General features: G+C 64.9%; 45 protein-coding genes. 33 read left to right on the top strand and 12 right to left on the bottom strand.

The annotated features are described in order from the left end of the window. The first annotated feature begins 425 nt into the window (after nt 1–425). Complete coding sequence (locus FM101_RS00225) at nt 426–1694, top strand: MFS transporter (RefSeq protein ID WP_179204186.1); 1269 nt, start codon at nt 426–428, stop codon at nt 1692–1694. A gap of 754 nt (nt 1695–2448) precedes the next feature. Here FM101_RS00225 and uvrA read toward each other — a convergent pair. Beyond that, a complete protein-coding gene (gene uvrA, locus FM101_RS00220; RefSeq protein ID WP_086993739.1) occupies nt 2449–4959 on the bottom strand; it encodes an excinuclease ABC subunit UvrA in 2511 nt (836 codons plus the stop codon). Nucleotides 4960–5148: 189 nt separating this feature from the next. Here uvrA and FM101_RS00215 point away from each other — a divergent pair, with 189 nt between their 5' ends. Then, a complete protein-coding gene (locus tag FM101_RS00215) occupies nt 5149–7467 on the top strand; it encodes an FdhF/YdeP family oxidoreductase (protein WP_245806590.1) in 2319 nt (772 codons plus the stop codon). Here FM101_RS00215 and FM101_RS00210 read toward each other — a convergent pair. Together FM101_RS00210 and FM101_RS00205 are read right to left on the bottom strand one after the other, a co-directional pair. Then, entirely contained in the window at nt 7464–8444 is a 981-nt protein-coding gene (locus FM101_RS00210) for an HNH endonuclease family protein (protein WP_245806589.1), read from the bottom strand. The two genes, FM101_RS00215 and FM101_RS00210, sit on opposite strands and share 4 nt — an antisense overlap. Nucleotides 8445–8453: 9 nt before the next feature. After that, nucleotides 8454–8981, bottom strand: coding sequence for a hypothetical protein (locus FM101_RS00205; protein WP_245806588.1), 528 nt, complete (start codon nt 8979–8981; stop codon nt 8454–8456). Between the two features lie 284 nt (nt 8982–9265). Between FM101_RS00205 and FM101_RS00200 the strand changes: the two genes are divergently transcribed. The 3 genes from FM101_RS00200 to FM101_RS00190 all read left to right on the top strand — a co-directional run bounded on the left by FM101_RS00200 (nt 9266) and on the right by FM101_RS00190 (nt 10467). Next, entirely contained in the window at nt 9266–9595 is a 330-nt protein-coding gene (locus tag FM101_RS00200; RefSeq protein WP_086993713.1) for a DUF4190 domain-containing protein, read from the top strand. Next, the gene (locus FM101_RS00195; RefSeq protein WP_086993711.1) at nt 9592–9909 is read left to right on the top strand and encodes a hypothetical protein; all 318 of its coding nucleotides are present in this window, start codon (nt 9592–9594) and stop codon (nt 9907–9909) included. Before FM101_RS00200 ends, FM101_RS00195 begins: the two co-directional genes overlap by 4 nt. A 93-nt stretch (nt 9910–10002) precedes the next feature. Beyond that, nucleotides 10003–10467 (top strand): GatB/YqeY domain-containing protein, encoded by a 465-nt coding sequence (locus FM101_RS00190; RefSeq protein WP_086993708.1) that lies wholly within the window; start codon nt 10003–10005, stop codon nt 10465–10467. Here the strand turns inward: FM101_RS00190 and FM101_RS00185 are convergent. Then, nucleotides 10464–10988, bottom strand: a complete 525-nt coding sequence (locus tag FM101_RS00185; protein WP_086993705.1) for a PGPGW domain-containing protein — start codon at nt 10986–10988, stop codon at nt 10464–10466. The two genes, FM101_RS00190 and FM101_RS00185, sit on opposite strands and share 4 nt — an antisense overlap. A gap of 159 nt (nt 10989–11147) precedes the next feature. Between FM101_RS00185 and FM101_RS00180 the strand changes: the two genes are divergently transcribed. The 4 genes from FM101_RS00180 to FM101_RS00165 all read left to right on the top strand — a co-directional run bounded on the left by FM101_RS00180 (nt 11148) and on the right by FM101_RS00165 (nt 12858). After that, entirely contained in the window at nt 11148–11768 is a 621-nt protein-coding gene (locus tag FM101_RS00180; RefSeq protein ID WP_086993702.1) for a DNA-3-methyladenine glycosylase I, read from the top strand. Next, nucleotides 11765–12202: a fluoride efflux transporter FluC gene (locus FM101_RS00175; RefSeq protein ID WP_086993699.1), complete on the top strand. Its 438-nt coding sequence runs from the start codon at nt 11765–11767 to the stop codon at nt 12200–12202. Before FM101_RS00180 ends, FM101_RS00175 begins: the two co-directional genes overlap by 4 nt. Then, a complete protein-coding gene (gene crcB / locus FM101_RS00170) occupies nt 12199–12576 on the top strand; it encodes a fluoride efflux transporter CrcB (RefSeq protein WP_086993696.1) in 378 nt (125 codons plus the stop codon). Before FM101_RS00175 ends, crcB begins: the two co-directional genes overlap by 4 nt. A 66-nt stretch (nt 12577–12642) precedes the next feature. Next, nucleotides 12643–12858, top strand: a complete 216-nt coding sequence (locus FM101_RS00165; protein ID WP_086993693.1) for a DUF2945 domain-containing protein — start codon at nt 12643–12645, stop codon at nt 12856–12858. 42 nt (nt 12859–12900) lie between these two features. On the opposite strand, the gene FM101_RS00160 is transcribed toward FM101_RS00165, so the two are convergent. Then, nucleotides 12901–14001, bottom strand: a complete 1101-nt coding sequence (locus tag FM101_RS00160; RefSeq protein WP_086993690.1) for a pyridoxal-phosphate-dependent aminotransferase family protein — start codon at nt 13999–14001, stop codon at nt 12901–12903. A gap of 214 nt (nt 14002–14215) precedes the next feature. On the opposite strand from FM101_RS00160, the gene FM101_RS00155 reads away from it, so the two are divergent. The 4 genes from FM101_RS00155 to FM101_RS00140 all read left to right on the top strand — a co-directional run bounded on the left by FM101_RS00155 (nt 14216) and on the right by FM101_RS00140 (nt 17858). Further along, a complete protein-coding gene (locus FM101_RS00155; protein WP_086993688.1) occupies nt 14216–14779 on the top strand; it encodes a hypothetical protein in 564 nt (187 codons plus the stop codon). Between the two features lie 104 nt (nt 14780–14883). Beyond that, nucleotides 14884–16026 carry a type III polyketide synthase gene (locus FM101_RS00150; RefSeq protein ID WP_086993684.1) on the top strand — a complete coding sequence of 381 codons (1143 nt, stop codon included), beginning with the start codon at nt 14884–14886 and terminating at the stop codon, nt 16024–16026. 6 nt (nt 16027–16032) lie between these two features. Further along, complete coding sequence (locus FM101_RS00145; protein ID WP_086993681.1) at nt 16033–16731, top strand: class I SAM-dependent methyltransferase; 699 nt, start codon at nt 16033–16035, stop codon at nt 16729–16731. Further along, nucleotides 16728–17858, top strand: coding sequence for an FAD-dependent oxidoreductase (locus tag FM101_RS00140; protein ID WP_086993677.1), 1131 nt, complete (start codon nt 16728–16730; stop codon nt 17856–17858). The genes FM101_RS00145 and FM101_RS00140 overlap by 4 nt, the downstream gene beginning before the upstream one ends. A gap of 10 nt (nt 17859–17868) precedes the next feature. Here the strand turns inward: FM101_RS00140 and FM101_RS00135 are convergent, their stop codons facing one another. Beyond that, entirely contained in the window at nt 17869–18432 is a 564-nt protein-coding gene (locus FM101_RS00135) for a DUF488 family protein (RefSeq protein WP_086993674.1), read from the bottom strand. Nucleotides 18433–18520: 88 nt separating this feature from the next. On the opposite strand from FM101_RS00135, the gene kynA reads away from it, so the two are divergent. From kynA to FM101_RS00115, 4 genes are all read left to right on the top strand, one after another. After that, on the top strand, nt 18521–19411 hold the full coding sequence (gene kynA, locus FM101_RS00130) for a tryptophan 2,3-dioxygenase (protein ID WP_086993670.1): 891 nt from the start codon (nt 18521–18523) through the stop codon (nt 19409–19411). 19 nt (nt 19412–19430) lie between these two features. Then, entirely contained in the window at nt 19431–20684 is a 1254-nt protein-coding gene (locus FM101_RS00125) for a kynureninase (protein WP_086993666.1), read from the top strand. Further along, entirely contained in the window at nt 20681–21523 is an 843-nt protein-coding gene (locus FM101_RS00120; RefSeq protein ID WP_086993663.1) for a PaaX family transcriptional regulator, read from the top strand. Before FM101_RS00125 ends, FM101_RS00120 begins: the two co-directional genes overlap by 4 nt. Before the next feature lie 61 nt (nt 21524–21584). Next, nucleotides 21585–22400 (top strand): isocitrate lyase/PEP mutase family protein, encoded by an 816-nt coding sequence (locus FM101_RS00115; protein ID WP_086993731.1) that lies wholly within the window; start codon nt 21585–21587, stop codon nt 22398–22400. A 167-nt stretch (nt 22401–22567) separates the two neighbouring features. Here the strand turns inward: FM101_RS00115 and FM101_RS00110 are convergent, their stop codons facing one another. From FM101_RS00110 to FM101_RS00100, 3 genes are all read right to left on the bottom strand, one after another. After that, nucleotides 22568–23299: a transglycosylase family protein gene (locus tag FM101_RS00110; protein ID WP_241895402.1), complete on the bottom strand. Its 732-nt coding sequence runs from the start codon at nt 23297–23299 to the stop codon at nt 22568–22570. Nucleotides 23300–23717: 418 nt separating this feature from the next. Beyond that, nucleotides 23718–25220 (bottom strand): TIGR01777 family oxidoreductase, encoded by a 1503-nt coding sequence (locus FM101_RS00105; protein WP_086993657.1) that lies wholly within the window; start codon nt 25218–25220, stop codon nt 23718–23720. A 72-nt stretch (nt 25221–25292) separates the two neighbouring features. Further along, the gene (locus FM101_RS00100; protein ID WP_086993654.1) at nt 25293–26030 is read right to left on the bottom strand and encodes a M50 family metallopeptidase; all 738 of its coding nucleotides are present in this window, start codon (nt 26028–26030) and stop codon (nt 25293–25295) included. A 135-nt stretch (nt 26031–26165) separates the two neighbouring features. Here FM101_RS00100 and FM101_RS00095 point away from each other — a divergent pair, with 135 nt between their 5' ends. After that, the gene (locus tag FM101_RS00095) at nt 26166–26957 is read left to right on the top strand and encodes an SGNH/GDSL hydrolase family protein (protein ID WP_086993649.1); all 792 of its coding nucleotides are present in this window, start codon (nt 26166–26168) and stop codon (nt 26955–26957) included. Nucleotides 26958–27059: 102 nt separating this feature from the next. On the opposite strand, the gene FM101_RS00090 is transcribed toward FM101_RS00095, so the two are convergent. Further along, complete coding sequence (locus FM101_RS00090; protein WP_179204185.1) at nt 27060–28466, bottom strand: sugar porter family MFS transporter; 1407 nt, start codon at nt 28464–28466, stop codon at nt 27060–27062. 261 nt (nt 28467–28727) lie between these two features. On the opposite strand from FM101_RS00090, the gene FM101_RS00085 reads away from it, so the two are divergent. From FM101_RS00085 to FM101_RS16080, 12 genes are all read left to right on the top strand, one after another. Then, entirely contained in the window at nt 28728–29612 is an 885-nt protein-coding gene (locus FM101_RS00085; protein WP_179204184.1) for a TetR/AcrR family transcriptional regulator, read from the top strand. Continuing rightward, a complete protein-coding gene (locus FM101_RS00080; protein WP_086993646.1) occupies nt 29602–30483 on the top strand; it encodes a 3-keto-5-aminohexanoate cleavage protein in 882 nt (293 codons plus the stop codon). Before FM101_RS00085 ends, FM101_RS00080 begins: the two co-directional genes overlap by 11 nt. Nucleotides 30484–30493: 10 nt before the next feature. Beyond that, nucleotides 30494–31462, top strand: a complete 969-nt coding sequence (locus FM101_RS00075) for a 3-hydroxyacyl-CoA dehydrogenase NAD-binding domain-containing protein (protein ID WP_086993643.1) — start codon at nt 30494–30496, stop codon at nt 31460–31462. Continuing rightward, the gene (locus tag FM101_RS00070) at nt 31463–31903 is read left to right on the top strand and encodes a thioesterase family protein (protein WP_086993640.1); all 441 of its coding nucleotides are present in this window, start codon (nt 31463–31465) and stop codon (nt 31901–31903) included. Between the two features lie 27 nt (nt 31904–31930). Continuing rightward, the gene (locus FM101_RS00065; RefSeq protein ID WP_342744327.1) at nt 31931–33550 is read left to right on the top strand and encodes an ABC transporter substrate-binding protein; all 1620 of its coding nucleotides are present in this window, start codon (nt 31931–31933) and stop codon (nt 33548–33550) included. Continuing rightward, a complete protein-coding gene (locus tag FM101_RS00060) occupies nt 33547–34506 on the top strand; it encodes an ABC transporter permease (RefSeq protein WP_179204183.1) in 960 nt (319 codons plus the stop codon). The genes FM101_RS00065 and FM101_RS00060 overlap by 4 nt, the downstream gene beginning before the upstream one ends. A gap of 20 nt (nt 34507–34526) precedes the next feature. Then, entirely contained in the window at nt 34527–35396 is an 870-nt protein-coding gene (locus FM101_RS00055) for an ABC transporter permease (RefSeq protein ID WP_245806591.1), read from the top strand. 2 nt (nt 35397–35398) lie between these two features. Continuing rightward, complete coding sequence (locus FM101_RS00050) at nt 35399–37114, top strand: ABC transporter ATP-binding protein (protein ID WP_086993634.1); 1716 nt, start codon at nt 35399–35401, stop codon at nt 37112–37114. A 13-nt stretch (nt 37115–37127) separates the two neighbouring features. Beyond that, on the top strand, nt 37128–38345 hold the full coding sequence (locus tag FM101_RS00045) for a serine hydrolase domain-containing protein (protein WP_086993631.1): 1218 nt from the start codon (nt 37128–37130) through the stop codon (nt 38343–38345). 55 nt (nt 38346–38400) lie between these two features. Further along, a complete protein-coding gene (gene glsA / locus FM101_RS00040; RefSeq protein ID WP_086993629.1) occupies nt 38401–40239 on the top strand; it encodes a glutaminase A in 1839 nt (612 codons plus the stop codon). A gap of 79 nt (nt 40240–40318) precedes the next feature. Next, nucleotides 40319–40783, top strand: a complete 465-nt coding sequence (locus FM101_RS00035) for a MarR family winged helix-turn-helix transcriptional regulator (protein ID WP_086993626.1) — start codon at nt 40319–40321, stop codon at nt 40781–40783. Nucleotides 40784–40825: 42 nt separating this feature from the next. Continuing rightward, nucleotides 40826–42607: an MFS transporter gene (locus FM101_RS16080; RefSeq protein WP_086993624.1), complete on the top strand. Its 1782-nt coding sequence runs from the start codon at nt 40826–40828 to the stop codon at nt 42605–42607. An 85-nt stretch (nt 42608–42692) separates the two neighbouring features. Here FM101_RS16080 and FM101_RS00025 read toward each other — a convergent pair whose 3' ends face one another. Then, nucleotides 42693–42881, bottom strand: coding sequence for a hypothetical protein (locus FM101_RS00025; RefSeq protein ID WP_086993621.1), 189 nt, complete (start codon nt 42879–42881; stop codon nt 42693–42695). A 281-nt stretch (nt 42882–43162) separates the two neighbouring features. On the opposite strand from FM101_RS00025, the gene FM101_RS00020 reads away from it, so the two are divergent. Beyond that, nucleotides 43163–46822, top strand: coding sequence for a TM0106 family RecB-like putative nuclease (locus tag FM101_RS00020; RefSeq protein WP_086993615.1), 3660 nt, complete (start codon nt 43163–43165; stop codon nt 46820–46822). 60 nt (nt 46823–46882) lie between these two features. On the opposite strand, the gene FM101_RS00015 is transcribed toward FM101_RS00020, so the two are convergent. Continuing rightward, a complete protein-coding gene (locus FM101_RS00015) occupies nt 46883–47386 on the bottom strand; it encodes an SRPBCC family protein (protein ID WP_086993612.1) in 504 nt (167 codons plus the stop codon). A gap of 118 nt (nt 47387–47504) precedes the next feature. On the opposite strand from FM101_RS00015, the gene FM101_RS00010 reads away from it, so the two are divergent. Both FM101_RS00010 and FM101_RS00005 read left to right on the top strand, forming a co-directional pair. Next, nucleotides 47505–48407 carry a dihydrodipicolinate synthase family protein gene (locus FM101_RS00010; protein ID WP_086993609.1) on the top strand — a complete coding sequence of 301 codons (903 nt, stop codon included), beginning with the start codon at nt 47505–47507 and terminating at the stop codon, nt 48405–48407. Between the two features lie 67 nt (nt 48408–48474). Further along, nucleotides 48475–49482, top strand: a complete 1008-nt coding sequence (locus FM101_RS00005; RefSeq protein ID WP_086993606.1) for an aldo/keto reductase — start codon at nt 48475–48477, stop codon at nt 49480–49482. Nucleotides 49483–49607 lie beyond the last annotated feature (125 nt).

Here is a 49607-nt window from a genome sequence, read left to right as displayed (position 1 = left end):
AATTCCGCGGGCCTGTGTGCTGATTGCAATTACAGCAAGGAAGCGTCCGGTTGGACGACCGAAACCGTGGCCGGGGACCGGCATACCATGGTGGTCACCACCCCGACCGGGCATCATTATCGGTCCCAGGCGCCACCCTTACCTGGAGATACCAGCTAGGAACCTTGGCTCGGCGAGCGTTTCAGCCCAAAGGTTTGAGTCGGTGGACGTCAGGTAAGGAGGAGATATCTGCGCCGCTGAGCGCCGTCGCCACCCACAAACCCCATCGATAGGGACAGAGCACGTCAGTCTGGACTCACATCCTGAATTCCACTATCCTAGACATGGGTTTTACATAGATCAAATAATTGTTATGTCCGCGCTCGATTGGACGTCCTGTTCCGCGCCCAACACCGACTCCCCAGCGCACCCCATCAGGAAGATCCGTGAACACTAGCTCTCCTCAGCGAAAAATTCGTCCCCTCTTACTGTCGAATGCCGCAGACGCTGGCGGGAATCAGACTTTCGGCGTCACGCTCAATATAGTGACGGTGACGATCCTGGGATTCTCGGCCACACAGGTCGGTCTCCTCAACGCACTCGGCTCTCTGTCGTTCCTTCTCCTCAGCGTGCCACTGGGCATGCTCGTGGACCGGGTCGGCGCGGCACGTGTCCTTGCTATCTCACTGAGCATCAAATTGCTCGGAGCGACAAGTGTCCTGACCTTATTTCTGTCAGGCAACCTGAATGATTTCGCCGCAATGTTTGCTGTGACAGTCGCCGGAATACTCACGGTTGCTTCCGAAAACGCCCAAACCACGATTGTGCCCCAACTCACCGAAGATCAAGGCAAAATCGCGAATGTGATCGCTAAAATGGCGTCGGTTGACATGGCCGCGGGCATCATCTTCCCCGGCCTGACTGGGCTGATTATTGCAACATGGGGAGGCGGCCCCGCCTTGGCTTTGTCCACCGCCATGTTCACCCTCGCTGCCGTAGCGTTCGTCCCGCCCCTCAGGAGGGCCCTCTTAGGCCCCACACGGGATAGGCACCCCGAGAAGTCTCAAAAGATCACCACGTCAGCAAAGGCTTTTATTGCCAGCGCCACCCATGGTTTTTCTACGCTCATAGGCAACCGCGTCCTGCTGGGGATCACACTCTTGACCGCTGCCGGCAACATCGGCCTCGCCATTGGGAGCTCAATCGAACCAATCCTCATCTTGCGAAGCTTGAACTTGGGGGTGCAATTCTTCGGAATTCTCGGCACGGTTGCTGCAGCCTCGGGACTTGCGGCGACCTTTGTGGCACCCAAAGTGGCGAAAATGCTCCCACTCCGACAGCTATTCGGCTGGGGCGCAGTCGCGCAGGCAGTCGTGGCCACACTCCCACTCGCTGCCTACGTCTGGCCCCCTGCGGCCATCCCGTTCCTGATTGGATTCCATGTCTTGTGGGCGGTCACTCTTACTGTGACCAACATCGCCGGAGCCGCGTATACAGCTTCCGCCGTGTCATCGACCTCCCTCGGGCGCACCAGCGCCGCACAACGCACGATCACCATGGGGTCGATCCCGCTGGCGGCACTGGGCGGCGGCCTCCTGGCAGACGTCTTCGGCGTGATCGCCCCACTGACGGTCTGGCCTGCCGTGACCATAGGCGCGGCAGGCCTTTTCTTCCTCGTGACGACACATTCCGCCAAAAGCGAGATTTTGTCATAATTTTCATGCAACTAGATAGGGGACAGTCCTCCGTCATTCAATTCACCAAGTTATTGATTTGTGGTGACAAGTCTTATTTTGTTGATTTTGGAGAGAGTTCTCTTGCTGAAAAGAAGAAAAGAGTTCCCAAATGACCAAGCTGCGCATCCTTGCAGAGATTCATATCGCACAGTCCTTCGTCAGTTCCGGCTATAGCACTCAGTATGGCGGCTCAAGGCCCTGCTGCTAATTGAACTCAGCGTGGGAAGCCGCCCCGAACAGGCGGCTTCCCACGGGCAGGAATTAGCGAGGCTATCAACATCATGTTCACAAAATGGGTCGAACCCCACTTACTCAATCGGTCACGTCACGGCGAGACCAACCATCGTTCCCATGACTATTGCGGGTGTCCCCGGGGGTGCCCCTATCTGGTTCTTCAAGGTCCTGGGCGGTTAGTCCCGGAGATATTCTGACGCAAACTCAGGGCAAGACAAGCCAGACCCGTGGCCAAAGCTGTCGAAGGCTATGGTGCGATGTCCCAGTCCGCCACCACGGCCACGTCATGGCCTGTGCCGCAGGGGGTATGAGCACTGCGACCAACGCGGAAGGTCCGTGCCCCGATTGCAACTCCAGCAAGGAAGCAAGCGGGTGGAGCACCGAAATCGTTCCCGGCGAACGGCATACCACGGTGGTCACCACCCCGACCGGGCATCATGATCGGTCCCGGCACCACCCCTGCCCGGCGACACCAGCTGACCTCTGGTGGCCAGCGGGCCTACAGGTCCAGCTGGGCCCGCAGGTAGGGCGCCGTCCGACTGCCGGGTGCCCCCGCGATATCGGCGGGCGTGCCTTCGGCCATGATCTTTCCGCCATCGTCACCACCGGAGGGACCCAGATCGATCACCCAGTCGGCGGCGGCCACCACGTCCATCTCGTGTTCGACCACGACCACCGTGTTCCCGGCGTCGACCAGCCGGTTCAGTTGGGCCAACAGCAGTTGGACGTCGGCGGGGTGCAGTCCGGTCGTCGGCTCGTCGAGCAGATACAACGTATGGCCGCGCCGGGCCCGCTGCAGTTCGGTGGCCAGCTTGATCCGCTGCGCCTCGCCGCCGGAGAGTTCGGTGGCCGGTTGCCCCAGCCGCAGGTAGCCGAGTCCCACCTGGACCAGGGTCTCCAGGCTGCGCGCGGCAACCGGGACGTCGGCCAGGACGTCGGTGGCTTCGTCAACACTGAGCGCGAGGATCTCGGCGATATTCAGGCCGCGATACCTCACCTCAAGCGTTTCGGGGTTGTACCGGGTCCCGTGACATACCGGGCAAGGCCCATAGCTTCCGGGAAGGAACAACAGTTCGACGGCGATATAACCTTCGCCCAGGCAGTTTTCGCAGCGGCCGCCAGCCACGTTGAAGGAGAACCTGCCAGCACCATATCCGCGCTGGCGCGCCAGCTCGGTGGCGGCAAAGGTCTTGCGGACGGCATCGAAGAGGCCCGTATAGGTGGCCAGGTTCGATCGTGGCGTCCGGCCGATGGGCTTCTGGTCGACCTTGACCAGCCGTCCGATGCATTCTGCCCCGAGGATGGCCTTCACGTGGAGCGTCTCATCGTCGGCAGCAGGGGTCTCGTCTTCCCCGGCGGTATCCGCTGCGGGGGTACGAACCAGCTCACCGACGGCATCGGCAAGCACCCGGCTGACCAACGTCGATTTACCCGAGCCCGAGACACCGGTGACCGCCGTGAGCACCCCCAACGGGATGCGCACGTCGAGGTCGGACAGGTTGTGCAGGCTCACTCCCTGCAGTTCCAGTTCGCCGTCAGGGATCCTGCCCGCGGTACCCCGGCGGGGCCGGTCCTCCGCGTCGAAGAGGAAGGACCGGGTGATCGAGTCTTTGACCTCTTCCAGTCCGTCGACCGGCCCCGAGTAGAGCACCTCTCCGCCGCCTTCGCCGGCCCGCGGGCCGACGTCGACGATCCAGCCGGCCCGGCGGACCACATCCATATTGTGTTCGACGACGAACACCGAGTTTCCTCCGGCCTTCAGTTCCTCGAGCACGGCCAGCAGCGGTTCGGCATCGGCGGGGTGCAGCCCGGCGGAGGGCTCGTCCAGAACGTAGACCACCCCGAACAGCCCGGAGCGCAGCTGCGTGGCGATCCGCAGCCGCTGCATCTCCCCCGGAGACAGTGTGGTGGTCCCGCGATACAGGCTCAGGTAGCCAAGCCCGAGGCCGATCAACACGTCGAGCCGCTCAACCAGGTCGGCGGCGATCGTCGCGGCAACCTCACTGTGCTCCCCCGAGGAACCCGAGGACGGCGCCGCCACGGAATCGTAGTCCTCCTCAGTCAGTTTGGCCGTGGGTTGGAGCAGCTGAGCCAGTTCCCCGAGCGGCAGGCGGTTGATCTCGGAGATGGAACGGCCGGCGAAGGTGACGGCGAGCGCGTCGGCGGTCAGACCGGTGCCGGCGCAGGTGCGACACGGCCCGGACACCATGAACCCGAGGACCTTCTCACGCATGGTCGCCGATTTCGATTCGGCCAGGGTGTGCATCACATGGGACTTCGCACTCCAGAAGCGCCCCTTATAGGGCTTGGCGATGCGGTCGCGTTCCGGGGTGACATGGACGACGGGTTGTTCATCGGTGAACAGCAGCCAGTCCCGGTCCTTTTGCGGCAGCGTGCGCCAGGGAGAATCGACGTCGTACCCGAGTTCGGTGGCAACGTCTCGCAGGTTCTTGGCCTGCCAGGCGCCGGGCCAGGCGGCGATGGCCCCCTCACGGATGGTCAGGGACGGATCCGGGACCAGGGTGTCTTCGGTGACGGTATGGGAGACGCCCAGCCCATGACACACCGGGCAGGCGCCGACCGCAGTATTGGGCGAGAAGGCGTCGGAGTCCAGCCGGGTGGCCCCTTCCGGGTAGCTGCCGGCCCGAGAGTAGAGCATGCGCAACGAGTTCGAGAGCGTGGTCAGGGTCCCGACGCTGGAACGTGAGCTCGGTGAGCCACGACGCTGCTGCAGAGCGACGGCAGGGGGTAATCCGGTGATCGATTCGACCTTCGGAGTATTGCCTTGCTGGATCAGCCGGCGGGCATAGGGAGCCACCGATTCAAGGAAACGGCGCTGCGCCTCCGCGAAGATCGTGCCGAAGGCCAGCGAGGACTTCCCCGAACCGGAGACCCCGGTGAACGCAACAATGCTGTCTCGCGGAACATCCACGTCCACGTTGAGCAGGTTGTTCTCCCGGGCGCCGCGCACCCTGACGAAACCATCGGAAACACTCCGGCCGGGAACCATCTGCGGCCCGGCAGCCGCCTTGGATTCACTCACCCGTCGAGCCTAACAACCTGGTGCCCAAGATTCGGTAAATGACGACGCCGGATCGGTCTTCACCCCTTGCGAAGCGCGTGTCCCACTGGTAGTCCTGAGGGTGTCAGCCCACGACGGCGGACGCCGTCCCAGGGGTCGCGGAAAGGTGGGTCCATCGTGGCCAAGCATGGCGAGGAAGCACACGAGCCGACGGCATCCGAATTGGAGGTCGGGGACGGGCCGAAGGGATGGGCCGCTGGCATTCCCGGCGTCACGCATTCCATGGGTCCGGCGCTGGCACAAATGGGACCGGCACGGACCGCCAAAACCGTCATGAAGCTGAACCAGAAGGACGGCTTCGACTGCCCCAGTTGCGCGTGGCCGGATCCGCATCATCGCAAGACCTTCGAATTTTGCGAGAACGGGGCCAAAGCCGTCACGTGGGAGGCCACCCCGCTGGTCATCGACTCAGCCTTCTGGGCCGAGCATTCAGTCACTGAGCTGCGTGGACGCACCGAATATTGGTTGGGCCAGCAAGGCCGTCTCACCGAACCCGTCTATAAGCCGGCCGGCGAGGACCACTACCGCCCCATCCCCTGGTCCGAGGCCATCAACGTGCTGGCGACCGAACTGAACTCCCTGGAATCCCCCGACGAGGCGGTGTTCTACACCAGTGGGCGTACCTCCAACGAGGCGGCCTTCGCCTACCAGCTCTTCGCCCGCGGCTTCGGAACCAACAACCTGCCGGATTGTTCGAATATGTGCCATGAGTCCTCCGGCTGGGCCATGGGCGAAAGCATCGGCGTCGGCAAGGCAACCGTGGCCTTCGAGGACTTCGAACGCGCGGACCTGATCATCATCATGGGTCAGAACCCAGGCACCAACCACCCCCGGATGCTCACCGAATTGGAGAACTGCAAACTCAACGGCGGTCATATCGTGGCCATCAACCCGCTGCCCGAGGCGGGGCTGCGCCGGTATAAGAACCCGCAGAAGGTCCGTGGCATTATTGGCCGGGGCACCGACATTGCCGACCAGTTCCTACAAATCCGCCTCAGCGGGGACATGGCCCTGATGCAGGCGGTCTCCAAACGGGTCCTGGACGCCGAGGCAGCCAACCCCCGCACCGTGCTGGACCACGATTTCCTGGACCACCACTGTCAGGGGCTGGATAAGCTGCGGGAGCATCTGAGCCACCTGGACGAGGCAACGGTGTTGGAAGCCACCGGCCTGGAATCCTCCGAGATCGACGAGCTAGCCAACCGGTACATGGCCGCCGAGAGGGTCATCATCACGTGGGCCATGGGGATCACCCAGCAGAAAAAGGGTGTCGACACGATCAAGGAGATCATGAACCTGCTGCTGCTGCGCGGGAACATCGGTAAGCCCGGGGCCGGGGCCTCCCCCATTCGCGGCCACTCCAACGTCCAAGGAGACCGCACCATGGGCATTTGGGAGCAGATGCCCGAATCGTTCATGGATGCCGTGGGCCGGGAGTTCAGTTTCGATCCTCCCCGTCACCATGGTTTCGACTCGGTCCAGACCTTCGAGGCCATGCAGCAGGGCAAGGTCAAGGTCTTCGTCGCCTTGGGCGGAAACCTCGTCTCGGCGGTTTCGGACACCGGTGTTGCGGAGGCCGGCATGGCCGGCACCGACCTCACCGTGCAGATCTCCACGAAACTCAACCGTTCCCACACCGTCACCGGCGCCGCGGCGCTGATCCTCCCGACCATGGGGCGCACCGAAATCGACATTCAGGAGTCCGGAGAACAGTTCGTTTCCGTCGAGGACACCGTCTGTGCGGTACACCCGTCCTGGGGCAACGTCGAACCGGTTTCTCATCATTTGCTCTCCGAAACGGCGATCGTCAGCCGCATCGCCCATGCGGTTCTGGGGGAGAAGATTGATGCCGATTGGATCGGGTTTGAGAAGAACTACGACCTGATCCGTGAGCATATTGCTCGAGTCATTCCCGGCTGTGAGAACTACAACCAGCGGATCCGGCGCGAAGGAGGGTTCATCCTCGCCCACGGACCGCGCGACACCCGCACCTTCCCTACCCCTACCGGCAAGGCCATGCTCACGGTCAACGAGTTGGAGTACCTGCAGCGCCCCGCCGGCACGCTCATCCTGCAGACGTTGCGTTCCCACGACCAGTTCAACACCACCATCTACTCCAACAACGACCGCTACCGCGGGGTCCACAAGGGCCGCCAGGTGGTCTTCGTCAACGCCGCCGATCTGGCCCAGTTGGGGCTGAAGGACGGGGACTACGCCGATGTTCATGGGGTGCACGACGACGGGGTGTCCCGGGTGATGCGCCGGTGCCGCCTGATCGAGTACCCGACGACTCCGGGCTGCGTGGCTGCCTACTATCCGGAAGCCAATGTGTTGGTGCCGCTCTCCCTGGTGGCCGAAGCCAGCAACACTCCGGTCTCCAAGGCGGTACTGGTCCGGCTGGAGAAGGTCGCAGCACCGGCCCCGGCGAACGCCTAGCGGCGCCAGCGCGCCCGCGTGTCGGTCGTGCTGGTTTTGCAGGTGTAGATCTTGCCATTGGATCTGCCGACGCCCTTCGCCCCGCGCGGTGAGCAGAAGGCCCCCGGGTGGACCCGACGGGTCGCTGTCTTCGCGGACTTCTTGGCGGCCGGTTTCCGGGCCGTGGTCGAAGGCGTTCCGGCCGGCTTAATCGGCGTGACCTTTGCGGCACGCTGTTTCGGGCAGGAACGAAGGACCCGCGACATCCCCGATTTCTCCGCGGAGGTGACCGCCAGCGCGTATTTGTGCTTCACGCTGATCTGGGTGGCGACGTATTGGCAGCGGAATCGTTTATTCGCCGGCAACCATTCGGCGGCATTTCGGTCGCCCTTGGAACGATTGGCAGAGGCCGCCGAAGCCATCAGGTTCAGCGGGTCGTTGGCGAGGGCTTGCCGTTGCTTCTGGGAGAGCTTCTGCCCACCGGAAATCCAGGCGTTCTTCAGCGCAACCACATGGTCGATATCCACGGAGCCGGCCTTGACCTTCCAGTTGATCGCGCGTCCGGTATAGGCGTCGTCCAACCGGCCGGAAGCCACCTGGCAGTGCTTGCGATCCTTATATTTCACCCGTGACATATCGCGTCTGAGCGTGTCCTGACGCTCATCGCATCTATTGTGGTTGAAATCCTTGAACCCGTTGCCGAATTTCACATTGCGTTGATATCCGGTCGCTGGCGCCTTGCCTTTCACCGGCAGAGCTTTCAGCACCCTGGTCGCCGCCAGCCCGGTGAGCTTGGCACCGGGTGTGACCTTCGTGCGGCCTGTCGATGCCTGAAGTACCAGAGCTGCGCGCTGGGACGTGAGGTTCTCAGGCGAGACCTGGGTTCCTCCCGAGTCCTGTGCCGGGACCATCCCGTCGAAGAAGGCCGTGCCCATCAGTACCGCAGTCAGCCCCAAGGCCACCAGCCAGGCGGTCAGGCGGTGTCGGGTGTTCTTCACGGTCGGGTCCTACCGCTTGGAGGCGCGGTAACCGGCCTTGCGGGCCGCCGAGGTGGTCTTGAAGCACTCCTCGGGCTTGGTCCTGCCATAGAACTGCCCACCCTTAACGTGGTACTTCCATTCCTTCTTGCTGCCGGTGCGGTTTCCCTTCACCGGGTAGCCCGCCGGACAGGAATATCCCTTGTAGACCCGTTTGCTGGAAGCGGAGGCCTTCTTCTTCACCACCAGCGACTGGGTCTTGCTGGTGGTGCGCTGCTTGGCTTTACCGACCTTGTACTTCACGGTCGTCGTGACCCGGTAGGATCCCGCTTTGAGAGAGATGGCTGAAGCACTGCGGGTGAGGGTCTTGCGACCGTGGACGACCTTGAGTCGTTTCGAAACGACTTTCGTCCCCTTCTTCGCGGTCACGAGGGGTTTGACCTTCGCCTTCGCGGAGCCCTTGACCGTCTTATTGGGGATCTTGCGAATGGCCACCGCTGGGGTTGCCTTCTTCGCCGCAACCGAGACAGCAGCCGAGGCAGGAACGGCCTGCGTCACGGCAGCAATCTGAACTCCGGAGAAAACCAATGAAACGGCCGCGGCGAGAGCGGCGAACCCGCTCAGGAACTTCTTCAATTTTCCCCCTGGAATGAGCCCTGGCCCGATGGCCTGGCAGTGCGTCCATTCGCACTTCTGGCCAAATCATATACGAGCTTGACGCAGAATCGTGCAGCTCCGGTTTATCCACCGGATTCCTGCGCGAGTCTCCGCGCTTGGCGCCGTTCAGACACCTCGCCTACCGTGGAGAGCATCACGTCCGCAGTCAGCTTTGATGGAGCGTCATGACCCACCCGGGGAACTACCCTCAGCAGCAGTATCCGCAGCAGCCCTACATCCAGTACGGCGCTCCCCCACCGCGCGGGATGAGCATCGCCTCCATGGTGCTCGGCCTCGTCTCGATCCTGGCCGGCTTCACCGGCATCGTGCCCATCGTCGGGCTGGTGTTGGGGATCATTGGGCTCCGGCGCGAGCCCGCAGGCAGGGGCATGGCCATCGCCGGGATCATCATCAACTCCCTGACCCTGCTGGGATGGCTGCTGTTGATCATCTTCGTCGTCGCCATCGGCGGCATGTTCGCCACCATGGACTACTCCTCGGCCGTCGGCGCATGACCCGGCGTCCGCGCCGTTCCGCACCCTGGCTGGTCGGCGGTCTACTCTCGGCCCTCGTCGTCGGCCCCTTGGCGGTACTGGCCGGCGCCGTGGTGGCGGCCTCGTCCATGGCCGCGAGTTTCTACGGGATCGCCAACGGACCTGGTTCGGGTTCGTTGGTGTTGATCTTTCTGGGCGCCGTGCTGATCCTGGCGGGATGGGTCGCGGCGATCATCGGTCTGTACCGTCTGGCCAGTACGGTCGACGCCCTCGGTGTGGAGCGCTTCGCGCAGTCGATGCCGCCGCCGGCCAATGCCGGACACCGAACCTTCTAAGGCCAGCTGTCCGCCGCGTGCAACGGCAGGTTCCCGGGTGGGCGATAATGGTGGGAGCATCCGCTTCGGCAATCCGCCACGAAAGGCCGCCCCATGAGCACGCTGAAGGAACAACTCCGCCTCGATATGACCGCCCATATGAAGGCCGGTGACAAGTCCGAACTGATGACGTTGCGCAACGTCCTGGGCGAGATCAGCACCCGCGAAAAGGGTGGCAAGACACCGATGGAAATGGACGACCACCAGGTCACCGCACTCCTGCAGAAGGAAGCGTCTCGGCGACGCGAGACCGCCCAAACCTATGCTGAGGCCGGCCAATCCGAGCGGGCCGAGCAGGAAATTGCCGAAGCAGCCTTCATCGAGTCCTACCTGCCGGCACCACTGACCCGGGACGACGTCGTCGCCATCGTGGACCGGGCCATTGCCGACCAGACCATAGACGGGGTGAAGCCGGGGATGCGCCAGATGGGCCAGGTCATGAAGACGGTCACCGCCGAAGTCGCCGGGCGCTTCGATGGCAAAACCACCAGCGCCCTCGTCAAGGAACGGCTGGCCTAGGAGTCCCTCCGGTCGGTTTCCCGGCGGCTCGGATGGTGTCGACGGCGTCTAGCCATGCGGTCCTTGGCAATGCGGCGGGCCTTCATCGGCAACCCGAACCGCCGGTGGGTGTAGATGATCAGTCCGAGCGCGAAACCTGCGGAGGCCATGATCGACAGGGCGGTCCCCCAGCCACCGATCAGCCACCAGTCCTGGGGCCACCGCCACCACTCCGGGGCCGGTGGGCGCAGTCCCCAGACCACGCCGATCGCTAGTAACAGGCACGCACCGGTGGAGCTCCAGAAGATCCGCCAGCGGGTTTTCACGCTTTCGGCGGCCAGCCGGTAGGCCCGCGCCTTGACCGGGTGCATCAGCTTTTCGGCCCACCAATACCGGGTGGACAGCACCGCCAGACCCGCCACGATGCACAACAGCCCGGGGCCGGGAAGGACGAGGGCCAGCAGTCCGACCACAAGAAGCAGCCACCCGGCGATGTTGACGGCCAGGGGCTTGAGCCAAACGTGCACGAAGGTGGAAGCCATTTCCTGCAGTTTACCGGACAGTTCGCCGGGTCAGGAGTTCGGCAACTCCGAAGACGCGGCCCACGGAAGGTAACCTGTGAAGGGCCCATCAACTCGTCTCAGCGTCAACGTACCGGCCCTTTCCGGCACGTTGGACCGAGCAATTCGAAGGACAAACACATGGCAGTCGCCGAATCGCAGCCCCCCTCACCCGAGGCTGGGCTCATTCGGGGTTCGGACGGATTATTACGACCTGCTTGGGCGACCGAGGGCATGCTGCGCGAGTACTACGACACCGAATGGGGGCTGCCGATCCGCGACGAGCAGGGCCTGTACGAACGGCTCAGTCTGGAGGCCTTCCAGTCTGGCTTGTCCTGGGCCACGATCCTGCGCAAACGGGAGAATTTCCGTGCCGCCTTCGCCGGATTCGACCCCGATCGGGTGGCCGGTTTCGGTGAGGACGACGTCGAACGTCTTCTGGGGGATGCCGGCATCGTCCGCAATCGGGCCAAGATCAGGGCCACCATCGGCAATGCTTCCGCGACCCTCAAACTGCGAGAAGAGGAGGGTCTGGCCGCGTTCATCTGGTCCTTCCAACCGGAGGCCACCCCTCGACCGGCCACGATGGATGAGGTTCCCACCACCTCGGCCGAATCCGTTGCCTTATCGAAGGCCTTGCGCAAGAAGGGCTTCTCCTTCGTCGGTCCGACCACCATGTTCGCGCTCATGGAGGCCGTGGGCATCGTGGACACCCACCTGCTGGGCAGCCACCGCCGCGGCAGTTCGGGCGTCTGGCCATGAGCCGTGCTTCGCATCTGAACTGGCGACATCTGGGGTTGGTCGTGGTCGGCGGGGTGTTCGGCACCGCGGCACGTGAAGGCCTCACCCTCGCCTTCCCGGGAATCAACGGCCTGCCCACCACCACCTTGATGATCAACATCTTCGGCGCCTTCCTGCTGGGCCTGCTGCTGGAATCGCTCCTGCGGGCCGGCAGTGACCAGGGTGTCCGGCGGACCCTGCGCCTGATGCTGGGCACCGGGTTCTGCGGAGGGTTCACGACCTACAGTGCCTTCGCCGTCGATGCACGCCTGCTCTTCGACGGCCACTGGCCCCTGGGTGGTCCGGCGGCCGGGGTGGCTCTGATCGCTGCCACCGTGTTAATTGGCGCGGCAGCCACCTGGGCCGGCCTTGCGACCGCCAGCTGGCGACGGCCCCTTCGCCAGGCCGGATCATGACACCACTGCTCTTCATTGCCCTGTCGCTGGCCGGCGGTTTGGGGGCTGGCACCCGGCTCTTCGTCGACGGTTTCGTCAAGTCCCATACCCGGGCCACCTTCCCGCTGGGAACCCTGCTGATCAACGTCTCGGGTTCGTTGGTCTTGGGCTTATTGCTCGGGTTGTCGATGGGCTTCATCGTTCCCGAGCCGGTATATCTGGTCGCCGGCACGGGGTTCCTGGGCGGATACACGACCTTCAGTACTGCCAGCTTCGAATCCGTTCGCCTGCTGCAGGAACGTCGCTATCTGGCGTCACTGGCCAATGGCCTGGGAATGGCCGTGCTGTCCGTCGCGGCGGCCAGCGGCGGGTTCTGGCTCGGTTCCCTCGCTTAGAACCTGCCGGTAGGCTCGGGCCACCAGATGCCCAGGAGTAGTGCCGAAACAAAAGGGGAAGCCACCATGTCAGCTACTTTTTCCACCGGCGATCATGTTTCGTGGAATTCGGAAGCCGGACACGTCAGCGGTGTCATCATCAAAAAACATACGCAGGACGTCGAGTACAAGGGCCATATGCGCCGGTGTTCCCCCGATGATCCGCAATATGAGATCCGCAGTGATCAGACCGAACACCTTGCCATGCACAAAGGGCCGGCGCTGACCAAGATCGCGACGTAGTTCCGATCCCGGCCAACCCCGGCCCCGCTAGTCTGGTCAGGCTCAGCTGTTGGCGATGGCGTCCTTGAGCGAAGCGAGGATCAGCGCCACGGAATCCATGTTCGCGTTCGGCCCCATCAGGCCAATCCGCCAAACGGTCGCTGCATACTGCCCGACGCCTCCACCGATCTCAACGCCGTAGTTTTTCAGCAGGTAGGACCGCACGGCGGCCGAGTCGACGCCCTCGGGTACCTTGACGGTGGTCAGCTGAGGCAACCGGTGGCCTTCGGCGGCGAAGAGCTCCAAACCCATCTCCTGCAGGCCCTTCTGCAGGGCGGCACCAGCATTCTGGTGACGTGCGGTCACCGCTTCGATACCTTCGGCCAGGACACGCTCGATCCCTGCTTCCAGGGAGGCGACCATCGCGACCGGAGCCGTGTGGTGGTAGGTGCGCTGACCACCCGAGGAACCGGTGGTGGCGTAGCCACCGAGCAGGCCCAGATCGAGGTACCAGGACTGCGGCTTCTGCACGCGGCGTTCAAAGGCCCGGTCGGAAATGGTGAACGGTGCCATACCCGGGGCGACGCCCAGGCACTTCTGGGTGCCGGCGTAGCCGACGTCGATGCCCCATGCGTCGGCTTCGATCGGCATGCCGCCGATGGAGGTGACGGCGTCGACGATCAACAGGGCGTCGCCCTTGATGGCGCCCAGTGCCGCGATATCGGAGACGACGCCGGTGCTCGTTTCGGCATGGACTGCCGCAATGACCTTCGGGTTCGGGTGCGCGGCGGCGACTCGTTCGGCATCGACGGGGGTGCCGTATTCGTGGTCGACCCTGACCACTTCGGCTCCCACCCGGGAGGCGACTTCGCACATCCGCTCACCGAAGAGTCCGTTGACGGCAATCACCGCAACGTCACCGGGGTTGATGGTATTCACAAAGGCGGCTTCCATGCCGGCCGAGCCGGTGGCACTGAGCGGAAGAGTCCGCGTGTTCTTCGTCCCCCACAGGGTTCGAAGGCCTTCGCAGGTCCGGTCCATCCGGGCAATGAAGTCCGGGTCCAGGTGTCCCAGCAGTGGCAAACCCAGCGCGGCCGTGGCTTCGGCATACGGGTTGCAGGGGCCAGGGCCGAAAAGGTGGCGGGTGGGGATGATCTGCTGCATGGGGACTCCCTGGGGTTCGATGGCGCGGCGGCAGCCGCAGGACAAGGCCTTCGCCTTCCACCATAGGCACGAAATGTCGCTCAGCGGAATTCGAGTTCCACATAGGCGGTTCCAAAATGTCGGAGGCAGCTGGTGACGTGAAGGTACTGGAAGTGACGGCTTCCGGTCATCATCACCGCACCGCACTCGCGGCGCACCATTTTGGGGAGGAAACATGAACACGAAAACCACATGGGTGGCCCTGGCGCTCGCCACCGGCCTGGCACTGGCCGGCTGCACCACCACGGGCGGCCCGGAGGCCGGCACCGCTGTCGACACGGCCTCCGAGCCGGCTGCGGAAGCCGTGGCGGAGACCACCGAAGACCAGTCCACTGAGGGAGTGGCCGACTTCGGCAGCGCCTGGACCTGGGATGACGGCCTGAAGCTGACCGTCAAACCGGCAGGTCTTTCCGCAGCTGGTCAATACGCCTCAGGTGCCGAGGCTTCCGACGGAAAGATGTACGTCTTCGACGTCACCCTCCAGAACGGAACCCAGGAGATCTTCGATCCAGCGATTCTGACGGCTTCGGTGGTCTACGGGGCGGCAGGGACCCAAGCTGAGGGGGTCTTCACCGAGAAGATCGACGGCTTCTTCCAGGGCAAGGTCCTCCCGGGAAAGAAGCAGAGCACCCGGGTGGCTTTCGGCATCCCCGCAGGAGAGCTCGACGACGTCACGCTGACGTATCTGGTTGATTTCGACCATGAGGACGCGCTCTTCTCCGGCGTACTGGCCCCGTAGTACCGGCGCAGTGACGGTGGGCGGAACCGATGCCTCCGGGTAGCGCATCCGCCCACCACCCGCAATCCCTTTACCGCGCAGGTCAGCCCGGATACGCTCGGCCCATGACAGTGACCCTCAGGACCATCCAAACGGCTCTACCCGAAACGGTCCTGCATCAGGACCAGGTGCGCGATGTCTTCGCAGCCCAGCCCGGCCTGACCCGCTTGGGAGAACGACTGATCACCACCTCCTTCAATTCTTCGGCGATCTCCACCCGACGCACCGCATTGACCGAGCTCAGCCTCGAGCAGACCGAAACCACTCCGGTGTTCTTCGATGCGGCCAACACCCAGCTGCTCAGTCCCAGCACCAAGGTCCGCAACGACGTCTTCACCCGCGAAGCCAAGGCACTGTTCACCGATTCTGCTCGCGCGGCGTTGGCCGCCTGCCCGGATCTGGACCCCGCAGACGTTACCCACGTCATCACCGTCTCCTGCACCGGCTTCTACAACCCGGGCCCCGACTATCAGATCGTCAGGGCCTTGGGCCTGCCCGCTTCAACCCAGCGCTACCATCTGGGTTTCATGGGCTGCTATGCAGCTTTCCCGGCCCTCCGTGCTGCCAAAAGCTTCTGCAAGGCCGAGCCGGATGCGGTTGTGCTGGTCGTCAGCACCGAATTGTGCACCTTGCATGTGCGCAGCTCCAACGACCCGGACACCATCATGGGATCGGCGCTCTTCGCCGACGGCGCCGCAGCAGCCGTGGTCACCTCCCGGCCCGCACCGGCGGGAACCACCTGCCTGGAACTCGATGCCTTCGAAACGGTGTTGACCCCCGTCGGTGAAGAATCAATGGCCTGGAATATTGGTGATGAGGGTTTTGAAATGGTCCTGGGAACCTACGTCCCGCACATTATTGACGACCACATCATCGGGGCGCTGGCCCCATTGCTGGCCCACGATGCATCGCTCGGTGAAGACTATGCGCAGATCACCCACTGGGGTATCCATCCCGGCGGGCGGGCCATCCTCGACAAGGTCCAGAACCGGTTGGGATTGGATGAACGGCAGCTGGAGCCGGCTCGCCGCGTGCTCAACGACTACGGGAACATGTCCAGCGCCACCGTTCTCTTCGTGCTCAAGGACATCTTGGAGACCGTCGCGGAGGCCTCCGACCCCGTCGGCGAGCGCATCTGCTCCATGGCTTTCGGCCCGGGACTCACCGTGGAAACTGCTTTGATGACCGTGGCCCGGCCCGAGGCATAGCCCCCGATGCGCCGCGCCGAGACAGCAACCGAGGAAATGGACCGGCAGGACTGCGACCCGGTGCTGTTATGGCGGACCTACCAGCAGTTCCCGCTGGTCAACGCGGTGGTTTCCGGCTGGCGTGGGGTCTACCGGGAGCTGATCCGGCCGGTCTTGGCCACCGCAGGAGCCTCCACCATTTTGGATATCGGTTGTGGTGGCGGGGATATCACTCGGGCCCTGGCCCGCAGGGCCGGCGCCGATGGTTTCGATGTCAAGGTCACCGGCATCGACCCGGATCCGCGAGCCTACCGTTTTGCTGCTCGACACTCTGCGGGCCGAGACGACGCCAGGGTGTCCTTCGAAGCGGCGAACAGCTCAGATCTGGTGGCCGCCGGACGCCGGTTCGACGTGGTGGTGTCCAACCATGTTTTGCATCACCTCTCCCCCCATGAACTCGAACTTTTGCTCGCCGACACCGAGCAGCTCACCCGTGGTGTCGCCATCCACGCAGATTTGCGGCGTTCACGCGCTGCGTCGCTGCTCTTCGGCGCTGCCACCTTGCCGTTGGCCGGGACCTCGTTCATTCGGCGCGACGGACTGACCTCCATCCGCCGCAGTTACCTGCCCGAGGAACTGCAGTCAGTGGTCCCGGGGCGCTGGCAGGTGCAGCCGCGCCGTCCGTTCAGGAACCTACTCATCCACCGTCCGGAACCCCTGCCGTGATCGATGTGCTCATCATCGGTGCCGGTCCCTCGGGGCTGACCCTGGCCATCCTGCTCAACCAATCGGGTCTCACCGTCCGCGTCGTCGAGGCCCGCGACACCCCGCGGGAGCATTCACGGGCCATCGGCATTCATCCGCCCGCAGTCGACGTCCTGCAGGCAGCAGGCGTCGCCGCAGCAGCCATCGCCTCCGGGGTCCGGATCCGCACGGGGCTGGGACTGAGTTCCGGCAGCCGAATCGCCGCCCTGGACTTCGCTGTTCTGCAGGGCCCGCACCCTTTCATCCTCTCCCTCCCCCAGGCCAAGACAACCGAACTCCTGCGGGCACGGCTGCAGCAGCTCGACCCACAAGCCCTGATCGAAGGCCACGAATTGATCACCTTCCGGCAGGAAGACCGCGGCATCCAGGCCACGGTCAGCGGACTGGCCGCCCCGGTATCTGCCAGCTATCTGGTGGGAGCGGACGGGGTGGATTCCACGGTCCGTACGCTCGCTGGCCTACCTTTTGCCGGGAGCCGTTACCGCGACCACTATGTGATGGGGGACTTCCCAGACACCACTGACTTTGGTGCCACCGCAGCCCTGTTGCTGCACGCCGAAGGAATCGTTGAGTCCTTTCCCCTACCCGAGGGCCTACGCCGGTGGGTCGCCTGGCATCTGCCGGCGGATACGACCCCGCTGAGCAGGCTCGTTGAACGCCGCACCGGTTACCGGGTCGATGATGGGGCCGCCACGATGTCCAGCAGATTTCGTTGCTCACGTCGGTCGGTGGCGAACATGGTGTGCGGACGGGTCATCCTGATCGGTGACGCAGCCCATGAGGTGAGCCCCATCGGTGGGCAAGGCATGGCGTTGGGGCTGCTCGACGCCGCAGCACTGGCTCCGTTACTGACCCACTCCTGCTCGGCAGGTCCGGCCCGGATGGCCGCGCTGGCAGACTTCTCAGGGGACCGATTGCGTGCCGCGGCCAGGGCTGGCCGGCAAGCCCACCTGAATATGGCCTTGGGGCGTCCGCTGCCCCCGGTCCTCCACGGGCTGCGGGGCAAAGCGATCAGGGTGGTGGCCCGCAGCAGAGCATTGACCGATGCCGTGGCTCGCCGGTTCACCATGAGCCGAGGCTTCCGCTGATGACCACCTTTCAGGCCGACGGGGTGGACTTCTCCGGCGGATAGGTGATCGTGGTTCCTTCCACCTGGGCGAAGGACGTCAACGTATGGGCTGTGGCCTTGGTGGGGCTGAAAATATCCAGTACCTCGAAGCCCCGAACCAGCATCGCGTCCCCGATCATCGAGCGGTGGCAACGCCAGGGGACGGCTTCGGCACACATGATCGCCACCGGGCGCTCTGCGGTGCTGGCCACCAGCTGCTGGATTCCGGCGTCGAACTCCGGGGTCTGCATGTAGTCCGCGTAGCCGCGAAAGGATGCGTTGCGCCAGCCGGTATTCGGTGAGGCCTTCGTGGTGTGCCGAAGACCACCCAGGCTCTCAATCCGCTGGTAGTCCAGACCGTACCCGGCCAGGCTAGCCGGCAGCTGATCGATACCGAACTGGGGATTATGCCGAGATTTGGGCACGGTGCGCACATCGACGATCCGTTGCACACCATGGGCCCGGAGCAGCTCGACGAACTCCTCGACCGGATGCGTGGAATGTCCGACCGTGTGGAGGGTGGGAGGCGGGGCTGCAGCCGCTGGGGTGTTCATGGCTCCATCATGTCAGCGTTGATTCTCCACGACCAGCAAGGGATTTCATCTGCTTGACGCTCGTCACGTTACTGATATTCTGACCTGCATGAGCTGCCCTTACTCGCAAGACACCCCCGAAACCCCCGGCACCGATACCGGCGAGCGCGATATCGAAGAGACCGTACGCACCGACTTCCGCAACGAGATGTCCTACGGCGGGTATCTGGATCTGGATAAGGTCCTGCACGCCCAGCACCCCCATAGCAATCCCGAACACCATGATGAGCTGCTGTTCATCATCCAGCACCAGACCAGCGAACTCTGGCTCAAACTCGTGCTCCACGAGCTCGTCGAGGCCCGACGCCTCATGGACGCCGACGATCTGGGCAAGGCCCTGAAGTGCCTGGCCCGCGTCAAGCACATCCAGAAGGTGCTGACCGATCAGTGGTCGGTGCTGGCGACCCTCACCCCGCGCGAATACGCCCAGTTCCGCGACACCTTGGGCTCGGCCTCCGGCTTCCAGTCCTGGCAGTACCGTGCCGTGGAATTCATTCTGGGAAATAAGCACCGCGGCATGCTCAAGGTCTTCGAATCCCATCCCGAAGCCCACGCCATGCTCAGCCAGCTCCTCGAGGAACCCACCGTCTACGACGCGTTCCTCGCCGCACTCTCCCGCGCCGGATACCCCATCTCCGAAGAGATCCTGCACCGCGACTTCTCGAAGGCCTGGGTGCTGCACGAGGAACTCATCCCCGTGTTCAAGGAGATCTACGAAACCGAGGAGACCCGCTGGGGCTTCTACCAGGCCTGCGAGGACCTGGTGGACCTCGAGGACAACTTCCAGGCCTGGCGCTTCCGGCACCTGCGCACCGTCCAACGCACCATCGGCTTCAAACGCGGCACCGGCGGCTCCTCCGGCGTCGACTTCCTGCGCCGCGCCCTCGACCTGACCTTCTTCCCCGAGCTCTACGCCGTCCGTACCGAAATCGGCAACTAGCCCGAAAGGCCCCCTCCGCATGAGCACCTCCCCCGCGTCCCCGACCAGCGACGAGCTGGACACCGCCGATCCACTCGCCGTCTACCGCGACCGCTTCCTGGTCCCCGCAGCCGATCCCGCCCGGCCGCTGACCGCCTACCTCGACGGCAACTCGTTGGGGCGGCCGTTGGCCGCCACGGCCGAACACCTGGCCACCTTCGTCCGCACCGAATGGGGTGCCGGGTTGATCCGCAGCTGGGATGAGCAGTGGATGGACGAGCCCACCGTCCTGGGAGACCGCCTCGGAGAGGTCGTGCTCGGTGCCGCTGCCGGCCAGACGCTGGTCGGCGACTCGACCTCGGTCCTGCTCTATAAGACGCTGCGGGCGGCGTTGGACCACCAGCAGGGAACCGACCCCCGGCGTTGCGAGATCGTCATCGATGCGGGGAATTTCCCCACGGACCGCTTCATCGTCGAGGGAATTGCCGCCGAACGTGGGGCGACCCTACGGTGGATCACTCCCGATCCAGCGACGGGGGTGACCAGCACTGACCTTCAGCAGGTCCTCTGCGAGCGCACCGCCGTCGTGCTCCTGAGCCATGTGGCCTACCGTTCGGGCTACCTTGCCGATGCCGAAGCCCTCACCGCCCAGGTCAAGGGCGTCGGTGCCCTCATGGTGTGGGATCTGTGCCATTCGGTCGGAGCCGTTCCGCTGCACCTCGACGCCTGGGGCGTCGATCTGGCCGTGGGATGCACCTATAAGTACCTCAACGGAGGTCCCGGCTCCCCCGCGTTCGCCTACGTCGCTTCGTCGCTTCATTCCACGCTCCGCCAGCCGATCTGGGGCTGGATGGGGGCCGCTGACCCCTTCGGGATGACGGAGACCTATGAACCGGCCGGCACGATCCGTCGTTTCATCACCGGGACTCCGGCCATTCTGGCCATGCAGCCGCTCAAGGACATGGTGGAGCTCATTGCCGAGGTCGGCATCGAGGCCATCCGCACCAAATCGGTGGAACTGACCGAGCATGCCATCCGGCTGTGCGAGGAGCGGCTGTCCCCCCACGGCGCCCGGCTGGCCAGCCCCCGTGATCCCGCGCAGCGTGGTTCCCACGTCACGGTGGACCACCCTGACTTCGCCGCGGTCACCACCCAGCTCTGGGAACAGGGAGTGATCCCCGACTTCCGCCCACCGAACGGCTTGCGCATCGGCCTCTCGCCCTTGAGCACCAGTTTCTCCGAACTCGAGGTGGGTGTCGAGGCGATCGCCGCCGCGCTGGCCGACATGAAATGAGTGCCGTCCTCGACGATATGGACTCCCGGCCCGGGAGTACCACCTCGTTGCTGCGCACCATCATCGGCCTGTACCTGCGTGGCGCCGGGGGGTGGATGTCCTCGGCCCAGCTGCTCACCCTGATGGAGGCCGTCGACGTGTCCCCGGCACTGACGCGCACCGCGTTGACCCGGTTGCGACGCAAGGGAGTCCTGGACGCCGCCACGCGGGACGGTGTTTCCGGCTATGCCGTCGGGGAACGGGCCCGGCAGATGCTCGAACGCGGTGACCGCAGAATTCACGAACCGCGGGCCATGAACGTCGATGACCCCTGGTGCCTGATCTCCTTCACGGTGCCAGAAACCGATCGTGGGCTGCGCCATCAATTGCGCCGCCGGCTGTATTGGATCGGTTGCGGCACCGTCGGGCCGGGACTCTGGATCTGCCCGCAGTACCTGCAGGCCGAAGCCGAGGAGATCCTCCAGGACCTGGGTCTGCGCGAACGTGCCGTGCTCTTCGAGACCAAACGCCCCCAAACGGCAGGCCCGCTCGGCGAGGCAGTAGCCGACTGGTGGGACCTCGACGAGTTGGCGGGTTTGCACCGCGAGTTCCTCGGCCAGCAGCGCGATGTTCCGGAACTGCCGCCCTCCGAGGGGTCGAGCGCCTTCGCCACCTATCTGCACTGCATCGATAGCTGGCGGATCATTCCCTACCGCGACCCGGGCCTGCCGCAGGACTGTTTGCCGGAGGATTGGCCGGGGACCGCCAGTAGCGCCCGCTTCCTCCAACTCCGGAACGCCTACCGGCCCGTGGCGCTGGCCTACGTCCAGTCCATCACGACGATCCCTGCCCACGCCTAGGCCCTGCCCCGTCCCCAGGAATACCCGGGGTGCTCCTCCGCGCGAGGAGTAGCGTGTGGCCATGACGCCCACAGGACTTGCCGCCCGGTTCCTCGCCTTGCATCACGGCCCGACGCCGCTACTGCTCGCCAATGCCTGGGATGCGGGGTCGGCACGGCTCTTTGCCTCGATGGGTTTCCTCGCACTGGCCACCACCAGTAGCGGATATGCCGCCTCGCTGGGCCGTCTCGACGGTCAGCTCACGCGCGACGAAACGCTCGTGCATGCTGCGGAACTGGTGCAGGCGACGGAGCTGCCGGTGAGCGCCGACCTTGAAAACGGGTTCGCCGACGAGGCCTCGGCCGTTGGACGGACTTTTGAGCTGGCAGCACATATCGGGCTGGCCGGCGCCTCGATCGAGGACTTCACGGGGGACACCGAATCCCCCATCTACGGGATCGAGGCCGCTACGGAGCGGGTGCGTGCCGCGGCCGAAGCATGCCACCGCGGGCCGGCCCCGCTGGTGCTGACCGGCAGGGCAGAGAATTTCCTGCATGGTCGCCCCGATCTGGCCGATACCATCCGTCGGCTCCAGGCCTATCAGGAGGCGGGTGCCGATGTGCTCTACGCCCCGGGCCTGACCCGGCTTGCTGACATCCGCTCGGTCGTGACATCGGTGGATCGGCCGGTCAACGTGCTCGCGACGGCCCAGACGCCCGAGGTCTCGGCGTTGGCCGCCATCGGTGTTGGCCGCGTTTCGGTCGGCGGCTCCTTCGCCTTTGCCGCCGTCGATGCCGCGGCAGCGGCGGCCCGGGAGTTCTTCGAGCAGGGAACCTACCAGTACACGGCACATTCGAAAACCGGTCAAGGCATCGCTTCACGAGTCTTCGGCCCCTGAGCCCAGACGCACGAAGTGCCCGCACGGTGAACCGTGCGGGCACTTCGGGGTCTTGACGAACCAGCGGCGGTTCACCATTGGGGGGAAAGGCGAACCGCCGCTGCCGTCTGGCGGGAGCAGGGCCCCCGCAGTTCAAGTTCCGAGGCTAGGCCCCGGGACCGACCTACTTACTTGGTCGGCAGGTTCAGGCTCTGGCCCACCATGATGACGTTGGGGTTCGAGACCGAGGCGGTGTTGACCGAGTACAGGCTCTCCCAGTTGTTCAGGCCCTGGGCGTTGGCGATCTTGGACAGCGTATCGCCGGCCTTGACCGTGTAGTTCTTGCCCGAATCGGCGGCCTTGACGGTGGCAACGTGCTTAGCGGTCGACTTGACCTGCTGCTGCGGCGCGGCCTTCTGGACCGGAGCCTGAGCTGCGTGCTTCGGGGCAGCCTTCTGGACCGGGGCCTGCTTCTGGACCGGAGCCTTCTGCGTGGTCTGGGTTGAAGCAGGCTTCGGGGCGGGCTTGGTGTCCGCCTTCGGGCCGGCCGGAGCCTTGCCGGAGATACCCAGCTTGGCCGAGCATGCGGGCCATGCGCCCCAGCCCTGGGCGGCCTGGACCTTCTTGGCTACGCGGATCTGCTCGCCCTTGCTGGCGTTGTTGGCCGCACCGGAACCGCCGAAGGCCTTCCAGGTGCTGTTGGTGAACTGCAGTCCACCCTTGAAGCCGTTGCCCGTGTTGATGGACCAATCGCCACCGGACTCGCACTGGGCCAGTTTATCCCAGGTGCCTGCAGGGGCTGCGGAAGCGGGAGCTGCTCCGATGCCTGCTGCTGCGCCGGCCAAAGCCAGGGCTGCTACGCCGCTGGTTGCGCCGATGCGGGAAATCTTCGAAAACTTTTTGCTGTTCTGCTGGATCACAGTTTCTCCAGGGGCCACCTGTGCGCTCCAACCGTCCCCGGCCCTCATTGCGCGATCGTCCGGCGTCGATGTCGACTCCAAATTCAGTGGGCAGTCAGGTGGACGATCGAAAGGTACCTGCTCTGCACTCCGTCTTGCACCACCCCGAACGGCGAGGTGTTATCAAAACGTGACTTGATTACGATAACTGCACGAAGGGGGTCCGCGTCAACTACAGACGACCTCCAGCGGGGTGATACACAAAAAATTGACAACCGAAACCCCGTGTTCTCGCGGCAAAATCGACGTACCTGTGATTCCTGTGAGTCTCGGAGCGGGCCCGCCGCAGGACGCCGAACTGGATGTTCAGGCCCTTTTCTGCCCCACCACATCCGTCATCCGACCGTTATCGACGTCTTAGGTCACGGCGCCGTGACCTTCAGCAGCGTCCCAGCACATGCCGCAACGCCGCCTCAAGGTCCGGCTCGCGGAACGCGTAGCCGAGTTCCTCGATACGCCCAGAGGATCCCCGCTGGTCGGATTGAACGAGCTCGCGGGCTCCCTGGCGGCCCAGGAGCAGTGCCGGACCAAAGCCAGGGACCGTGACCGCCGCCGGGCGGTTGAGCACCCTGGCCAGCGTGGCGGCATAGTCCCCGGCGTCGACCGGATGCGGTGCGACGGCGTTAACGGGGCCTGAGACCCGGTCCTCCAGGGCGGCATGGGCGAAGATCCCTACGACGTCGTCGATGCCGATCCAGCTCTGCATACCTGCCCCAGCCATTCGCCCTCCCAGACCGGCGACGAATAACGGCAATAATTGCTGCAGCATTCCGCCGGCTGGGGTCTGGACCAGTCCGGTGCGCACGTTGACGACACGCACCCCGGCACGGGCCGCTGGCTCACAGGCGGCTTCCCACGCGGCACAGACATCGGCAAGAAAGTCGGTTCCGGGCGGGCATTCCTCGGTCAGTTCCGTCGGCGCTTGCGCCGGACGGGCTTCTGGAGAGGCCCCGTAGTAGCCCATGGCCGAGGCTGCCACCAGGGTACGCTGGCGCCCATCGCCCGACAGATCGGCCAGCGTCCGGGCGATCAGGGAGGTCCCCACGGTCCGCGAAGCCATGATCCGTTGTTTGGCTGCCGCAGTGAATCGTCCACCGATCGGATGCCCTGCCAGGTGGATGACGACGTCGCAGCTCGCCAGGGCCTCGGCATCGATCCGTCCAGCATCCGGGTCCCAGGAAATCTCGTCAGCACCCTCGGCTGGCCCCCTGACCAGCCGGAATACTTCGTGTCCACCTCCCCGGAGCAAGGCGCGCAGCTGGGTACCGATGAGTCCGCTGGCACCAGAGATGGCGATGCGCCGAGGGAGTGCATCGGGCCCGGAATGCCGGGAATGGAAGAGGAGATCACCGATGGCTTGGCGTTCGCGGTATCCGAACAGGCGGTTGAGCTCGGCATTGAAACGTTCTTTCCCCCAACCAGTGAGCCGGCCCAAGGGCCCGGAGCTGGTGGTTAGCGGAAGTTCATAGGAGACGGAATCGCGCATGAGGGTTCCGCCGTCGTCCTCTTCGAAGACATGCTCGTGCCGCCAGGAGGCCAAAGGGCCGGATTCCATGACGTCGGTGAAACTGTGCCCGGGGACCAAACCGACGTGTCGGGCATGCCACGGGATTTCGGGCTTGGCCCAGCCGGGCAGATGCAGCGGGCCGGCGACGGCGCCGACGGCCGGCCCCAGCCCCAGACCCAACTGGCCTGGCGCCCCGATCCCGATCACTGCCCTGGAACCAACGTTCAGTCCGTCGCTGGGCTCCGCGTGGACGCTGCCCGAAAACGGTGCGAGCAACCTCACCAGTGCGCCGGGGCGGGAAAACCAGGCGAAGGCCTCCTCACGGGGAACCGGCAGGCTGGTGGTGAATTCGAAGTCCGATCCAAGAATCTCCATGTCCCGAGGCTACGCGCCCTCCCCCGGCGGCCACCATTGCCTGCCCCCGGTATCGGTTCGCGCCTGCACTGCTCAGCTGACGGCGGCGCCGAGGGAGAGCAGTGCCCCATAGGCGCAGGCGAGGATCACCAGGGCGAATCCGCCCAACCAGATCACTGCTGGCACCCCGGTGGTCCTGGCCAGGATGTAGGCGTCCGAGCTCTCCAGCCGACGCCGTTTGGCGTGGACCGCGGCGACCTTGAACCAGTCCTTCACCGCACCAACCACCAGGGCAATGCCCAGGCAGACCACGACGTAGGCGGAGAATTCGCGGTCGGAGAAGAGCACCAGCAGTTGCGCCAGAATGGCGCAGCCGACGGCGATGGCGACGCCAACCAGGTTGCGGATGAAGAGCAAAGCCACCAGCAACAAAATCGCCCCGATGGACAGTGCGGCCCCAGCCCATCCCGAGGCCGCCGCCCAGATCATCGCGGCTCCGGCGACCGCCGGGGCCGGGTAACCCCAGAACCCCGACCAGGCGATCCCGGCGCTGCCCCGGCCAACGCTGACTGTTTCGCCGGAATGGTTCAGGTTCAGCCGGATGCCGCGGACAATCCTGCCGGTCATCAACGCTGCCAAGGCGTGGCCCAGCTCATGAACGAACGTGACATAGAGGCCGAACCAACGCCACGTAACCCGCGGGACGGAGAGCGCGACGGCGGCGGCGATGATCAGGACCAGTGTCAGGGCCTCGGCGTGGAGGGACGGGCCACGGGTGAAACCGATCACGAGGGCCTGCCACCAGGAATCAACGGAAATCTGCTCAAGCATGGGTTCGAGGGTAAGGCACCGGGCTGTGAAGAACGTCCTGAGCACAATCGTCATCTGATCGTCATGTTGTGGTCCGCCTCCCCGCAGCTGCAGTACTTAGGCTGGTAATCCAGCATCTTTACTCAGGAGTATTTTGTGCACGACCCCACGCCAGCCGGCCTCGATCGACCGACGCTTCGTTCCCGCCTGTTCTCCCGCCCCCGGACCGTGCTTCTTGCCGGGATTGCCGTGATCGCGGTGACAGCAGGAGCGACTCTCGTCGGTGGGCAGGGACAGACGGAAGATCAGACCCCGCTCTTCTCGGACGGCTTCCCGATGGCGCGCCCGATGGCAGCCAGCGATGCCCAGGCGGTCACGTTCTCCGTGGTCGGGGACTCCATCACCGCCGACCACGCCTATCCGGAACAGGTTTCCCGGCGGATCGTCGGCGAGCGTTCCTGGGCCGTCTTCGCGCAGGAACCCGGTACGTCCTTCGTCGGAGGGTGGGCGTTGGGGGGCGCCACCACAGCGGATATGTTGGCCGGCTACTCCCCCGTTTCCTCCGATGTGCTGGTGGTCATCGCCGGGACGAACGATATTCGTGCCGGGGTCCCCTTCGAAAGGATCGGGGAAAACCTCCTGGCCATCGTGTCCCGGTCCGATTCGGACCGGGTGCTCGTCTCCTCAGTCCCCCCGCGGGACGAATTCCGTGCCCGGACCGTCGAGTACAACGCGTGGCTGCACGATTTCGTCCTCGAGCAGGGCTGGGGCTGGATCGATGGATCCCGTGGCCTGCGCGATTCGACCCACCCCGAGGTCTACGCCGCGGGCCTGAGCTACGACGGGACCCACCCCACGGCTGAGGGAGGCCAGATCCTCGGCTCGGCAGTCCAGGCTGCGCTGAGTACCCAGCCCACCGCACAAGACACGGCAGTCGATCTGCCGTAGCTCAGGGCGACCGCTCTCGGGCTCGGATCCTCAGACGAAATCAGGGGCGGCAGGGTCCGCGTCCAACGCAGACCCTGCCGCCCCTTGCGGCCTCGAAGGTTCCTACTGCATGGATTCGAGTTCGCGACCCTTGGTTTCGGTAACGAACTTGAAGACGAAGAAGAACGACAACAAGGCAAAGAGCGCATACAGCCCGTAGGCGAAGACCAGTCCGGCATCCGCCAGCGACGGGAACGTCGTGGTGACCAGGAAGTTGGCCAGCCATTGGGCGGCAGCTGCGACCGAGAGAGCCACGGCACGCATCTTATTGGAGAACATCTCACCCAGCAGCACCCAGACCACCGGCCCCCAGGTCGCGCCGAAAGCGACGACGAACAGGTTGGCGGCGACGAGTGCGATCATGCCCCAAGGCTGCGGCAGCGACACGTCGTCGCCGCTGCCCATCGACTGGCTGAAGGCGATGGCCATCACGCCCAGGGCGACGGTCATGCCCGCTGAACCAGCCAACAACAACGGCTTACGGCCGATCTTGTCGACCAGCAGGATGGCCACGATGGTCACCAGGATATTGGTGACCGAGGTGATGACGGTGATGGTGAACGAGTTTTCCTCGGTGAACCCGACGGACTTCCACAGGCTGGTGGAGTAGTAGAAGATCACGTTGATCCCCACGAACTGCTGGAAGACCGAGAGCAGGATGCCGACCCAGACGATCGGCAACAACCAGCCCTTGCCTCCCACGAGGTTGCGCAGGCCCTGGTTTTTCTCGGTGCTGATGGTGGACTTGATCGAGGCGATCTTCTCATCGACCTCGTCACGGCTCTTCAACCCGACGACTTCGTGCAGGACCTTGGCGGCCCGGGCCAGCTGGCCCCGGGCCACGAGGTAGCGGGGGGATTCGGGGATCTGCCAGGCCAGCACGCCGTAGATCACTGCCGGGACGATGCCGGCCAGGAACATCCAACGCCAGGCGTCGAGGCCGAACCAGCCCACCCCTGAGGCACCTCCGGAGGTCGCTGCGATGAACGCATCGGAGAGCAGGGCGACGAAGATGCCGAGGACGATGGCCATCTGCTGCAGCGAAGCCAACTTGCCGCGGCTATGGGCGGGGGCCACCTCGGCGATGTAGGCGGGGGCCAGGACCGAGGCCATACCCACACCCAAGCCACCAATGAAGCGCCAGATGATCAAGTCGACCTCGCTGAAGGCGAAACCGGATCCTGCCGCCGAAACGGTGAACAGCAGCGCGGCGACGATCATGGCTCGCACGCGGCCCTGCTTATCGGCGAAGGGGCCGGCGAACCATGCCCCGACCATGGCGCCCAGTAGCGCACAGGAGACGGTGAAGCCCAGCAATACACCGCTGAGTTCGAACTGTTGGCCAACGGCGTCGACGGCACCGTTGATCACGGCACTGTCGAATCCAAAAAGGAATCCGCCCAATGCGGCGACGATGGAAACCATCACCACTTTTGTCGGCGTCGAGTCATGTTCTGTTGAGGCGCTCATGCCCGCAATCGTACGCCTTTGCCCGTCGCCCGGGCAGAGGCTGGCGGGCCCCGAAATACCGGGAAACATGAGCTCGATCACCCGCCGCCCCGGGGCAGGCACCACGGGGAAGAGGCCTGCCCCGGGGCCAACCGGGTAGCGAGGATCCACGGATCGCCCTCGGCGCCCCCGAATCTAAACATCATCACGAATCGCAATTTCTTCTTGAGTAGCAATCAACTAACTTGCCATGATCGCAAGTCGTGATTTACTGTGAGTCTCATGCCGACCTCCAGACCTTCAGCCGAGACGCTGGCAGAACGTGCCCGCCATGCCATCCATCATTCGGGTCTGGCTCAACGCGATGTCGCAGCACTCATCGGCATCGACGAAACCAAGCTCTCCAAATCGCTGAAGGGCGTCAGGCGTTTCAACCCCGAGGAACTGACCCTGTTGGCCACCAACACGGGCGTCACCGCCAACTGGTTGATCTCCGGATCGGATTCCGCCGCGGGAGCCTCGGTGGCCCCCTCAGCGCGTATGTTGCCCACCCAGCACCGAGAAGACTCGACCTCTGCCCGCAAGCGCCGGCTCATCATTGAACGTGCCTGGTGGCTCTTCGCCGAGAAGGGCCACGCCAATGTCAGGGTCTCCGATATCGCCAGGGAAACCGAGATATCACCGGCTTCGGTGCACTACTACTTCCCCACGAAGCTGGAGATCTTCGCCGAGACGCTGCGCTACTCGGTCAAGCTGGCCTTCGACCGCCAGGTCACCGAGTTGCACTCCATCCCTGATCCCGTCCAACGGCTCAAGCACTTGATTCGCCTCCAACTCCCCGAAGGGGTTGCCGGACGAGCCGAATGGTCGATCTGGTTGCAGACCTGGGGCCAGGCCGCTGTGGATCCGAGCCAACGCGATAACCATTCACATGGCTATGAACGGTGGCGGCAAACCGTCGAAGGCATCATCACCGACGGCCAGCGCAGCGGAGTGTTCAGCTCGGTCAACGCGGCCGATCTGACCTTGGACATCACCAGTCTGATGGATGGGCTGGGCATCAAGGTCCTGACCGGCATGCTGACTACCGCTCAAATGCAAGAACACATCGAAAATTTCATTGACCGCACCATTGTCACCTCCGAGGAGTCATCCCATGAACCGTAAAGTCATTGTCACCTGTGCCCTCACCGGCGCAGGGGACACCACCGCCAAGAGCGAATACGTCCCGGTCACCCCCGATGAAATCGCCGCCGATGCCATCGCCGCCGCCCGGGCCGGCGCCTCGGTCGTCCACATCCATGTGAGGGATCCCGAAACCAAACAGGGTTCGCGCGACACCGCGCTCTACCGTGAGGTCGTCCGCCAGATCAAGGAATCGGACGTCGACCCGGTCATCAACCTCACGGCCGGCATGGGCGGGGACCTGGTGGTCGACCCTTCCGAGCCGACGGTCCAGCTGCCGGGCACCGATCTGGTATCGGGTCTGGAACGGCTGGCCCACGTCGAGGAACTGCGCCCTGAGATCTGCACCATCGACTGCGGTTCACTGAACTTCGGCGAAGGCAGCAACCTCTACGTCTCCACCCCTGACATGCTTCGCGAGGGCGCGGCGCGCATCAAGGAACTGGGCGTGAAACCGGAGATGGAAATCTTCGACACCGGCAACCTCTGGTTCGCCAATGTCATGGTCGAAGAAGGGCTGATCGCCCCGCCGCCGCTCTACCAGCTCTGCATGGGCATCCCCTACGGTGCACCCGTGGATCCGGCGCTGCTCCAGGCCATGGTGAACCTGCTGCCCGAGGGTGCCCAGTGGACATCCTTCGCGATCGGCCGCAACCAGCTGCCCTGGGTCGCCCAGTCGGTGCTGCTCGGCGGTCACGTCCGCGTCGGTTTGGAAGACAACCTCTACCTCTCCAAGGGCGTGAAGGCCACCAACGCACAGTTGACCGAACGTGCCATCGACATCGTCACCGGCATGGGTTCCTCCGTGGCCACCCCCGACGAAGCCCGCGAAATCCTCAAGCTCGAAAAGTAAGGCCTGATCCATGAGCAACTACCCCAACATGCACGACGTCGAAACGGTGGCCTGCGTGGGCATCGGCACCATCGGTGGCGGCTGGGCCGCCTACTTCCTGTCCCGCGGTTTTCGCGTCCAGGCATGGGATCCCTCCCCCGATGCCGGTGACAAGCTCGCCGCACTGATCGATGCCGCCTGGCCGGCACTGACCCAGCTGGGTCTGGCACCGAACGCCTCCAAGGACAACTGGTCGGTCCACGCCGAACTAGCCGACGCCGTGGCCGGTGTCGGCTTCATCCAGGAAAGCGCCCCCGAGGACCTGGACCTCAAATCGGATCTGCTGGCCCGGATCGACGCGGTGACCGACACCGACGTCGTCATCGGTTCCTCCACCTCCGGCTACGGGATGAGTGAAATGAACCAGCGTGCGGCCCACCCCGAACGCCTGGTCGTCGGCCACCCGTTCAACCCGCCGTACCTCATTCCCCTCGTGGAGGTCGCCGGCGGACGGGGCACCGCTCCCGAAGCCGTGGCGTGGGCCTCGGAATGGTATGACTTCATCGGCAAATCGGTGATCACCATGGACCGGGAGATCCCGGGCTTCATCGCCAACCGCCTGCAGGAGGCGCTCTGGCGCGAGGCCCTGCATATGATCGATAACGGCGAGGCCACCGTCGAGCAGATCGATCTGGCCATCACCGACGGTCCGGGCCTCCGTTGGCCGATCCAGGGCCCGATGCTCACCTTCCATCTGGCCGGTGGGCCAGGCGGCATGGCCCATATGCTGGACCACTTCGGCCCCTCGCTGAAGTCCCCGTGGACTCGGCTCGAGGCCCCGGAACTGACCCGGAAACTGCGCGACGACGTCATTGCCGGTTGCGATGAGGAGGCCGGCGAGCGCAGTTTCGCCGACCTGGTCGCCGAACGCGACGCTGCCATCATCGCCGTCCGCAACGTGATCGGGGAGCTGAAGGCGGCACCGAAGGCGGCGGTCTAGGTGGCGCTGAAACCGTATTCCACGGCTGTTCTGGACGAGTGGATCGACTATAACGGCCACCTGTCCGAGGCCTACTACGTCCTCGTTTTCGGTTTCGCCACCGATGCGGCCATGGAGGCGCTGGGCATGGGCCCCGCCTACCGGGAGGCCACCTCCAATTCGCTGTACACCGTGGAAGCCCACGTCCGGTATCTGGATGAGACGGGGCTCGGCGCCGAACTGGAGGTCACCACCACGGTGGCCGGTTCTGGGGCCAAGAAATTGCATCTGGCCCACACGATGCGGGTCAACGGTGCGGTCATTGCCACCGAGGAGATCCTGGGGCTGCATGTCAATCAGGAAACAGGGAAAACTCTTCCCTTCGGGCAGGAAATCCTGGACGGCATCAACGTCCATCGAAGTGACCCCCCGGACTGGAGCGGCCGATCCATCACCTGCTAGCCACCCGCCTACTCCAGGAGCCTCACCGTGACTTCCTCTCCACCTTCCCTCTTCCCCCTGCCTCCTCCAGCAGCCCGCGCTCGACGTTCGGGGCCTGAGGGATTCAGCCGCCGTGCCTTGCTTGGCAGCGGAATGGCCCTCGGCCTCGGCGCCGTGCTGACCGCTTGCGGGGCCCAGCCCTCGGTCATCGCGGCACCGACCGGCACACCACAAACCGGCGGCACCCTGCGCGTCGGCCTCTCCGGTGGTGGCGCCTCAGACACTCTGGACGCCCATATCCCGGTGAACACCACGGATATCGCCCGGGTGGTCAACCTGTACGAAGCACTGCTGTACCGGGATGAGAACTACGAGCTGAAGCCGCTCCTGGCGCTGAGCGCCACACCGGATAAAAATGCAGAGGTGTGGACCGTAAAGCTCCGTCCCGGCGTCGTCTTCCACGATGGACGCCCGGTGCGCCCCGAAGACGTGGTCGCCACCTTCAAACGCATCACCGATCCCGACGACCCCAAATCCGGTGCCACGGCGTTGGCCGTCCTGGACGAGGTAGCGATCGTGGGCAAGGACACCGTTGAGTTCCGGCTGAACTCCCCCTCGGCGACCTTCGACGACTCGCTGGGCCAATACTCGATGGGTATCGTCCCCGCGAATTACGATTCCGCGAAGCCCGTGGGCACCGGCCCCTTCAAGGTCAAGAGCTTCTCCCCCGGCCGGCAGTCGGTCTTCTCCCGCAACGACGACTATTGGCGCGATCACGAGCCCTATCTGGACGAGTTGGCCATCCTGAACTTCGATGACGACGACGCCATGATCAACGCGCTGCTGTCCAGCCAGGTCGATGCCATCGGGCAGATCCCGCTGGCCCTGACCGAAGTCATCGGTTCGGACCCGCGCATCGGGATCCTGAATTCGGAGACCGGCATGTGGCTACCGTTCACCATGCGGGTGGACCGCAAACCCTTCGACGACGTCCGGGTCAGGCAGGCCTTTAAACTGGCGGTGGACCGCGAACAGATGATCGAACAGGTCCTCAGCGGCAACGGCACCATCGGCAACGACGTCTTCGCCCCCTTCGACCCCGGAACCACCGGGTTGCCCCAACGCAAGCAGGATATTTCGAAGGCCAAATCACTGCTGGCCGACGCCGGGTACCCCAACGGGCTGGACGTGGAACTGGTCACGGCCCCCATCCAGTCAGGTGCCGTCGAAGCGGCCCAGGTCTTCGCCCAACAGGCGGCCGCCTCCGGCATCCGGGTGAAGATCCGCCGCACCGACACCACGACGTACTTCGGTGACGACTACCTCCAATGGGATTTTGCCCAAGACTTCTACTACACCCGCAACTTCCTGCCGCAGGTGGACAACAGCCTGCTGAAGGATTCCCCCTATAACGAAACGCACTGGGACAACCCCACGTTCGTTGACCTCGTCAACCAGGCCAAGGCAACCGTGGATGAGGACCAGCGCAATCAATACATCGCCCAGGCCCAGCGCATGCTCTACGACGAAGGCGGATACATCATTTGGGGACATCCCAACCAGGCCGATGCCTTCCAGCACTACGTCGCCGGACTGGTGCCCAATAAAACCGGGTTGGCCTTATCCGGCTACGAATTCCGCCGCGTGTGGATGGGAGGCACCAAATGATCCTCAAACTCGTGTCCCGACGCCTGCTGGTCAGTGTGCTGATCCTGCTGGTCGTCTCCATCATGGTCTTCGTGGCCACCCTCCTGCTCCCCGGAGACCCGGCGCAAGCCGTCCTCGGCCAGCAGGCGACCCCCGAACGTCTGGCGGCACTGCGTGAGCAGATGAACCTGAACGACCCGGTTCTCCTGCGCTACCTGTCGTGGCTCGGTGGACTCTTCACCGGCAACTTCGGCTATTCCGCAGCCACCGCCGGCCCGGTCTCCGCCCTCATCGGCGAGCGCATCACCGCATCGCTGGTCCTGATGGGCATCGCCGCGGTCATCAGCATCCCGGTGGGCATCATCGTGGGCACCTACAGTGCCCTCCGCCGTGGTCGCTTCGCCGACCATGTCGCGACGACAACTTCCCTGGTCCTGGCCGCGATGCCGGAGTTCGTCATCGGCATCGTGATGATCACCCTGTTCTCCACCACGGTCTTCAAGATCCTGCCCTCGGTCACCCTGGCCCCGCCGGGTGAACCCGTGTGGAACTACCCGCTGCAGCTGGTGTTGCCGGCCCTCACCCTGGTTCTGGTGGTCACCCCCTATATCGTGCGGATGATGCGCGCGACCATGATCGAGGTGCTGGATTCCGGCTTCGTGGAAATGGCCCGGCTCAAGGGAGTTCCCGAACGCACCGTCATCCTGCGCCACGCCGTCCCCCACGCGCTGGGGCCGGTGGCCCAGGTCGTCGCCATCCAGTTGGCGTGGATGGCCGGCGGCGTGGTCGTCATCGAGTTCCTCTTCCGCTACCCGGGCATCGGTCAGGCCCTGGTCGACGCCGTCGCCAACCGTGACGTCCAAGTCGTCCAGGCGATCTCAATGCTCATCGCCGCCGCCTACATCGTGGTCAACCTGCTGGCCGACATCGTCGGCATAGCCACCAATCCGAAGCTCAGGACGGAGTCCGCCCGATGAGTTCCAACGCCCCCACCGACATGGCCGGATCGGCCATCGACCGTGAAGTCTCCGCCGCCCCGGGCCTGTTCCGGCGCATGATGCGCCAGAAGCAAGCCAAGATCGGCGCCGTACTCACCGGCATCGTCCTGCTGGTCGCCCTCGTGGGCCCACTGCTCCTTCCCTGGGCCACCGGGTTCACCAGCACCTCCTTCTCCGGTAGACCGTTCCAACCGGACGGCGTCTTCGGAACCGACAACCTCGGCCGCGACATCCTCAGCCGTTTCCTCGACGGCGGACTCCGGCTACTGGCCTACGCGGCCCTGGCCACCGCCCTGGGCATGGTGATCGGCGTGGTGATCGGTATGGCCGCCGCCTATTCACGGCCGTGGCTCGATAACCTGATCATGCGCTCCAACGACGTCCTGCTGGCCCTGCCCCAATTGGTCTTCGCCCTGTTGGCGATCACCGTCTTGGGCCCGAAGGGCTGGGTGCTGGTCACCGTCATCGGCATCACCCACGCCCCCCGGGTCGCCCGGGTCACCCGTTCGGCGACCGCCTCCGTGATTACCGAAGACTTCGTCCGCGCCTCGGAAATGTATGCGGTACCGAAGTGGAAAATTCTGCTCAAGGACGTGCTGCCCAATATCACCGGCCCCCTCATGGTCGAATTGGGTCTGCGCATGACCTACTCCATCGGTTTCGTCGCCGCACTGTCCTTCCTCGGCTTGGGGATGCAGCCGCCCACCGCCGACTGGGGCCTGATGATCAACGAGAACCGTATTGCGTTGACCGTCCAACCCTGGGGCGTCATCCTGCCGGTGGTGGCCATCGCCATCCTGACCGTCGGGACCAACCTGCTCACCGATTCCCTGGCACGGGCCTCGGCCAACCTGAACGCGGGAGAGTAAATATGGACACCGTGACGAACGAATCAACCACCGCCGCAGCCCTTCGAGCCACTGACCTGAGGGTTGCCACCCTCGCCGGCCTAGAGATCCTGCACGGGATCGACTTCGAATTGCATCCGGGCCGGATCCTGGCCTTGGTCGGGGAATCCGGTTCGGGAAAAACCACTGCCGGGCTGGCCTGCATGGGCCATTTCCGGCAGGGACTGAAACTGACCGCCGGGTCGGTCCAGCTGGGCTGCGAACCCTCGGCAGGAAACCTGCTGGAGCTCAGCGCCCCGAAGGTCAGGGTTTTGCGCGGAGGATCCATCTCCTACGTCCCCCAAGACCCCGCCCTGTCGTTGAACCCCGCCATGCGGATCGGCGAACAGATCCTGGAGACGCTCCAGGTCCACGGCTTCGGCGCGAATGAACGGGAGCGTGCAGCACGGGTCAACGAAGTCCTCACCGAGGTGGGCCTGCACAATGATGCAGCCTACCGCCGCCGCTACCCCCACCAGCTATCCGGTGGCCAGCAACAGCGCGTGGGTATCGCCATGGCCTTCGCCTGCCGCCCCTCGGTGATGATCCTGGACGAGCCGACCACTGGCCTGGACGTCACCACGCAGGCGTTGGTGTTGGAAACCATCCACGAAATGGCCGAAAGGCATCAGGTCGCCGGGCTCTACATCACCCACGATCTGGCCGTCGTCGCCACGGTGGCCGATGAGGTGCTGGTCATGCTTTCCGGCGACGTCGTCGAACGCGGCAGCATCCAGGAGGTGCTGTTCTCACCCCGGCACCGCTACACCCGCAAACTGCTCGCAGCGGTTCCCGACCTGGCCGGCAAACGCCGGGTGGGTGATGTGGAGGCGATCACCGGCGAACAGCCGCTGGTGATCCCCGGCCCCCACGCCCCCGGAGCCGTGCGGACCAACTCCATCGGCGCCGCAACGGCTGCCGCGACCTCCCCGGTGGAAGGCGCCTCGTCCACCGAGGTCTTGTCGATCTCGGGTCTGGAGCTCTCCTACGGTCCGGCGCGGATCCTGGACGGGATCGACCTCTCGTTGGAGGCCGGTGAGTCCATGATGCTGTTGGGCGAATCGGGGTCGGGGAAGACCACGCTCTCGCGCTGCATCGCCGGACTGAACGACGACTACCGCGGCACCGTTTCGCTGCGCGGCGTCGAACTGGCAGAGGGCACGCGGGGACGCACCGCAGAACAGCGCCAAGCGATCCAATACGTGTTCCAAAGCCCGTTCTCCTCACTGAACCCGCGACGCAGCATCTGCGAATCGGTCGAAGTGCCGTTGGAGATGGCCGGGATATCCAGTCGACGCAAACGCCGAACCCTGGTCGATGAGGCGCTGGACCAGGTCAAATTGGGTTCCTCCTATCTCGATCGCCGACCGGGCGAACTCAGTGGTGGCGAGCGCCAGCGTGCTGCCATCGCCCGTGCCCTGGTCAATGCGCCGTCGGTGCTGGTCTGCGATGAAATCACCTCTGCCTTGGACGTTTCGGTGCAGGCCTCCATCTTGGACCTGCTGCGCACCCTGCAGCTGGAGACCGGCATGTCGATGCTCTTCGTCACCCACAACATCGCCCTGGCCCGACATATCTCCCAACGCCTGGCGGTACTGCAGCGGGGACTGATCGTGGATCTGGGTCCCACCGAAGAAGTCCTGACCAACCCCCAGCACGACTACACCCGTCAGCTGCTTGACCATGTCCCCACGTTCTAAGGAAGCCACCTCCATGTCCTCCCAGACAACGCCAGAGCAGTCACCGGCCGGCGGTTCGGCTTCCGCAACCCTGAAGGCCCATAACGACGCCGGCCTGCCGGAGGCTGACTTTGCCGCACTGCGGGAGACGTTCGCCGGGCATCTTCAGGCCAGCACCGGTGGCATGTCCTTCTGTGTCTATCGCGAAGGTGCCCCCGTCGTCCGTTTCCATGGAGGTAGGACGATGAAGGCAGGAGGGCAACCGGCACCGGGACTGGCCGGGCCGGCGGCCTGGGATGAAAACACCCGGGCCGTGCTGTTCTCGGGGACGAAGGGCGTCGTGGCAACCGTTGCCGCCATCGTCGTCGGCCGCGGCCAGCTGGACGTCCGCCGCCCGGTGGCCGACTACTGGCCAGAGTTCGCCGCGGCCGGCAAAGCCGAGGTGCCGGTTTCGATGCTGCTGAACCATACCGTCGGGCTGGTCTATGTGGACCCCGAACCCGCAGGCGAAAACACCAGATACGACAACCGGCTCAATGCCTCCCTCCTGGCCGCCCAGACTCCCCTGTGGGAACCGGGGACGAAGGTCGCCTACCATGCGATCACCTATGGGTACCTGATGGCCGAGTTGCTGCTTCGGGCCACCGGTCAGGAGATCGGCACCCTCATCCGCGAGCTGATCGCCGAACCGTTGGGACTGGACCTGCATTTGGGGCTTCCGCAGGAATTGGATGGGACCCTCGCCACTATTTTCCGTGCCGATGACTATGCGATCAGCACCTTCCTCAAGGATGCCGAACGTCGTCGCATCGTCGAGCGCATGTATGCGGGCTCGCTCACCGGCGAGAAGGACAGCTTCAATTCGGTGGAGATGCGCCGCGGCCAATTGGCTGCCGGCGGAGGGATCGCCACCGCCGAATCCATGGCGAACCTGTACTCGCAGCTGGCCGCCCCGGGGCAGACCCTGGTGGATCCAACAGCACTGGCCGAGGCCACCAGCACGTGGTCCGAAGGCGTGGACGCGGTCAACGACCGTCCGCTGCGTTTCGGGTTGGGTTATGAGTTGGCCGACCCGATCGGCACCTACGGCCCCGTGGCCCCGGCCTTCGGCCATTCGGGGGCCGGCGGCGGACTCCACGGAGCCTGGCCGGGGAAGAACATCGGCTTCTCTTTCCTGATCAACGAGATGCTCTCCGAGGATCAGGACCGGCGTGTGAAGGACCTCTTGGCAGTGTTGGCCCGGATCATCTAGTCCCAGGGCGGGGTTTCACCCGCGGCGGCCCCGGCGCTCCCGCTACTGTGTGGGTATGCAATCCCCCATCGAGAGCTACCTGCGACGGCTGCACACCGAATTGTCGAGCCTGCGCGACGGGACCCCGTATCAGGACATCCCCGCCACCTCGCATGGCAACCCCGACGATTTCGCGATCTGTCTGGCCACGGTCGACGGCTATGTCTACGAGGTCGGCGACGCCGATACCGAGTTCTCGATCCAATCGGTCTCCAAGCCCTTCACCTATGGTCTGGCGTTGGAGGACCTCGGCCCGGAAGCGGTGGATGAAAAGATCGACGTCGAACCCTCCGGCGATGCCTTCAACGAGATCTCCCTCTCCGAGGGCACCGGCCGGCCGGCCAACGCCATGATCAACGCCGGCGCCATCGCCGCGACCTCGCTGATCAAGGGATCCGGCGGACGCCAGGGCTTCGAGCGGATCCTGTCCACCTACTCGGATTTCGCCGGCCGGCAACTGAAGGTCCGCGAATCGATCTACCGCTCGGAAATCCGCACCGGTCACCGCAACCGGGCCATGGCCAACCTGCTGCGCAGCTTCGACGTCATCGAACACGATCCGGAAAAGGCCCTGCGGAACTACTTCCGCCAATGCTCGGTCATGGTCAACGCCCGTGACCTCGCCCTGATGGCCGCCACCCTGGCCAACGGCGGCACACAGCCGGTCACCGGCAAGGAGGTCATGGGCATCGATTCGGTCCAACGGGTGCTCTCGGTGATGATGACCTGCGGGATGTATGACGACGCCGGATCGTGGACCAGTGCCGTGGGCATGCCCGCCAAATCGGGGGTCGGCGGCGGCCTGCTGGCGGTCCTCCCCGGCCAGCTGGGTTTGGCGGTCTACTCCCCACCGCTGAACGAGCATGGCTCCTCGGTCCGCGGTGTGGCCGCCTCGGAACGCATGGCCACCGATATGGAACTACATTTCGTGCGCGCGGCACGGATGGGCCGCTCGGTCATCAGCGAACGCTACGACCTGACCGAGGCACCCTCGGGGGTCCGCCATAACGACGATGCCGCAGCAGTGCTCGAAGAACACGGTCACCGCGCGCAGATCCTCGAACTCAACGGTGACCTGCTCTTCGCCGGGGCCGAGTCAATGGTGCGGGCCATCAGCTCACTGCCCGAAGAGGCGGAACTGGTCATCCTGGACGTGCGACGCGTCGACGAGGTCGGGGACGTCGCCTTGACGATGCTCGCCGAGGTGCGCGACGGGCTCGTCGCAGAGAAGCGCCGGCTGATCCTGATCGAAACCGAGGGGGTCATTGCCGATGCCATGACCGCAGGACGCAACGACGTCCCCGTCTTCGGCACGCGCAACGATGCCGCCGAATGGGCCGAGGAGTGGATCATTGCCCTCCACGGCGGCCCCGGGCTGGTCCCCGACGTCGTCCATCTTCCCGATTTCCCGGCCGTGGCACCGCTGGATCCGGAACAGATCACCGAACTTGAAGCGCTCATGGAGGAACGCACCTACGACGACGGCCAGGTCATCCGCCGCGTGGGACAGAAATTCGGCGGCGTCTACTTCATCCTCTCGGGCAAGGTCGCCACCACCAGTACCCAACAGGGGCACCGGTTCCGTCACGCGACCCTGGGCGCCGGGATGACTTTCGGCGAGATCGCCCTGGGCGGGGACCGTGGCCAGTCCTTGCGGGTCACGGCCGAGGGACGGGTCCAACTCAAGGTCCTGCCGGCCGAAGCCATCGCGCGCGTGGAGGAGCATGACCCGTCATTGGCGCTTTCATTCTGGAAGGCCGTGGCCCGCGACGCCTATACCCGTGTGGAGCAGAGCTTCCGCGAGGCAGCAGTGCGGGAACGCGATCAGACCTTCCACGACGAAACGAACCGCTAAGCGGCAAAACAACCCACCGGCGTCGTTCCCTGGGACACATAATTTCTTAAATTACATAGGCTTTTGATATAAATAACTTATGCAAAACATGAGTCCGGCCCCCGCACCCGAGGATATTTCCGACGTTGCCGGGCTACTGGAGGAGCTCTTCCGCCTCTCCCGGCGAATCGCCCCTCCAGGGAACTACTCGTTGACCGTCTACTCGGCACTGGCCTCGCTCAAACGCCACGGAGACGCCCGATTGACAGCGCTTGCCGCCCACGAAGGAGTCAGCCAACCCTCCATGACGCAGGCGGTCGGTCGACTCAAACGCGAGGGACTGGTCCAGCAGGTCCCCGATCCCAGCGATGGCCGGGCCGTCCTGATTTCGATCACCGACACCGGTCTGGCGGCCTTGGCGCAACGTAGTCAACGCCGCAGCGAAGGCGTCGCCGAGCTGCTTTCAGCACTGGATGCGAACGACCAGCATTCGATTATCGCCGCCACCGGGGCCCTCCGCCGTCTCATCGACGCGGCCCCCGATCAGCGTCCCGACGGCAAATAGGCACAGCACCAACCCATCCCATATCCCTCGATTGGAGCACCGATGACCGGAGCACCAACGACCAGCCCTTCCCGGCCGGCCAGTCCCTTCAAACAACCCAAAGCCGTCTGGGTGCTGGCCTTCGCCTGCGTCGTCTCCTTCATGGGGATCGGCCTGGTGGACCCCATCCTCCCCGCCATTTCCGAACAGCTGCAGGCCTCCCCGAGCCAGGTGACGCTACTGTTCACCAGCTACCTGCTGGTCACCGCCGTGGCCATGCTTTTCACTGGCTGGATTTCCAGCCATATCGGCGCCAAGCGCACACTGGTCTACGGCCTGGCGATCATCGTCATCTTCGCCGCCTTGGCCGGTTTCTCCGGTTCCATTGACGGCATCGTGGGCTTCCGCGCCGGCTGGGGCGTCGGCAACGCCATGTTCATCGCCACGTCGCTGGCCGTGATCGTGGCCTCCGCCAGTGGCGGCTTCGTCGGGGCCATCGTGCTCTACGAGGCGGCCCTGGGCCTGGGCATGGCAGCCGGTCCACTGGTCGGCGGCCTCCTGGGCTCCATCTCCTGGCGTGGCCCCTTCTTCGGAGTCGCCGGCCTGATGCTCATCGCCCTGATCGCCACCATGGTGTTGGTGGAGCCCACGCCGAAACCGGTGAAGAAGACCTCCATCCTCGACCCGCTGAAGGCCCTGCGCCACCGCGGTCTGCTGACCATGTCGCTGATGGCCTTGTTCTACAACTGGGCGTTCTTCACGGTGCTGGGCTACGCCCCCTTCCCGATGGGTCTGGACGCGATCCACTTGGGCTTCGTCTTCTTCGGCTGGGGACTGTTGGTCGCCGGGTTCTCGGTCTTCGGAGCCCCGTGGCTGCAGCGCAAGCTCGGTATCGCCGGCACGCTTTACATGAACCTCTCGCTCTTCGCCGTGACGATCCTGATCATCGGCATCTGGGTCCACCAGCCCTCGGTACTCATCCCGGCGGTCATCGCCACGGGCATCTTCATCGGCATCAACAACACGGTCACCACCCAGGCCGTGATGACCGTTTCACCGGTCGAACGTTCCGTGGCCTCGGCCGCCTACGGCTTCGTCCGCTTCATCGGCGGCGGCCTGGCCCCCTTGGCCGCCGGCAAACTGGTCGAGCACTACAACATGCATGTGCCCTTCATCCTCGGCGCCGTGGCCCTGGTCATCGGCCTGGGCATTCTGATGTCGGGACACAAGCTCCTGCGCAAGGCCGAAGAAGCACAAGCCGCCGATACCGCAGCCGCAGTCTCCACCGCAGAACCGAGCAGCGAAGCACCGGCAGACGTTGTGGCGATTGCCGACCGCCGGATCATCCCCGTCGAACATGCAGCAACCGCCATCCTCCCCGAGGGGTTGGAAGGCGCCGTCGTGGCAGCCATCGATTCCACTGAGGCCGCCGACCGAATCGTGGACAAGGCCTTGCGGGTCGCCGCCGCCGCGAAATTGCGGGTCGACGTCGTCCATGTGCTCGAATCGGTGATCGTCAGTGACGTTGCCGTGGACGGCGAGGACCTGGCGACCGCCTCGGCAGCGGTGCGCACCCAGCTGGACCGTCTCGCAGCCGCAGGGGTCGGCGCTGCCGGATATGTCTTGGGCACCGAACAAGGCCATCCCGAGAACCACGCGGGTGCCGGACGGGCGGTGGCCGAATACGCCAACCGCATCCAGGCTAGGTCCTTGGTCATCGGAGCCCCGACGCATGGCGGGCTCTCCGCACTCATGGACGCCTCGGCCAGCCAGGAGATCTGGCGCAGCGCACGAACCGACGTGACGATCGTGAATCCGCAGGCGGCAGCGCCCGTCGGGCCCTAACCTGCTCTTGCACGATTCCGTTGGCCCGTCCGGCATCTGGTGCCGGGCGGGCCTTCTGCGTCCTCGGCCGCCACGGGATCGGAGTCTAACCGGCGGTGGACTCGGCGTCTCTCCGCCGGATCAGTGTCAGCCGCACGACAGACAGGGCCACGGCGAGGGCCAAGCACGGCAGCAGGTAGGCAATGAGGTCCGCATCGCCGATGAGCGATGCAGCGCCGAGGGCCAAGGTCGCCATCATGAACAACCAGGCCAAGGGGGTGATGATCTTCAGCATGTGTCCGGCCCTTCCCTTCGACTTCCTGGTTCCGTCGCAACCCCTCGAACCAGCTTCGTGCTGACTGGACACCAGCAGTTGTCCTGTCCGACAACCGTAAGTACCCCGTGATGCGGAACACAAATGACTCGTGCCGGGGCACCACCACCCTGGATCGAGGACTCCCATTTCGGGTGGGCGCCGGCGGAACATGATGCGCGGCACCGAAGTGTCGGTCGGCACTGTTAGATTCGAGCCCTACCCGCCGTCGGATCCGCGGCGGTCACGAAGAAGGGGTGCGGATGTTCCTGCTGGATGCCGTGGAGGCCACCGAGCCGCCACGCTTGGTTTTTTCGGCCTCCGATCTGGTCACCGCCAGCGAATGCGAATATCAGGCGCTGTATCGACTCGACGTCAAACTCAGCCGCCGGCCCAAACCCGATTTCCCCGAGGACGCCATGGCCTCTCGGGCCGCGGACCTCGGTGATGTCCACGAACAACGGGTCCTGGAGCAGCTGGAACACACCCACGGTCCCTGGGATCGGACCACCGGGACCGGGGTCCGCCGGATCGACAAGGCCCCCAGCATGGACCGGGCCACGCTCGAAAGCCTGGCAGCAGACACCACCGAGGCGCTCCGTCTCGGGGCCGACGTCGTCTTCCAGGCCACCTTCTTCGATGGCGAATTCCTCGGGTTTGCCGACTTCATCGTCCGGGAGTCCGATGGACGCTATGCCGTCTGGGATTCGAAATTGGCCCGCCATGCCCGGGTCACCGCGCTGCTGCAGTTGGCCGCCTACGGGGACCAGCTCGAACGCCTCGGGTTCGCCCCCTCCCCGGTGGCGACCCTGGTGCTGGGCAACCTCGAACACAGCGAGCACCCGATGCCCGACCTGCTGCCGGCTTTTCGCGAGCTCCGGACCCGTTTCCGTCGGCTGACGGCCGAGCATCGGGCAGCGCAAACCACCGTCGAGTGGAACCAGCCCGGGCTACGCCGGTGCGGAAAATGCGATTATTGCCTCGAGCAGGTCGCCGCCCATGATGATCTGCTGCTCATCGGCGGTATGACCGCAGCACGACGGCGGACACTCATGGCCGAGGGCATCACCACCATGCATCAGCTGGCCGAGCAGCCGGCCCCCGCCGGGGAGAACCCGGATGCGTCCCTGGGCCGCCTCCGGGAGCAGGCCAGGGCCCAGACCGGGCTGCTGGATTTCGACGGATCGGCCAGCGTCGGGGACCACACGGTGTCCTACCGACTCCAGCCCGGCCAGACGATCGGCGACCTTCCGGCCCCCAGTGACGGGGACATCTTCTTCGACTTCGAGGGCGACCCGCTCTGGCAGGACCCCGAAACCGGCATTTGGGGTCTCGAGTACCTTTTCGGTGTCGTCGAATACGACACAGGAACCCCGGTCTTTCGCCCGTTCTGGGCGCATTCCCGGGCCGGGGAGAAACGGGCGTTCCTGGATTTCCTGGCCTACGTGCAGCAGCGCCGGCAACGCTGGCCCGATCTGCACGTCTACCACTACGCCCCCTATGAAAAGTCTGCGCTGCGCAACCTCTCGGTCCTGCATACCGCAGGGGAAGACACCGTGGATGCCTGGCTGCGCGAATCCCTGCTGGTGGATCTATACGACACGGTGCGGCACTCGATTCGTATCTCCGAAGGCTCCTACTCGATCAAAAAGCTCGAACCCCTCTATATGGGGGCCGATGGCCCGCGGGCGGGAGTCACCAATGCGGGGGCCTCGGTCGTGGCCTACGCGATCTACTGCGCCGACCGCGATGCCGGGAACACCGAGGCCGCAGCAACGACCCTGGCCTCGATCTCCGCCTATAACGAATACGACTGCCTTTCCACCTTGCGTCTGCGCGATTGGCTCCTGGGGTTGGCCGCCGACTGTCCCGCCCCGGTGGCCGGCCCGTCGAACGAGACGGCCACCGCTGTCCTGCCCGGGACCGACGCCCCGGAACCGGAAGCCTACGAGCCCAGCGCCGAAGAGTTGACGCTGCAGTCCTACCTGGAACTCGACGCCGACTTCTCTTCCCTTCCCACAACGGAGCAGCCGGCGGCACGGGCCGACCACGGCGCGGTGGCAATGGTCGCCGCCGCCACCGGCTACCACCGGCGCGAGGATAAACAATTCTGGTGGGGCCACTTCGACCGACTCGAATCCCCCACCGAGGACTGGGCCGAAACCCGGGGCGTTTTCCTCGTGGACTCCGCCACGGTTCTTGAGGACTGGGCCCGGCCGCCGCGGGCCCGCACCGAACGTCGTGTCGTGGAACTGACCGGGACCGCCTCCGACGGGACCGACCTGCGCCCCGGCACCGACTGGTTCCGCATGTATGAGGCCCCCGTCCCCGCTGGGGCCGATGTCCCGACCGGCGCCGATGGACACCCCCTCCCGACGGCACGCGGCGGCATCTTCGACACCGAATTGCTGACGGTGGACGTCAACGGGCCGACCACGGTGCTGACGGTCGCCGAAAAGTCGACCGGCAAAATCCCTCCGTACCCCCAAACGCCCATGGCGCTCACCCCGGGCCGGCCCATCATGACCCGGAGCATCCGCGAGTCGCTGGCCGAGCTGGCCCGCGAGGTCGGTTCCGCCCTGGTGGTCCCCTCCCCCGCCGGGAACGAGGACACCGTCCTGCCGGTCATCACCGTCCCGCCCCGGCTGCCCCGCCATCCGGGGCTGGATATCCTGCGCCGGGCCACTCCGCGCCTGGCCACCCGGGACAGCCTTCCCCCCGTCACCCCGGATAATGCAGGCCGAGGGGACTACATCGGGGCGATCATCGAGGCCGTCGCCGACCTGGATCATTCCTACCTGGCCGTCCAAGGCCCCCCGGGTACGGGCAAAACCCATGTTGGTTCCCATGTGATCGCCGCGTTGATGGCGCGGGGTTGGAAGATCGGGGTGGTCGGCCAATCCCATGCGGTGGTCGAAAACATGCTCGGCGCGGCGATCGGCAAGGCCGGTGTTGACCCGGACCGTGTGGGCAAGAAGCCCAAGGACCCCCGCACCGCCTCACCCTGGTCGGTGACCGATGACAAGAAGTTCGCCAGCCTGCTCGACTCCGAGGGCGGCGCATTAATCGGCGGAACGGCCTGGACGATGACCGGGCGTCAGGTTCCTGCCGGCTCCTTGGACCTACTGGTCATCGACGAAGCAGGCCAGTATTCGTTGGCCAATACGCTCGCCGTCGCCCGGGCCGCGGACCGTCTGCTGCTGCTCGGTGATCCGCGCCAATTGCCCCAGGTCACCCAGGGAACCCACCCCGAGCCCGTTGACGATTCTGCGTTGGGTTGGCTTTCCGAAGGCGCAGCAACCCTCCCCGAACGTTTGGGCTACTTCCTCTCGGATTCCTGGCGCATGCACCCGGCGCTCTGTGCCAAGGTCTCGCGGCTGAGCTACGCCGGCCGGCTGGCCTCGGCCCCCGCCGCCGCGCTACGCCACCTCGACGGGGCCGAACCGGGGGTTGGCACCGTACTGGTGGACCATCGGGGCAATGCGATCTCCAGCGCCGAAGAGGCCGCGGAAATCACGGCACAGGTCGGCCGGCATCTGCGGTTGCGCTGGGATGACGGCGGATATGGTCCCGTCCGCGAATTGGGGCCTCAGGACATCCTCGTCGTCGCTGCCTATAACGCCCAGGTCAACCTGATCCGCACCCACCTTGATGCCGCAGGGTACGACGACGTCCGGGTGGGCACCGTGGACCGGTTCCAGGGTCAGGAAGCCCCGGTGGTGCTGGTGTCGATGGCGGTCTCGGCCGCCGAGGAGGCCCCGCGGGGCATGGATTTCTTGCTCAACCGCAACCGGATGAACGTCGCCGTGTCGAGAGCGCAATGGCGTACGGTCATCGTCCGCTCCCCCGAACTGACGAATTTCCTGCCCTCCAGACCGGAGGGGTTGGCCGAGCTCGGGGCCTTCGTGGGACTCTGCGGCTAAAGCGGCACGGCGGGTGCTTCACCGTGCCGGGCACCCAAATGCCGGACAGATCCTTCGGGCTCAGCTATCCCGATCAAACTCGGCCCGCATGGTGGTCAGCGTGCGACGGATGTTCTTGCGCTGGAACTCCGCGAAGAGCTGTCCACCGGTAACGGCACGGTCAAAGGCAGCGGCAAGCCAATCCGGCCAGGTCGACCGGCCATCGGTCCAGGTCTCGGTGACCCGGGTGCCGCCGTCAACGCGTTCAAGGTCGTAGGCCCACGTGGCGATCTTGCCGGGGAGGATCGGCCGACGAACACCGATCTTGCCCACGTCGAAGGCGAAACGTCGCGCCGGCTCCGATGCCGTGACGACGCATCGGGTGGTCCAGCGGGCCCGTCCCCGACGGTTGGTCCCCTCGAAGGCCTCGCCCACCTGCAGCGGACGGCCCGATGCCGGAGTCGTGGCACCGGTGTTTTCAGGGCTCCAGCGCGGCATCTGTGCCGGGTCGGCCAGCTGAGTCCAGATTGTCTCGGCATCGACGTTGATGACCACGCTGTCACTGACCTGCATGGTGCGCTTCATTCGGGTCCTCCCGATCATTGGTTCGGCGATTGAGCATCAACCGTGTTCGGAGCGTACCTCCTCACGACGACGCCGCGAATTGGACGATTCCACGCCCGGCCCCTGCTAGCGTGTGGCCATGAGTGCATTCCACGGTCTCGTTGCCTACCCCGTCACCCCCTTCGATGATTCCGGGGCTGTCGACCATCCTGCCCTGCGCCGGCATCTGTCCACCCTGGCGGTTTCGGGGGTCGATTCCATCGCCGTGCTGGGCTCCTCGGGTAGCTTCGCCTACCTCGACACCGCCGAACGCGCAGCGGTCATCACCACCGCCGTCGAAACGGTCCGTGAGGTCAATCCTGCCCTGCCCGTCCACGCGGGGGTCAGCGCCGTAGCCACCTCCGAACTGATGCACCACGTCGAAGCCGCCGTCGCCGCGGGAGTCGACGGGCTGCTGCTGTCCACCGTTTCCTATGTGCCCCTGAACGAGGACGAGGTCGCCACCCAGTGCCGGCTCGTTGCCGCGGCCTCCGAACTGCCGATTTGTCTGTATTCCAACCCGGCGACCACCAACTTCTCCTTCTCCCTGGACCTCATCGCCGAACTCGCCACCGAACCGACGATCGTGGCAATCAAGGAAACCGCAGCAGATATGGAGACCTTCATCGAACGCCACGAGGCCCTGGCCTCCCGCGTCCATTCAGGTTTCAGCCATGGCATGAGCGGAGACGCGTTGATCGCCGAGGCCGGCTTCGCCGCCGACGCCTGGCACTCGGGACCGGCCTCGGTCCTGCCGGCTCACTTCGTGGCGCTGCGGGCCGCCCTCGTCGGTGGGGACATCGCGGAAGCCAACCGGCTGCGCGAGGAACTCACCCCGTTGATGCGCGAATTCAATGCGCTGCGTAAGCTCAGCAACCTCCATGCCCTGGCTCGTGCCGCAGGCATCGATTCCGGTGAACCACGCCGCCCATTATTGCCCCTCCCCGGCAGCAGCCAGCGGGATCTGGCCCGGTTACTGGGGGATTTATCCGAACCCCTGTAGGCATCCGGCGCCACCGCTGTGCACCAAGGGTTCGAACTCGCGAGTAACTCGTGCTAGACAAGAGGGCATGAAAATGCGCAATTTGGCTGGTTCCACGGTGAACCCGCTGGGGCTGGGGTGCATGAACCTCAGCCATGGGTATTCGAACTTTCCGAGCTATGCCGACGGCGCGAAGCTCCTGCGTCACGCCCTCGATGCGGGGGTGGACCATTTTGATACGGCCACCCTATACGGCAGGGGGTGCAACGAAGAACTCGTCGGTGCCGCCCTGGGCAAACGCCGTGACGACTATTTTTTGGCCAGCAAATGCGGGCTGGAAATCATGGCTCCGGGAGAACGCGGACGGATCGACGGCCGCCCGGAAACCATCAGGGCCCAGGCCGAGGCCTCTCTGGACCGGCTCGGCACCGACTTCATCGACCTCTACTATCTGCACCGTCTCGACCCGAAGGTTCCGGTGGAGGAAAGCGTCGGCGCCCTGGCTGATCTTGTCGCCGAAGGGGCCATCGGGGCCATCGGCCTGTCGGAGGTCTCCGCGGCCACCCTCTACCGGGCGGCCACCGAACACCCGATTGCGGCCGTGCAGAACGAATACTCGTTGGCCACCCGGAACTCCGAACTGGGGGTGTTGGAAGCCTGCCGCACCTTGGGCACGGCCTTCGTGGCCTTTAGCCCGCTCTCCCGCGGGTTCCTCTCAGGAACCCTCCTCGACCCCTCAGGGCTCCCGGAAAAAGATCTGCGCCATGTCCTGCCGCGTTTTACCGCCGAGAACTATCCGGCGAACCTGGAGCTCCTCGATGCCGTCCGCGGGGTTGCCGAACGGCTAGACGTCACCTGCTCGCAGCTGGCCCTGGCCTGGCTCCTGGCCCAGGGTGACCATGTTCATGCGATTCCTGGCACCACCAACACCGGGCATTTGGACGAGAATTTGGGCGCCGGATCCATCGCCCTCGATGACGCCACGACCGCGGAGATCGGGGCGATCATCAACTCGCAAACGATGCACGGCGCCCGCTATAACGCAGGTCAGCAGCAAACCATCGATACCGAGGAGTTCGCTGCCGCGCAGACCTGAGCCGGCGCCGGCGTCGTGCTGTCGTCCATGTCGGGATCTGCCGGGGTGTCGGTGAACCTCGGCGACTAGCTGTATTGACCACTGAGGTTGGGTACGCGGGCAGCGGGTGGAAGTCCTCGTAGTGA

This window comes from Arthrobacter rhombi (assembly GCF_900163545.1).
GTDB lineage: Bacteria > Actinomycetota > Actinomycetes > Actinomycetales > Micrococcaceae > Arthrobacter_H > Arthrobacter_H rhombi_A.
Note: the sequence above shows the minus strand (reverse complement) of the source record. Positions and strands in the feature narration are given on the sequence as shown.

Excerpts from the sequence above, each read along its gene's own strand:
- FM101_RS00195 (WP_086993711.1), top strand. The coding sequence starts at position 9,592 with ATGACCCGGCGTCCGCGCCGTTCCGCACCCTGGCTGGTCGGCGGTCTA.
- FM101_RS16080 (WP_086993624.1), top strand. The coding sequence starts at position 40,826 with ATGACCGGAGCACCAACGACCAGCCCTTCCCGGCCGGCCAGTCCCTTC.
- FM101_RS00045 (WP_086993631.1), top strand. The coding sequence starts at position 37,128 with ATGTCCTCCCAGACAACGCCAGAGCAGTCACCGGCCGGCGGTTCGGCT.
- FM101_RS00090 (WP_179204185.1), bottom strand. The coding sequence starts at position 28,466 with ATGAGCGCCTCAACAGAACATGACTCGACGCCGACAAAAGTGGTGATG.
- FM101_RS00100 (WP_086993654.1), bottom strand. The coding sequence starts at position 26,030 with ATGCTTGAGCAGATTTCCGTTGATTCCTGGTGGCAGGCCCTCGTGATC.
- FM101_RS00105 (WP_086993657.1), bottom strand. The coding sequence starts at position 25,220 with ATGGAGATTCTTGGATCGGACTTCGAATTCACCACCAGCCTGCCGGTT.
- FM101_RS00175 (WP_086993699.1), top strand. The coding sequence starts at position 11,765 with ATGAGCCGTGCTTCGCATCTGAACTGGCGACATCTGGGGTTGGTCGTG.
- FM101_RS00150 (WP_086993684.1), top strand. The coding sequence starts at position 14,884 with ATGACAGTGACCCTCAGGACCATCCAAACGGCTCTACCCGAAACGGTC.
- FM101_RS00115 (WP_086993731.1), top strand. The coding sequence starts at position 21,585 with ATGACGCCCACAGGACTTGCCGCCCGGTTCCTCGCCTTGCATCACGGC.
- FM101_RS00075 (WP_086993643.1), top strand. The coding sequence starts at position 30,494 with ATGAGCAACTACCCCAACATGCACGACGTCGAAACGGTGGCCTGCGTG.
- kynA (WP_086993670.1), top strand. The coding sequence starts at position 18,521 with ATGAGCTGCCCTTACTCGCAAGACACCCCCGAAACCCCCGGCACCGAT.
- FM101_RS00160 (WP_086993690.1), bottom strand. The coding sequence starts at position 14,001 with ATGCAGCAGATCATCCCCACCCGCCACCTTTTCGGCCCTGGCCCCTGC.
- FM101_RS00060 (WP_179204183.1), top strand. The coding sequence starts at position 33,547 with ATGATCCTCAAACTCGTGTCCCGACGCCTGCTGGTCAGTGTGCTGATC.
- FM101_RS00010 (WP_086993609.1), top strand. The coding sequence starts at position 47,505 with ATGAGTGCATTCCACGGTCTCGTTGCCTACCCCGTCACCCCCTTCGAT.
- crcB (WP_086993696.1), top strand. The coding sequence starts at position 12,199 with ATGACACCACTGCTCTTCATTGCCCTGTCGCTGGCCGGCGGTTTGGGG.
- FM101_RS00085 (WP_179204184.1), top strand. The coding sequence starts at position 28,728 with ATGCCGACCTCCAGACCTTCAGCCGAGACGCTGGCAGAACGTGCCCGC.
- FM101_RS00200 (WP_086993713.1), top strand. The coding sequence starts at position 9,266 with ATGACCCACCCGGGGAACTACCCTCAGCAGCAGTATCCGCAGCAGCCC.
- FM101_RS00180 (WP_086993702.1), top strand. The coding sequence starts at position 11,148 with ATGGCAGTCGCCGAATCGCAGCCCCCCTCACCCGAGGCTGGGCTCATT.
- FM101_RS00185 (WP_086993705.1), bottom strand. The coding sequence starts at position 10,988 with ATGGCTTCCACCTTCGTGCACGTTTGGCTCAAGCCCCTGGCCGTCAAC.
- FM101_RS00190 (WP_086993708.1), top strand. The coding sequence starts at position 10,003 with ATGAGCACGCTGAAGGAACAACTCCGCCTCGATATGACCGCCCATATG.
- FM101_RS00120 (WP_086993663.1), top strand. The coding sequence starts at position 20,681 with ATGAGTGCCGTCCTCGACGATATGGACTCCCGGCCCGGGAGTACCACC.
- FM101_RS00050 (WP_086993634.1), top strand. The coding sequence starts at position 35,399 with ATGGACACCGTGACGAACGAATCAACCACCGCCGCAGCCCTTCGAGCC.
- FM101_RS00015 (WP_086993612.1), bottom strand. The coding sequence starts at position 47,386 with ATGAAGCGCACCATGCAGGTCAGTGACAGCGTGGTCATCAACGTCGAT.
- FM101_RS00020 (WP_086993615.1), top strand. The coding sequence starts at position 43,163 with ATGTTCCTGCTGGATGCCGTGGAGGCCACCGAGCCGCCACGCTTGGTT.
- FM101_RS00055 (WP_245806591.1), top strand. The coding sequence starts at position 34,527 with ATGGCCGGATCGGCCATCGACCGTGAAGTCTCCGCCGCCCCGGGCCTG.
- FM101_RS00080 (WP_086993646.1), top strand. The coding sequence starts at position 29,602 with ATGAACCGTAAAGTCATTGTCACCTGTGCCCTCACCGGCGCAGGGGAC.
- FM101_RS00025 (WP_086993621.1), bottom strand. The coding sequence starts at position 42,881 with ATGCTGAAGATCATCACCCCCTTGGCCTGGTTGTTCATGATGGCGACC.
- FM101_RS00125 (WP_086993666.1), top strand. The coding sequence starts at position 19,431 with ATGAGCACCTCCCCCGCGTCCCCGACCAGCGACGAGCTGGACACCGCC.
- uvrA (WP_086993739.1), bottom strand. The coding sequence starts at position 4,959 with ATGGTTCCCGGCCGGAGTGTTTCCGATGGTTTCGTCAGGGTGCGCGGC.
- FM101_RS00145 (WP_086993681.1), top strand. The coding sequence starts at position 16,033 with ATGCGCCGCGCCGAGACAGCAACCGAGGAAATGGACCGGCAGGACTGC.
- FM101_RS00165 (WP_086993693.1), top strand. The coding sequence starts at position 12,643 with ATGTCAGCTACTTTTTCCACCGGCGATCATGTTTCGTGGAATTCGGAA.
- glsA (WP_086993629.1), top strand. The coding sequence starts at position 38,401 with ATGCAATCCCCCATCGAGAGCTACCTGCGACGGCTGCACACCGAATTG.
- FM101_RS00035 (WP_086993626.1), top strand. The coding sequence starts at position 40,319 with ATGCAAAACATGAGTCCGGCCCCCGCACCCGAGGATATTTCCGACGTT.
- FM101_RS00135 (WP_086993674.1), bottom strand. The coding sequence starts at position 18,432 with ATGAACACCCCAGCGGCTGCAGCCCCGCCTCCCACCCTCCACACGGTC.
- FM101_RS00155 (WP_086993688.1), top strand. The coding sequence starts at position 14,216 with ATGAACACGAAAACCACATGGGTGGCCCTGGCGCTCGCCACCGGCCTG.
- FM101_RS00005 (WP_086993606.1), top strand. The coding sequence starts at position 48,475 with ATGAAAATGCGCAATTTGGCTGGTTCCACGGTGAACCCGCTGGGGCTG.